General features: G+C 74.5%; 58 protein-coding genes (2 of these 58 cut by a window edge). 25 read left to right on the top strand and 33 right to left on the bottom strand.

What is annotated here, in order from left to right; genetic code table 11:
• Positions 1-1,566 carry the end of a multifunctional oxoglutarate decarboxylase/oxoglutarate dehydrogenase thiamine pyrophosphate-binding subunit/dihydrolipoyllysine-residue succinyltransferase subunit gene (locus AC4OR8_RS17895; protein WP_492166961.1) on the top strand. The gene continues 2,253 nt to the left of window position 1, outside the view, so the window shows 1,566 of its 3,819 coding nt (coding positions 2,254-3,819); its start codon lies off the left edge, out of view; it ends in the stop codon at positions 1,564-1,566.
• A gap of 210 nt (positions 1,567-1,776) precedes the next feature.
• Complete coding sequence (locus AC4OR8_RS17890) at positions 1,777-1,953, top strand: DUF6104 family protein (protein WP_492166960.1); 177 nt, start codon at positions 1,777-1,779, stop codon at positions 1,951-1,953.
• An 84-nt stretch (positions 1,954-2,037) separates the two neighbouring features.
• Here AC4OR8_RS17890 and AC4OR8_RS17885 read toward each other — a convergent pair whose 3' ends face one another.
• The 3 genes from AC4OR8_RS17885 to AC4OR8_RS17875 are packed head-to-tail and all read right to left on the bottom strand — an operon-like array spanning position 2,038 to position 4,650.
• Complete coding sequence (locus AC4OR8_RS17885) at positions 2,038-2,280, bottom strand: hypothetical protein (RefSeq protein WP_492166959.1); 243 nt, start codon at positions 2,278-2,280, stop codon at positions 2,038-2,040.
• Positions 2,281-2,305: 25 nt separating this feature from the next.
• Positions 2,306-3,544, bottom strand: coding sequence for a fatty acid desaturase family protein (locus AC4OR8_RS17880; RefSeq protein ID WP_492166958.1), 1,239 nt, complete (start codon positions 3,542-3,544; stop codon positions 2,306-2,308).
• A gap of 14 nt (positions 3,545-3,558) precedes the next feature.
• A complete protein-coding gene (locus tag AC4OR8_RS17875; RefSeq protein WP_492166957.1) occupies positions 3,559-4,650 on the bottom strand; it encodes a ferredoxin reductase in 1,092 nt (363 codons plus the stop codon).
• 195 nt (positions 4,651-4,845) lie between these two features.
• On the opposite strand from AC4OR8_RS17875, the gene AC4OR8_RS17870 reads away from it, so the two are divergent.
• On the top strand, positions 4,846-5,478 hold the full coding sequence (locus tag AC4OR8_RS17870; RefSeq protein WP_492166956.1) for a TetR family transcriptional regulator: 633 nt from the start codon (positions 4,846-4,848) through the stop codon (positions 5,476-5,478).
• 46 nt (positions 5,479-5,524) lie between these two features.
• On the opposite strand, the gene AC4OR8_RS17865 is transcribed toward AC4OR8_RS17870, so the two are convergent.
• The 4 genes from AC4OR8_RS17865 to AC4OR8_RS17850 form a co-directional block, all read right to left on the bottom strand.
• Entirely contained in the window at positions 5,525-6,229 is a 705-nt protein-coding gene (locus AC4OR8_RS17865; RefSeq protein WP_492166955.1) for an SDR family oxidoreductase, read from the bottom strand.
• A 4-nt stretch (positions 6,230-6,233) separates the two neighbouring features.
• A complete protein-coding gene (locus tag AC4OR8_RS17860; RefSeq protein ID WP_492166954.1) occupies positions 6,234-7,202 on the bottom strand; it encodes a zinc-binding dehydrogenase in 969 nt (322 codons plus the stop codon).
• Between the two features lie 65 nt (positions 7,203-7,267).
• Positions 7,268-8,470 carry an NAD(P)-dependent malic enzyme gene (locus tag AC4OR8_RS17855; protein WP_492166953.1) on the bottom strand — a complete coding sequence of 401 codons (1,203 nt, stop codon included), beginning with the start codon at positions 8,468-8,470 and terminating at the stop codon, positions 7,268-7,270.
• 203 nt (positions 8,471-8,673) lie between these two features.
• Positions 8,674-8,967, bottom strand: a complete 294-nt coding sequence (locus AC4OR8_RS17850; RefSeq protein WP_492166952.1) for a S24 family peptidase — start codon at positions 8,965-8,967, stop codon at positions 8,674-8,676.
• Between the two features lie 156 nt (positions 8,968-9,123).
• Between AC4OR8_RS17850 and sodN the strand changes: the two genes are divergently transcribed.
• Positions 9,124-9,525, top strand: a complete 402-nt coding sequence (gene sodN / locus AC4OR8_RS17845; RefSeq protein ID WP_492166951.1) for a superoxide dismutase, Ni — start codon at positions 9,124-9,126, stop codon at positions 9,523-9,525.
• A gap of 169 nt (positions 9,526-9,694) precedes the next feature.
• Here sodN and AC4OR8_RS17840 read toward each other — a convergent pair whose 3' ends face one another.
• Positions 9,695-10,117: a helix-turn-helix transcriptional regulator gene (locus AC4OR8_RS17840; RefSeq protein WP_492166950.1), complete on the bottom strand. Its 423-nt coding sequence runs from the start codon at positions 10,115-10,117 to the stop codon at positions 9,695-9,697.
• Positions 10,118-10,340: 223 nt separating this feature from the next.
• The gene (locus tag AC4OR8_RS17835; protein ID WP_492166949.1) at positions 10,341-11,015 is read right to left on the bottom strand and encodes a hypothetical protein; all 675 of its coding nucleotides are present in this window, start codon (positions 11,013-11,015) and stop codon (positions 10,341-10,343) included.
• Positions 11,016-11,187: 172 nt separating this feature from the next.
• Between AC4OR8_RS17835 and AC4OR8_RS17830 the strand changes: the two genes are divergently transcribed.
• Together AC4OR8_RS17830 and AC4OR8_RS17825 are read left to right on the top strand one after the other, a co-directional pair.
• Positions 11,188-11,607: an anti-sigma factor gene (locus AC4OR8_RS17830; protein ID WP_492166948.1), complete on the top strand. Its 420-nt coding sequence runs from the start codon at positions 11,188-11,190 to the stop codon at positions 11,605-11,607.
• Position 11,608: 1 nt separating this feature from the next.
• A complete protein-coding gene (locus AC4OR8_RS17825; RefSeq protein WP_492166947.1) occupies positions 11,609-12,661 on the top strand; it encodes an RNA polymerase sigma factor SigF in 1,053 nt (350 codons plus the stop codon).
• A 55-nt stretch (positions 12,662-12,716) separates the two neighbouring features.
• Here AC4OR8_RS17825 and AC4OR8_RS17820 read toward each other — a convergent pair whose 3' ends face one another.
• A complete protein-coding gene (locus AC4OR8_RS17820) occupies positions 12,717-13,103 on the bottom strand; it encodes a hypothetical protein (RefSeq protein ID WP_492166946.1) in 387 nt (128 codons plus the stop codon).
• A 267-nt stretch (positions 13,104-13,370) separates the two neighbouring features.
• Here AC4OR8_RS17820 and AC4OR8_RS17815 point away from each other — a divergent pair, with 267 nt between their 5' ends.
• Positions 13,371-13,622 (top strand): WhiB family transcriptional regulator, encoded by a 252-nt coding sequence (locus tag AC4OR8_RS17815; protein ID WP_027863177.1) that lies wholly within the window; start codon positions 13,371-13,373, stop codon positions 13,620-13,622.
• Positions 13,623-13,664: 42 nt separating this feature from the next.
• Here the strand turns inward: AC4OR8_RS17815 and AC4OR8_RS17810 are convergent, their stop codons facing one another.
• The gene (locus tag AC4OR8_RS17810; protein WP_492166945.1) at positions 13,665-15,191 is read right to left on the bottom strand and encodes a sensor histidine kinase; all 1,527 of its coding nucleotides are present in this window, start codon (positions 15,189-15,191) and stop codon (positions 13,665-13,667) included.
• A gap of 157 nt (positions 15,192-15,348) precedes the next feature.
• On the opposite strand from AC4OR8_RS17810, the gene AC4OR8_RS17805 reads away from it, so the two are divergent.
• The 6 genes from AC4OR8_RS17805 (at position 15,349) to AC4OR8_RS17780 (ending at position 20,737) form a co-directional block, all read left to right on the top strand.
• Positions 15,349-16,197 (top strand): DUF2785 domain-containing protein, encoded by an 849-nt coding sequence (locus AC4OR8_RS17805; RefSeq protein ID WP_492166944.1) that lies wholly within the window; start codon positions 15,349-15,351, stop codon positions 16,195-16,197.
• A gap of 32 nt (positions 16,198-16,229) precedes the next feature.
• On the top strand, positions 16,230-17,927 hold the full coding sequence (locus AC4OR8_RS17800; protein WP_492166943.1) for an acetolactate synthase: 1,698 nt from the start codon (positions 16,230-16,232) through the stop codon (positions 17,925-17,927).
• A gap of 3 nt (positions 17,928-17,930) precedes the next feature.
• Entirely contained in the window at positions 17,931-18,425 is a 495-nt protein-coding gene (locus tag AC4OR8_RS17795; protein ID WP_492166942.1) for a GNAT family N-acetyltransferase, read from the top strand.
• Positions 18,422-18,805 carry a thioesterase family protein gene (locus AC4OR8_RS17790; protein ID WP_492166941.1) on the top strand — a complete coding sequence of 128 codons (384 nt, stop codon included), beginning with the start codon at positions 18,422-18,424 and terminating at the stop codon, positions 18,803-18,805. Before AC4OR8_RS17795 ends, AC4OR8_RS17790 begins: the two co-directional genes overlap by 4 nt.
• Positions 18,806-18,891: 86 nt before the next feature.
• On the top strand, positions 18,892-18,966 hold the full coding sequence (locus tag AC4OR8_RS17785; RefSeq protein WP_371863162.1) for a 50S ribosomal protein bL37: 75 nt from the start codon (positions 18,892-18,894) through the stop codon (positions 18,964-18,966).
• Between the two features lie 196 nt (positions 18,967-19,162).
• Complete coding sequence (locus tag AC4OR8_RS17780) at positions 19,163-20,737, top strand: alkaline phosphatase D family protein (protein WP_492166940.1); 1,575 nt, start codon at positions 19,163-19,165, stop codon at positions 20,735-20,737.
• Between the two features lie 69 nt (positions 20,738-20,806).
• Here the strand turns inward: AC4OR8_RS17780 and AC4OR8_RS17775 are convergent, their stop codons facing one another.
• On the bottom strand, positions 20,807-21,127 hold the full coding sequence (locus tag AC4OR8_RS17775) for a hypothetical protein (RefSeq protein WP_492166939.1): 321 nt from the start codon (positions 21,125-21,127) through the stop codon (positions 20,807-20,809).
• 166 nt (positions 21,128-21,293) lie between these two features.
• Here AC4OR8_RS17775 and AC4OR8_RS17770 point away from each other — a divergent pair, with 166 nt between their 5' ends.
• Positions 21,294-22,703: an amidase family protein gene (locus AC4OR8_RS17770; RefSeq protein WP_492166938.1), complete on the top strand. Its 1,410-nt coding sequence runs from the start codon at positions 21,294-21,296 to the stop codon at positions 22,701-22,703.
• A gap of 180 nt (positions 22,704-22,883) precedes the next feature.
• Here the strand turns inward: AC4OR8_RS17770 and rsrA are convergent, their stop codons facing one another.
• The 4 genes from rsrA to AC4OR8_RS17750 form a co-directional block, all read right to left on the bottom strand.
• Positions 22,884-23,183 carry a mycothiol system anti-sigma-R factor gene (gene rsrA, locus AC4OR8_RS17765; protein ID WP_492166937.1) on the bottom strand — a complete coding sequence of 100 codons (300 nt, stop codon included), beginning with the start codon at positions 23,181-23,183 and terminating at the stop codon, positions 22,884-22,886.
• Positions 23,180-23,821 carry a sigma-70 family RNA polymerase sigma factor gene (locus AC4OR8_RS17760; protein WP_492166936.1) on the bottom strand — a complete coding sequence of 214 codons (642 nt, stop codon included), beginning with the start codon at positions 23,819-23,821 and terminating at the stop codon, positions 23,180-23,182. Before AC4OR8_RS17760 ends, rsrA begins: the two co-directional genes overlap by 4 nt.
• A 77-nt stretch (positions 23,822-23,898) precedes the next feature.
• Positions 23,899-24,618 carry an alpha/beta hydrolase family protein gene (locus AC4OR8_RS17755; RefSeq protein WP_492166935.1) on the bottom strand — a complete coding sequence of 240 codons (720 nt, stop codon included), beginning with the start codon at positions 24,616-24,618 and terminating at the stop codon, positions 23,899-23,901.
• Between the two features lie 17 nt (positions 24,619-24,635).
• The gene (locus AC4OR8_RS17750; RefSeq protein WP_492166934.1) at positions 24,636-25,418 is read right to left on the bottom strand and encodes an SOS response-associated peptidase; all 783 of its coding nucleotides are present in this window, start codon (positions 25,416-25,418) and stop codon (positions 24,636-24,638) included.
• A gap of 67 nt (positions 25,419-25,485) precedes the next feature.
• Here AC4OR8_RS17750 and AC4OR8_RS17745 point away from each other — a divergent pair, with 67 nt between their 5' ends.
• Genes AC4OR8_RS17745 through rsgA form a run of 3 tightly spaced genes read left to right on the top strand, consistent with a single transcriptional unit; the run spans position 25,486 to position 28,403 of the window.
• The gene (locus AC4OR8_RS17745) at positions 25,486-26,016 is read left to right on the top strand and encodes a DoxX family membrane protein (RefSeq protein WP_492166933.1); all 531 of its coding nucleotides are present in this window, start codon (positions 25,486-25,488) and stop codon (positions 26,014-26,016) included.
• 46 nt (positions 26,017-26,062) lie between these two features.
• The gene (gene aroA, locus AC4OR8_RS17740; RefSeq protein ID WP_492166932.1) at positions 26,063-27,379 is read left to right on the top strand and encodes a 3-phosphoshikimate 1-carboxyvinyltransferase; all 1,317 of its coding nucleotides are present in this window, start codon (positions 26,063-26,065) and stop codon (positions 27,377-27,379) included.
• A 22-nt stretch (positions 27,380-27,401) separates the two neighbouring features.
• Positions 27,402-28,403, top strand: a complete 1,002-nt coding sequence (gene rsgA / locus AC4OR8_RS17735; RefSeq protein ID WP_492166931.1) for a ribosome small subunit-dependent GTPase A — start codon at positions 27,402-27,404, stop codon at positions 28,401-28,403.
• A 28-nt stretch (positions 28,404-28,431) separates the two neighbouring features.
• Here the strand turns inward: rsgA and AC4OR8_RS17730 are convergent, their stop codons facing one another.
• A complete protein-coding gene (locus AC4OR8_RS17730; RefSeq protein WP_492166930.1) occupies positions 28,432-28,878 on the bottom strand; it encodes a hypothetical protein in 447 nt (148 codons plus the stop codon).
• A gap of 61 nt (positions 28,879-28,939) precedes the next feature.
• On the opposite strand from AC4OR8_RS17730, the gene AC4OR8_RS17725 reads away from it, so the two are divergent.
• Both AC4OR8_RS17725 and AC4OR8_RS17720 read left to right on the top strand, forming a co-directional pair.
• Positions 28,940-29,863, top strand: a complete 924-nt coding sequence (locus tag AC4OR8_RS17725) for an inositol monophosphatase family protein (RefSeq protein WP_492166929.1) — start codon at positions 28,940-28,942, stop codon at positions 29,861-29,863.
• Positions 29,864-29,945: 82 nt separating this feature from the next.
• Positions 29,946-30,377, top strand: coding sequence for a CBS domain-containing protein (locus AC4OR8_RS17720; RefSeq protein ID WP_492166928.1), 432 nt, complete (start codon positions 29,946-29,948; stop codon positions 30,375-30,377).
• Between the two features lie 19 nt (positions 30,378-30,396).
• On the opposite strand, the gene lepB is transcribed toward AC4OR8_RS17720, so the two are convergent.
• The gene (lepB, locus tag AC4OR8_RS17715) at positions 30,397-31,263 is read right to left on the bottom strand and encodes a signal peptidase I (protein ID WP_492166927.1); all 867 of its coding nucleotides are present in this window, start codon (positions 31,261-31,263) and stop codon (positions 30,397-30,399) included.
• Between the two features lie 148 nt (positions 31,264-31,411).
• On the opposite strand from lepB, the gene AC4OR8_RS17710 reads away from it, so the two are divergent.
• Positions 31,412-31,780: an FKBP-type peptidyl-prolyl cis-trans isomerase gene (locus AC4OR8_RS17710; protein WP_492166926.1), complete on the top strand. Its 369-nt coding sequence runs from the start codon at positions 31,412-31,414 to the stop codon at positions 31,778-31,780.
• A 46-nt stretch (positions 31,781-31,826) separates the two neighbouring features.
• A complete protein-coding gene (locus tag AC4OR8_RS17705; RefSeq protein WP_492166925.1) occupies positions 31,827-32,990 on the top strand; it encodes an alpha-hydroxy-acid oxidizing protein in 1,164 nt (387 codons plus the stop codon).
• A 52-nt stretch (positions 32,991-33,042) separates the two neighbouring features.
• On the opposite strand, the gene AC4OR8_RS17700 is transcribed toward AC4OR8_RS17705, so the two are convergent.
• Positions 33,043-33,291: an RNA-binding S4 domain-containing protein gene (locus AC4OR8_RS17700; RefSeq protein ID WP_492166924.1), complete on the bottom strand. Its 249-nt coding sequence runs from the start codon at positions 33,289-33,291 to the stop codon at positions 33,043-33,045.
• Positions 33,292-33,323: 32 nt separating this feature from the next.
• The gene (locus tag AC4OR8_RS17695; protein WP_492166923.1) at positions 33,324-34,622 is read right to left on the bottom strand and encodes a DUF445 domain-containing protein; all 1,299 of its coding nucleotides are present in this window, start codon (positions 34,620-34,622) and stop codon (positions 33,324-33,326) included.
• A gap of 47 nt (positions 34,623-34,669) precedes the next feature.
• Between AC4OR8_RS17695 and AC4OR8_RS17690 the strand changes: the two genes are divergently transcribed.
• Positions 34,670-35,131, top strand: a complete 462-nt coding sequence (locus AC4OR8_RS17690; protein ID WP_492166922.1) for an FAD synthase family protein — start codon at positions 34,670-34,672, stop codon at positions 35,129-35,131.
• A gap of 103 nt (positions 35,132-35,234) precedes the next feature.
• Positions 35,235-36,839, top strand: a complete 1,605-nt coding sequence (locus AC4OR8_RS17685; RefSeq protein ID WP_492166921.1) for an MXAN_6640 family putative metalloprotease — start codon at positions 35,235-35,237, stop codon at positions 36,837-36,839.
• A gap of 21 nt (positions 36,840-36,860) precedes the next feature.
• On the opposite strand, the gene AC4OR8_RS17680 is transcribed toward AC4OR8_RS17685, so the two are convergent.
• The 4 genes from AC4OR8_RS17680 to zwf form a co-directional block, all read right to left on the bottom strand.
• Complete coding sequence (locus AC4OR8_RS17680; protein ID WP_492166920.1) at positions 36,861-37,838, bottom strand: hypothetical protein; 978 nt, start codon at positions 37,836-37,838, stop codon at positions 36,861-36,863.
• A gap of 192 nt (positions 37,839-38,030) precedes the next feature.
• The gene (locus AC4OR8_RS17675) at positions 38,031-38,609 is read right to left on the bottom strand and encodes a TMEM165/GDT1 family protein (RefSeq protein ID WP_492166919.1); all 579 of its coding nucleotides are present in this window, start codon (positions 38,607-38,609) and stop codon (positions 38,031-38,033) included.
• Positions 38,610-38,844: 235 nt separating this feature from the next.
• On the bottom strand, positions 38,845-40,770 hold the full coding sequence (locus AC4OR8_RS17670; protein ID WP_492166918.1) for a glycoside hydrolase family 15 protein: 1,926 nt from the start codon (positions 40,768-40,770) through the stop codon (positions 38,845-38,847).
• Positions 40,763-42,190 (bottom strand): glucose-6-phosphate dehydrogenase, encoded by a 1,428-nt coding sequence (gene zwf, locus AC4OR8_RS17665; protein ID WP_492166917.1) that lies wholly within the window; start codon positions 42,188-42,190, stop codon positions 40,763-40,765. Before zwf ends, AC4OR8_RS17670 begins: the two co-directional genes overlap by 8 nt.
• Positions 42,191-42,383: 193 nt before the next feature.
• Between zwf and AC4OR8_RS17660 the strand changes: the two genes are divergently transcribed.
• Positions 42,384-44,027 (top strand): ABC-F family ATP-binding cassette domain-containing protein, encoded by a 1,644-nt coding sequence (locus AC4OR8_RS17660; RefSeq protein WP_492166916.1) that lies wholly within the window; start codon positions 42,384-42,386, stop codon positions 44,025-44,027.
• 69 nt (positions 44,028-44,096) lie between these two features.
• On the opposite strand, the gene AC4OR8_RS17655 is transcribed toward AC4OR8_RS17660, so the two are convergent.
• The 3 genes from AC4OR8_RS17655 to AC4OR8_RS17645 form a co-directional block, all read right to left on the bottom strand.
• Positions 44,097-45,338 carry a hypothetical protein gene (locus AC4OR8_RS17655; protein WP_492166915.1) on the bottom strand — a complete coding sequence of 414 codons (1,242 nt, stop codon included), beginning with the start codon at positions 45,336-45,338 and terminating at the stop codon, positions 44,097-44,099.
• Complete coding sequence (locus tag AC4OR8_RS17650; RefSeq protein WP_492166914.1) at positions 45,335-45,679, bottom strand: hypothetical protein; 345 nt, start codon at positions 45,677-45,679, stop codon at positions 45,335-45,337. Before AC4OR8_RS17650 ends, AC4OR8_RS17655 begins: the two co-directional genes overlap by 4 nt.
• A gap of 387 nt (positions 45,680-46,066) precedes the next feature.
• Positions 46,067-46,861 carry an SDR family NAD(P)-dependent oxidoreductase gene (locus tag AC4OR8_RS17645; RefSeq protein ID WP_492166913.1) on the bottom strand — a complete coding sequence of 265 codons (795 nt, stop codon included), beginning with the start codon at positions 46,859-46,861 and terminating at the stop codon, positions 46,067-46,069.
• An 86-nt stretch (positions 46,862-46,947) separates the two neighbouring features.
• Here AC4OR8_RS17645 and AC4OR8_RS17640 point away from each other — a divergent pair, with 86 nt between their 5' ends.
• On the top strand, positions 46,948-48,075 hold the full coding sequence (locus AC4OR8_RS17640; protein WP_492166912.1) for an SDR family oxidoreductase: 1,128 nt from the start codon (positions 46,948-46,950) through the stop codon (positions 48,073-48,075).
• 70 nt (positions 48,076-48,145) lie between these two features.
• Here the strand turns inward: AC4OR8_RS17640 and AC4OR8_RS17635 are convergent, their stop codons facing one another.
• The 6 genes from AC4OR8_RS17635 to AC4OR8_RS17610 form a co-directional block, all read right to left on the bottom strand.
• Entirely contained in the window at positions 48,146-49,924 is a 1,779-nt protein-coding gene (locus AC4OR8_RS17635; RefSeq protein WP_492166911.1) for an L-lactate permease, read from the bottom strand.
• Between the two features lie 75 nt (positions 49,925-49,999).
• On the bottom strand, positions 50,000-51,391 hold the full coding sequence (gene glcF / locus AC4OR8_RS17630; RefSeq protein ID WP_492166910.1) for a glycolate oxidase subunit GlcF: 1,392 nt from the start codon (positions 51,389-51,391) through the stop codon (positions 50,000-50,002).
• Entirely contained in the window at positions 51,391-52,680 is a 1,290-nt protein-coding gene (locus tag AC4OR8_RS17625) for an FAD-binding oxidoreductase (RefSeq protein WP_492166909.1), read from the bottom strand. Before AC4OR8_RS17625 ends, glcF begins: the two co-directional genes overlap by 1 nt.
• A complete protein-coding gene (locus AC4OR8_RS17620; protein ID WP_492166908.1) occupies positions 52,680-54,194 on the bottom strand; it encodes an FAD-linked oxidase C-terminal domain-containing protein in 1,515 nt (504 codons plus the stop codon). Before AC4OR8_RS17620 ends, AC4OR8_RS17625 begins: the two co-directional genes overlap by 1 nt.
• Before the next feature lie 4 nt (positions 54,195-54,198).
• Positions 54,199-54,627, bottom strand: a complete 429-nt coding sequence (locus AC4OR8_RS17615) for a GlcG/HbpS family heme-binding protein (protein WP_492166907.1) — start codon at positions 54,625-54,627, stop codon at positions 54,199-54,201.
• Positions 54,624-54,672: the end of a malate synthase G gene (locus tag AC4OR8_RS17610; protein ID WP_492166906.1), read on the bottom strand. The gene runs 2,156 nt beyond the window's last position; only the last 49 of its 2,205 coding nucleotides appear in the window; its start codon lies off the right edge, out of view; it ends in the stop codon at positions 54,624-54,626. The genes AC4OR8_RS17615 and AC4OR8_RS17610 overlap by 4 nt, the downstream gene beginning before the upstream one ends.

The following is a 54,672-nucleotide window of genomic DNA, read 5'->3' as shown; positions in this document are numbered from 1 at the left end:
TACTGCACCGACGTCGCTCGGATGGTGCAGGCGCCGATCTTCCACGTCAACGGCGACGACCCCGAGGCGTGCATCCGGGTGGCGCGGCTGGCCTTCGAGTACCGCCAGGCCTTCAACAAGGACGTCGTCATCGACCTCGTCTGCTACCGCCGCCGCGGTCACAACGAGGGCGACGACCCGTCGTACACCCAGCCCCTCATGTACGACCTGATCGAGCAGAAGCGCTCGGTGCGCAAGCTCTACACCGAGTCGCTGATCGGTCGTGGCGACATCACGATCGAGGAGGCCGAGCAGGTCCTGCGCGACTACCAGCAGCAGCTCGAGCGGGTCTTCACCGAGGTGCGCGAGGCCACCGGCCAGCCCTCGGAGTGGACCACCGTGCCGGACTACCCCGACAAGCCCGCCGGGGAGACGCAGACCGCGGTCACCCTCGAGGTGCTCAAGCGGATCTCGGACGCCTACGTCACCCCGCCCGACGGCTTCACCGTGCACCCCAAGGTGATGCCGCAGCTGCAGCGCCGCGCCAAGGCGATCACCCAGGGCCCCATCGACTGGGGCACCGGCGAGATCCTCGCGTTCGGCGCGCTGCTGATGGAGGGCCGCCCGGTGCGGCTGGCCGGCCAGGACTCGCGCCGCGGCACGTTCGTGTCGCGCTTCGGCACGATCATCGACCGGGTCAACGCCCACGAGTGGACGCCGCTGTCGGCCCTCACCGAGGACCAGGCGAAGTTCTACCTCTACGACTCGCTGCTCTCGGAGTACGCCGCGCTCGGCTTCGAGTACGGCTACTCCGTGGCCCGTCCCGAGGCGCTGGTGCTGTGGGAGGCGCAGTTCGGCGACTTCGTCAACGGCGCCCAGACCGTGATCGACGAGTTCATCAGCGCCGGCAAGACGAAGTGGCGCCAGGAGTCGGGCGTCGTGCTGCTGCTCCCCCACGGCTACGAGGGCCAGGGTCCCGACCACTCCTCGGCCCGCATCGAGCGCTTCATGACGATGGCCGCCGACGAGGCGTTCGTCGTGGCCCAGCCGTCGACCCCGGCGTCGTACTTCCACCTGCTGCGCCAGCACGCCCTGGGGGCGACCCACCGACCGCTGATCGTCTTCACGCCGAAGTCGATGCTCAAGCGCAAGGAGGCCGCCTCGATGCCGGAGGAGTTCACCAGCGGGACGTTCCGCCCGTTCATCACCGACGCCGACGCCGACCCCGACAAGGTCGACACCCTGCTGCTGTGCTCGGGCCGGGTGACCTGGGACCTGATGGTCGACCGCGCGAAGCGGGAGAACCCGGAGCGGTTCGCGATCGCCCGCGTGGAGCAGCTCTACCCCCGCCCCGAGGAGGAGATCCGGGCCGAGATCGCCCGCTTCCCCCACCTCAAGCAGGTGCGGTGGGTGCAGGACGAGCCGCGCAACATGGGCCCGTGGCCGCACTACCAGCTCAACGTGTGGCCGCACGTCGACGCCCGCGTCGAGGGCGTCACCCGCGATGAGTCCTCCTCGCCGTCGGTCGGCACCGTCAAGCGCCACACCGCCGAGCAGAAGGACCTGCTCGACCGCGCGTTCGCGTGAGTGACGGCGGTCGACCCTGGGAGACCGCGCGTTCGCGTGGGTGACGGCGGTCGAGCTGGCGAGACCGCCGCCACCCACGCAACGAGCGGTCGTCGGTGGTCGAGCGAGCGGCACGGGTGAGCCTGCGAACCCGTGACCCGCGTGTCGAGACCTGAGCAACGATGGAGGACCGCCGAGCCCCGCGACGGGGACCAGGCAGGAGGAGAGTCGATGTACTTCACCGACCGCGGCATCGAGGAGCTCGAGCGGCGCCGGGGTGACGAGGAGGTCACCCTGGCGTGGCTCGCCGAGCGGCTCCAGGAGTTCACCGACACCTTCCCCGAGCACGAGGCGGCGGTGGAGCGGCTGGCGACCTGGCTGGCCCGCCTGGACGACCCCGACGACTGAGTCGACCGTCCACCCGGCACGACGCAGGGCCCGGTCCTCGTGAGGACCGGGCCCTGCGTCGTCCGCGGGTGCGGTGGGTCGGGATCAGTCGGTGTCGTCGCGAGCCGGCACGGCCCGCAGGTGCTCCTGCGAGGCGCGGCGGGCTGCGTCGCGCAGCTCGAACACCTCGGTGGCGAGCCCACCGAGGGCGCCGGCGACGTCCTTGACGGCGGTGGTGAGGATCGTGGTGACCTCACCGACCGTCGTCGCGGCCGCCTCCACGGCGCCCTGGAGCGCGTCCTTGCGGATCTCGCCCTTGCTCAGCTGGTCCTTCATCGGCCCGGTCATGCCGCCCAGTGTGGCGCGGCGGACCTCACGCGGCCAGCGTCGTCTCGGGCTGCGAGGCGCCGCCACCCAGCCGGCGCAGGCCTCGGCGCAGCGGCCCGGGCACCAGCGCGACGAGGTCGGACGGCGAGTCGGGCAGCGCGTAGCGGCAGATCTTGCCGGCGACGCTGGCCAGCTGTTTGCCGAGCGGCCCGGTGTTGTAGTCGATGCCGTAGCGCTCGCAGATCTCCTGGACGTCCTCGGCGATCTCCGGGTAGCGGCGCGCCGGGATGTCGGGGAACAGGTGGTGCTCGATCTGGTGCGACAGGTTGCCGGTCATCAGGTGGAACAGCCGGCCGCCGGTGATGTTGGCCGAGCCGAGCAGCTGGCGGTAGTACCAGTGCCCACGCGACTCGTCCTCGCACTCCTCCTCGGAGAACGTCGCCACGCCCGCCGGGAAGTGGCCGCAGAAGATGATGTTGAAGGCCCAGATGTTGCGGACCAGGTTGGCGGTGGCGTTGCCGGCGAAGGTGAGCGGGAACAGCGGGCCGGTCAGCGCGGGGAAGAGCAGGTAGTCCTTCAGCGCCTGGTTGCGCACCTTGCGCATCAGACCCGGGTACAGCTTCTTGTTCTCCTCCAGCGTGCGCTTGCCCGCCACCAGGTTCTCCACCTCGAGGTCGTGCATCGCCACGCCCCACTCGAAGAACACCATGAGCAGCAGGGCGTACACCGGGTTGCCCAGGTAGTACGGGTGCCACTTCTGGTCGCCGTCCATGCGCAGGATCCCGTAGCCGATGTCACGGTCCTTGCCCAGGATGTTGGTGTAGGTGTGGTGGATGTAGTTGTGCGAGTACTTCCACTGGTCGCTGGGGCACACGTTGTCCCACTCGTACATGCGCGAGCTCAGGCCGGGCTCGTTCATCCAGTCGTACTGGCCGTGCATGACGTTGTGGCCGATCTCCATGTTGTCGAGGATCTTGGCCACGCTCAGCGCGGCCACGGCCAGCGGCCAGGCCGGCGGCACGTAGAACAGCGCACGGCCGGCGACCTCGAAGCCCCGCTGCACCTTGACGACCTGGTGGATGTAGTCGCGGTCCTCGTCACCCAGGGAGGCGAGCACCCGCTGGCGGATGGCGTCCATCTCGTCGCCGAAGTCCTTGAGCTGGGCCGCGGTGAGGCGGTGGAAGGCGGCGTCGCCGGGCACCACGGGCTCGTCGGCGTGGGCGGCCGTCCCGGTCGGCCCGGTGGGCTCGGTGGTCTGGGTGTTCTCGTTCAGGGTGGCGGTCATGGTGCGGTCCTTCCTCAGAGGTCGACGACGCAGTCGCCGATGGGAGCGGAGACACAGATCTGGATGTCCTCGTCGGGTCGCGAGGACTCGACACCGGAGACGACGTTGCGCACGGTGCCCTCGGTCTTGCGGGTGGTGCAGGAGAAGCAGATGCCCATGCGGCAGCCGTGCTCGGGTCGCAGGCCCAGCGCCTCGGCCTGGTCGAGCAGCGAGGCACCGGTGTTGTCGGCCTGCTTTCCCGAGCGGGCGAACGACACCGCGCCCTCGGCGGTGCCGGAGGCGGTCATCGGGGGCTTGAAGTACTCCACGCGCAGCCGCGGGCTGCCGGCGTACGCCGCCTGGACCAGCTCGATCATCCCGGCCGGTCCGCAGGCCCAGGTGTCGGTGTCCTGGAACGCCGGCACCAGCTCGCGCAGCGCGGCCTCGCTGAAGCGCCCGCCGTCGGTCTCGTGGACGAGGTGGACGTCGACGTGGTTGTCGCCGCGGGCGACCTCGGCCAGCTCGTCGGCGAAGATCTGGTCCTCGGCGCTGCGGGCGTAGTGCAGGAACGTGACGCGGCGGTTGGCACGGCCGTCGTAGCCGTCGCGCAGGAGCGTGCGCACCATCGCCATGGCCGGTGTGATCCCCGAGCCGCCGGTGATGAACAGCAGGTGGTTGTTGGTGGGGGTGGCCGCGCTCTCGTGCATCACGAACTCGCCCTCGGCCTGGCCGAGGTGCAGCACCAGGCCGGGCTCGGCGTGCTCGACGAGGTGGCGCGACACCAGGCCCTCGGCGTGGGCGCGCACGGTGATGCTGACGCGCTCCCCCGGCAGCGACGCCGCCGACGACAGGGAGAAGCAGCGGGTGGTGCGCCGTCCGCCCGGCAGGTCGACACCGACCTGCACGTACTGGCCGGCGCGGTGGCCGCGCCAGCTGCTGGTCGGCTGGAGGACCAGGGTCGCGACCGGGTGCTCGCCGCCGGTCTCCCGACGCACCTCCACGACGCGGGCGCGCACCTCGTGGGCCGCCCACATGGGGTTGACCTGCTCGAGGTAGCGGTCCACGCCGTGCGGCGACGCGAGGGCTGCGACGGCGCGGGACCGGAGGATGGTGCCGGCGATGCTCATCGAGGTGCTCCCGTCATTGGGTGAACGTCTGTGCACTCAAAGTCTCGCGGGCGGGCCGCTCGGGGTCAACCGGGGCCCCGGGTGACGCCGCCCACCCCGCATCGCGACGCACGTCGGCGAGCACAGGTGTGCTCCGAGGCAGGTCGGACCCGGCGCAGTGGGCTGCGTCGGCGCGGTGGGCCTACGATCGACGCCATGACCGAGACCCGGGGTGAGCGCAAGGAGCGCACCCGCCGCGCGATCCTCGACGCCGCACTGGCCCTGCTGGAGGACAGCAGCCTGGTCGCGCTGTCGCTGCGCCAGGTCTCCAAGGAGGTCGGCATCGTGCCGACCGGCTTCTACCGCCACTTCGAGTCCATCGAGGCGCTCGGCCTGGCGCTGGTCGACGAGTCGTTCGAGTCGCTGCGCGAGATGCTGCGCGACGTGCGCCGCGGCGGCGAGGCGGGACCGCCCGGGTGGATGCCGATGGTCGACGGCTCGATCGCCATCCTCGACGACCACGTGCACCGTCAGCACTCCCACTTCGCGTTCATCGCCCGCGAGCGCACCGCCGGCCCGCCCCAGGTGCGCGACGCGATCCGGCACGAGATCGAGCTGTGCGAGCGCGAGCTGGCCACCGACCTGGCCCGCCTGTCCGGCACCGACGCCTGGTCGGCCGAGGACCTGCGGGTGCTGTCGGGCCTCATCGTCACCGCGATGGTCGCCTTCGCCGAGGACTCGCTGCACGCCGCCGGGCGGCCCGCGGCCGAGAAGCAGGTCGTCGAGACCGCCCGCACCCAGCTGCGCATGGTGCTCGTCGGCGCCCTGAACTGGTCCTCGCGCCCCTGACCGCCGCCGGCCCAGGTGAGGCCCGGGTGGGGCTCTCGGGCCGGGCTCAGGTGGAGGTGCGTCCCACCACCGGGCGCACGACGACCTCCGGGACCGTCGCGTCGCCCGGCAGGTCCACCACGTGCAGGATCGTGTCGACCACCGTGGCCGGGCTGATCCAGCGCGCCGCGTCGTAGGTGCGTCCCTCCTGCTCGTGCACCTTCTCCTGCATCGGGGTGGCGGTGCGGCTGGGGAACACCGTGGAGACCCGCACGCCGTGCTCGGCCTCCTCGGCCCGCAGCGCGTCGGCGAAGCCGCGCAGGCCCCACTTCGACGCCGCGTACGCCGACCAGGAGGCCGACGCGCTGAGCCCGGCGGAGGAGTTGACGAAGACCACGAGGCCCCGGCTGCGGCGCAGCGCAGGCAGCGTCAGCCGGGTCAGCACGGCCGGCGACACGAGGTTGACGTCGACCTGCTCGCGCAGGGCGTCGTCGCGCTGCTCGGCCACCGGGGCCAGCTCGACGACGCCGGCGACGTGGTGCACCACGTCGAGCCGCTCGGGCAGGCCCACCAGGGCGGCCACCGAGGCCGGGTCGGCCAGGTCGGCGACCAGCGTGTCGCTCCCGGGGTGTCGGCGGGCCAGCTCGGCCGCCCGCTCCTCGGTGCGGGCCAGCAGCACCAGCCGGTCACCGCGTGCGGCCAGCCGGTCGGCCAGCTCGGCGCCGATGCCCGACCCGGCCCCCGTGACCAGGTGGGTGCGCCGTCCGCTCACCTGGTCACCGGGTGAAGACGATCTTGCCGAACACGTCGCCGCCGGCCATCGCGGCGAAGCCCTCGGCCGCCTGCTCCATCGGCAGCACGCGGTCGACCAGGGGCCGGGTGCCGGTGGCGTCGAGCAGCGAGACCAGCGAGGCCAGCTCGCCGCGGGTGCCCATGGTGGAGCCGATCACGCTGAGCTGGAGGAAGAAGATGCGGGTGAGCTCGGCGTCGTCGAGGTCGGCACCCGAGGTGGTGCCCGAGACCACGATGCGCCCGCCGGGCTTCAGCGCCCGCACCGAGTGGCCCCACGTCGCCTTGCCCACGGTCTCCATCACGGCGTCGACCTTCACCGGCAGCCGGGCGCCCGACTCGAACACCTCGTGGGCACCGATCTCCAGCGCCCGGGCCCGCTTGGCCTCGTCACGGCTGGTGGCCAGCACGCGCAGGCCGGCCGCGCGCGCCAGGGTGATCACGGCGGTGGCCACCCCGCCGCCGGCGCCCTGCACCAGCACCGTGTCACCGGCCACCAGACCACCGCGGGTGAACAGCATCCGGTAGGCGGTGAGCCAGGCGGTCGGGAGGCAGGCGGCCTCCTCGAACGACAGCGAGGCGGGCTTGGCCACCACGTTGCTGCGGGGCACGACGACCTTGTCGGCGAAGGTGCCCTGGTGCTTCTCCGAGAGCAGCGACCGCTTCGGGTCGAGGGTCTCGTCACCGCGCCAGGCGGGGTCGCTGACCACGGCGTGGACGACGACCTCGTTGCCGTCCTCGTCGGAACCGGCGGCGTCGCAGCCCAGGATCATCGGCAGCGCCTCCTCGCGCAGGCCCACGCCGCGCAGGGACCAGACGTCGTGGTGGTTCAGCGACGCGGCCCGCACCGTCACCGTCGTCCACCCGTCGGGGGCCACGGGGTCGGGCCGCTCCCCCACCGTCAGGGCGGAGAGCGGGTCGTCGGAGGAGAAGCGGTCGGCGTAGACGGCGAACATGCACCCAACCTAGCCACGTGGGGGCGTCGGCGCGGGCCGGGTCCAGACCCGGGTACGGCGGCAGGTCAGCGGCGGGCCACGCCGTCGGCACGGGCCGCGGCGGCGACGGCCGACGCGACGGCGGGTCCGACGCGGGGGTCGAACGGCGACGGCACGACGTACTCCTCGGTGAGCGCGTCGCCGACCAGGTCGGCCAGCGCCCGGGCCGCCGCCAGCTTCATGCCCTCGGTGATCGCGGTCGCGTGGGCGTCGAAGGCACCGCGGAAGATGCCGGGGAAGGCCAGCACGTTGTTGATCTGGTTGGGGAAGTCGGAGCGACCGGTGGCCACGACGCGGGCGTGGCGGCGCGCGACCTCCGGGTGCACCTCCGGCGTGGGGTTGGCCAGGCCGAAGACGATCGCGTCGTCGGCCATCGTGGCGACGTGCTCCTCGGCCACCGTGCCGCCGGAGACCCCGATGTAGACGTCGGCGCCCGCGAGCGCGTCGGCCAGCGAACCGGTGCGACCGGTGGTGTCGGCGGTGATCTCGGCGAGCGCCTGCTTGACGTCGGTCAGGTCGCCGCGCGAGGAGTGCAGGACCCCCTTGCGGTCGGTGACGGCGAGGTCGGTGATGCCGGCCTCGAGCAGGATCTTGGCGACCGCGACGCCGGCGGCGCCGGCCCCCGAGATCACCACGCGGGTGGTGCCGGGCTGGCGGCCGGTGAGCCGCAGCGCGTTGGTGAGGGCGGCGAGCACCACGACGGCGGTGCCGTGCTGGTCGTCGTGGAAGACGGGGATGTCGAGCAGCGCCTTGAGCCGGTCCTCGATCTCGAAGCAGCGGGGGGCCGAGATGTCCTCGAGGTTGATCCCGCCGAAGCTGGGCGCGAGCCGCACCACGGTCTCGATGATCGCCTCGGTGTCGGTGGTGTCGAGGCAGATCGGGACGGCGTCGACGTCGCCGAACTGCTTGAACAGCACGGCCTTGCCCTCCATCACCGGCATCGCGGCGGCGGGGCCGATGTCACCGAGGCCGAGGACGGCGGTGCCGTCGCTGACGACCGCCACCGTGTTCGGCACCCACGTGTAGTGCTGGGTCAGCGAGGGGTCGGCGGCGATGGCCTCGCACACCAGGGCCACGCCGGGGGTGTAGGCCAGCGACAGCTCGTCGGGACCGGCCAGGGCGACCGACGACCGGATCGACATCTTGCCCCCGACGTGGAGGTCGAAGACGGGGTCGCCGGCGTGCGGGTGCGAGGGCTGGGCGGGCGCGGACTCGGACGGTGCGGTCATCACAGGACTCTCCGGGACGAGGAAGGGGGCCGACTACGGGCCGGGCGAGTGGCTCGACGCGAGGGGTGCCGCGGAGCCGTCGTGACCGACGGGGCTGTTGCGCCAGTCTGGCACAGCGCGCCCTCGCCACGGCCCGACGTCCGGCCATGCCGTGCGTCACAGCTGCGGCCCGGGTGCCCGCCGCGTCGCCCCCGCGGAGCAGGTCAGAGGCGGCGCGGGCGCGGCCAGGCCCGGGCCCGGGCCACCCCGAGCACCCGGTCGTCGGGCACGGGCCCGCGGTGGCGCGAGTCGATGCCCACCGACGGGTCGTCGCTGAGCAGCCACCAGCCCGGGTCGCCCGCGCGCGTCGTCCGCCGCTCGTGGACGCGCTTGACCGCGAGGGTGCCGTCGGCGAACCGCGCCACCACGACGTCGCCCGCCCGCACCGGGGCGCCCCACGCCACCCAGAGCCGGTCGCCGGGAGCCAGCGAGGGCGCCATCGAGGCGCCCGTGACCACCGCGACGCCCCACCGACGGGGGCGGCCGGCGGCCCGGCGCCGCGACGCCCACCCAGCCGGGTGGGACCCGCGGAGGACACCTCGTGCTCGGCCCGACACGCGGAGTAGTCTCGCAGCCGAGCCCAGCAGACCACTGAGCACCACGAGAGGAACCGCATGTTCGCGCGACTGTTCGCACCCACCGTCGAGGTCTCCGCCCACTGCGACCTGCCCTGCGGCGTCTACGACCCCGCGCAGGCCCGCATCGAGGCCGAGTCGATCAAGGGCATCATCGCCAAGGTCGCCGACAACGACGACCCCGACTTCCGCACCCGCGCCGTCCTCATCAAGGAGCAGCGCGCCGAGCTGGTCAAGCACCACCTGTGGGTGCTGTGGACCGACTACTTCAAGCCGCCGCACTTCGAGAAGTACCCGCAGCTGCACGTGCTGGTCAACGAGGCCACCAAGCTCGCCGGCGCCTCGGGCGCCAAGGGCACCCTCGACGCCGACGTGGCCGACCAGCTGCTGGCCAAGATCGACGAGATCGCCGAGATCTTCTGGGAGACCAAGAAGGCCTGAGCACCTCCGGCAGGCCTCCGGCCTGCACGGTCGACCGCTGGACGCCGCCCCGGTCCGCACGGGTTCCTCACGGAGCCCGGGCCGGGAGCGGCGTTCGGTGCGTTCCGGACCGTCGGCGCGCCACCCCGCGTCCCGACCAGGCCCGGGAGCGACGGTCACGGCGTCGCGCTCACGGTCGTGACCGGTCCCCCACGCCGTTGCGCTCCGCCCACAGGGCGGCCTGGGTGCGGTCGTGGACCCCGATCCGGGCGAACGTCGAGGTGAGGTGGGCCTTGACGGTGCGCTCGGAGATGTCGAGGCGCCGGGCGATCTGCTTGTTGGCCAGGCCGTCGCGGACCAGCGCCAGCACCTCGGTCTCGCGCGGCGTCAGGTCGACCGGACCGGCCGACTGCGCGCGGGCCGTCAGCAGGGAACGCGCGGCGCGGGGGTGGATCGGGGACTCTGCTTCATGGTGGTGCTCCTCCGGTGGGGGCGTGGTGGGTCGGGTCGCCCGGGTCGGCCGGTGTGCACGCCCTCGACGTCGCCGCTGGACTCCGGCTCCACCTGGAGGATGCCGCCCTGCGGGGCGTCCTCCGCCTGGATCGCGGCGCAAGCGAGGCGAGAGGGTGCGTGGCGTGGGGGGCCTTCCGGACGGTTCGGGTCGGTGGTCGGCCCGTGTCCTCAGTCAAGACCCGGGCGGGTCCAGGTCGCCAGGTGTCCGGTGGTCCTAGTACCCCTCCCACCCATGACCCGTGGACCACGCACGACGGACGCCCCGCCCCCTCGGAAGGGGGCGGGGCGTCCGGTGTCTCGGTCGTGCAGGTGCGGGTGGCGCGTCAGCGGGTGGTGCCGGGACCGAAGTCGCGGCTGCGGTGCTCGCCTGCGGTGCCGGTCGTACCCGTGGTGCCCGTGGTGCCGTGGGTGGTCGTGCCCGTGGTGCCGTGGTCGGTCACGTGGTCGGTGCCGGTGTGGGTGGTGCCGGTGCGGTGCTCGGTGTGGCTCTCGTGGCGCTCGGTCGGGCGCGCCACGTTGGTGTGCGTGTCGTGCTCGACGTCGCCCTCGGGCTCCTTGGCCAGCAGGAACGAGCCCACGGTCCACAGCAGCGAGCCGAGCGCGGCGATCCAGGGGCCGATCTCGATCGAGACGTTCTCGCCCCACTGGGTCGTGGAGATCGGGTCGAGGAGGAAGCAGATCGACCAGATGAGCGAGGCCAGGCCGACGGCCATCGAGGCCAGCGAGAGGCCGCGGTGCTGGCGGCGGTCGGCGCGCTTGGTGGCGTAGAGCAGGGCGAGGGCGAAGCCGATGGCCAGGAAGCCGAGCAGCGGGATGACGCTGTCCGACTCGTAGCCGCTCGAGGCGTTGCCCTCGGAGTCACCGGGGCCGAGGGTGATCCAGTCGAGCCAGACGGACACCAGCAGGATGATCGCTCCTGCGGTGGCGACGTAGGCGCCTAGCGGGTTGGCACGACGCACGTGGTCGTCGTGACCTGTTCGAGACTCTGTCTTGTCCATGCCGTCCGGTGTCCCGTCCGGCCCGGTTCACCTCCACCCCGAGGGGTGGACCTGGCAGGGTGGCGACAGCCGGTTTTGCCTGGTGTCGGTCGGGGTAGCACCTCCTGGTCGGCCTCCGCGTGACCGGCTGCACGAGGCGCTGCACCCCTGCGACCCCACCCGAGGACGGCCCATGCCCCAGCCCGCACCCGCGACCGACCCGAGCAGCGACCGGTCGGAGGTCGAGCTGCGGCTGCCCGCCGACGGGGTCTACGTCTCGGTGCTGCGCACGACCACGGCCGCGCTGGCCGCCCGCCTCGACTTCACCATCGACGACATCGAGGACCTGCGGATCGCGGTGGGCGAGGCGTGCGCCCTGGTGCTGCCCGAGTCGGTCCCGGGCGGCGACCTGGTGGGCCGCTACTTCCCGCGCCCCGGCGAGCTCACCGTGGCGGTGTCGGTGCAGGCGCTGGCCCCGACCGAGCCCGACCGCGACAGCTTCGCCTGGCAGGTGCTGACCACCCTGGCCGCCGAGGCCGCCGTGCAGGTGGCGCCCGACGCGCTCACGGTCGTGTTCACCGTGCGCGCGGCCGAGCTCGGAGCCGGCCTCTGAGATGGGCGATCCTCTCTCGGGCGACACCTCCTCCCCCCACGACCCGGTCGGCGCCGACGCCGCCGTGCCGGACGACGACCCCACCGATGCCGCGGACGACGGGCTCGACGACACCGCGACGCTCGACCTGGACCTCGACCCGCTCCTCGGTGACCCCGTGCTCGGCGACCCCGTCCTCGGCGACCCCGTCCTCGGCGACCCCGTCCTCGACCCGACCCTGACCGACGAGGCGGCGTCCGACCCCGCCGCGGCGGAGACCGCCGAGCCCGTGGTCGACGCCCGTCGCGCCGGGGTCGAGGCGACCCGCCGGCGCAGCGCCGAGCTGTTCCTCGACTTCCACGACCAGGACCGCCCACAGCACGAGCGCGACCAGGCGCGGGACGCCCTGGTGCACCTGCACCTGCCGCTGGTCGAGCACTGCGCCCGCCGGTTCCGCAACCGCGGCGAGCCCTTCGAGGACCTGGTGCAGGTCGGCACCATCGGGCTGATCAAGTCCGTCGACCGCTTCGACTCCGACCGCGGCGTGGAGTTCTCCACCTACGCCACCCCCACGATCATCGGCGAGATCAAGCGGTACTTCCGCGACAAGGGCTGGGCGATCCGGGTGCCGCGACGCCTGCAGGAGCTGCGGATGCAGATCGGTGCGGCCACCGCGGAGCTCACCCAGAGCCTGGGTCGCTCCCCCACCGCGCGCGAGCTGGCCACCAGCATCGGCTGCTCGGTGGAGGAGATCGTCGAGGGCATCGAGTCGAGCAACGCCTACTCGACGCTGTCGCTCGACGCCAGCGACGACTCCGACGACGGCGCCGCCTCCATGCTCGACGCCATCGGCGCGGAGGACGAGGGCCTGGAGCACGTCGAGATCAGGGAGTCGATCAAGCCCCTGCTCGACCAGCTCGACGCGCGGGAGAAGAAGATCCTGCTGCTGCGCTTCTTCCGCAACATGACCCAGTCGCAGATCGCCGAGGAGATCGGCGTCTCGCAGATGCACGTCTCACGGCTGCTCAACCGCACCCTCGAGCACCTGCGCCGCTCGCTGCAGGAGAGCGAGTAGCCGGCCCACGACCGGCCCCGGGTCACGACTGCCCGGGTCAGGGGGCCCGGACGGGTCAGTCCTCGCCCATCGGGTCGTCGGCCAGGGCCTCCACGCTGGCGGGGTGCAGCATGCCCGCCAGCACGATGCCGGCCACGACCACCAGCGCCAGCGCGATGCCAGGGGTGCCGCGGAAGCTCCAGGCGAGGCCGAGGGCGATCAGCTGCACCAGCAGGATCGGACCGCGCGTCCAGGCCTGCCCGTGGGTGACGCCCCAGGCGCAGGCCACCACGGCCGCACCGAGGAGGGCGAAGAACCCGGCCACCGTGTAGCCCATCGTGGTGCGCCCCGCCGAGAGGTCGGCCAGCTCGGCCGCGGCCAGCAGCAGCAGGACCAGCCCTTCGACGGCGGCGAGGGATGCCGCGACGACCAGCGGCGGCGGGGTCACGGATCGGTCGCTCACGACCCGAGCCTAGGCCCTGGCCCCGACCTCACCCACCCCGCGCGGCCGGTGACCGGCGCCCCGCGCGCCGGTCGTCGGCTCGTCACCCGTGCGACGTCTGTGACGCAGGAGACCAGCGATTTGGCTTGTTTAACGGTCCAATTGTTGGGAGTGTGGTGGAGCGCTCGTGAACGAGTCCGTTTCGTGGTGCCTTCGCACCGGCGCACCGCAGGCTTGCGTTGCCCCTGGCCTGCACATTTCGTACCAGAAAAGAGGGATCGCCCAGCGATGGACTGGCGTCACCGATCAGCATGCCTCGACGAGGACCCGGAGCTGTTCTTCCCGATCGGCAACACCGGTCCTGCCATCCTCCAGATCGAGGAGGCCAAGCAGGTGTGCCGTCGCTGCGACGTCCGCGAGCAGTGCCTCGCCTGGGCCCTCGAGGCCGGCCAGGACCACGGCGTCTGGGGCGGCCTGAGCGAGGACGAGCGTCGCGCGCTCAAGCGCCGCAACGCCCGGGCCCGCGTCCGCACCGCCTGAGGCCTCCCCCCTCGCTGGTCGCACGCCCGTCCGGACCCCACGTCAGGTGAGCGGCTCGAGCGGGACGTCGACCACGGCCCGCGTGCCGCGGGCGGTCGGCACCGGACCCAGAGCGAGCTGACCGCCCAGCTCCGACTCGACCAGCGTGCGCACGATGGAGAGGCCGAGGTTGGTCGAGCCGTCGAGGTCGAAGCCGGTCGGCAGGCCGCGTCCGTCGTCGTCGACGACGAGGCGCAGCCGCCCCGCCGTGCGGCGCACCTCGACGGTCACCTCGCCGAGCAGGCCCTCGGCCAGCACCTCCTCCACCGTGCGAGGTGCTGACCGGTGCTGGACCGGCGGCTCGTAGCCGTGCTCGACGGCGTTCTGCAGCAGCTCGGTCAGCACCATCGCCAGCGCCGTGGCCGACTCCGACGACAGCTCGCCGAACGAGCCCGCGCGGCGCACGCGCACCCGGCTGCCCACGGCGCTGACATCGGTGACCATCGCGCAGAGCCGGTCGGCGATCTCGTCGAAGGCCACCGTCTCCTCGACGGCCTGGCTCAGCGTCTCGTGCACGATCGCGATGGTGCCCACCCGCCGCACGGCCTCCTCGAGCGCGGCCTTCGCGTCGTCGGAGCCGATGCGACGCGCCTGGAGCCGCAGCAGCGCCGCGACGGTCTGCAGGTTGTTCTTCACCCGGTGGTGGATCTCGCGGATCGTGGCGTCCTTGGTGACCAGCTCGCGGTCGCGCCGACGCAGGTCGCTGACGTCGCGCACCAGCACGAGCGCCCCGGTGCGGGTGCCCTGCGGGCGCAGCGGGATCGACCGGGCCACCAGGGTGACCCCGTCGGTGCCGAACTCCGCGTCGCGGTGGCCGCGCCCGCCCATCACCGCGCTGAGCGTCTCCTCGTCGGGGCGGCGCCGCGGTGGCACCAGGTCGCGCACGAGGTCGGCCAGCGAGAGGCCGGCGAGGTCGCCGGAGAGCCCGAGGCGGCGGAACACCGACAACGCGTTGGGGCTGGCGTACTCGACGTGGCCCGCGGCGTCGACGCGCAGGAACCCGTCGCCGACGCGGGGGGTGTCGGTGTGGTCGCTGCGCTGCCCGGCTGCGGGGAACCAGCCGCCGGCGATCATCTGCGTGAGGTCGGCGGCGGTCTGCAGGTAGGTGAGCTCCAGGCGGCTCGGGGTGCGCACGCCGAGCAGGTTGGTGTTGCGGGCGACCACCGCGATCACCCGGCCCTCCCGGCGCACCGGGATGCACTCCACCCGCACCGGCACGTCGTCGCGCCACTCGGGGTCGCCCTCGCGCACGAGCCGCTGCTCGGCCAGCGCCGCGTCGAGCAGCGGACGCCGCCCGGTGGGCACGAACGTGCCGATCACGTCGTCGACGTACGCCGTGGGGCCGGTCGTCGGGCGCATCTGGCCGACCGCCCAGAAACCGCTGCCGGCACGGTCGGGCAGCCACAGCACGAGGTCGGCGAAGGACAGGTCGGCGATGATCTGCCAGTCGGCCTGCAGCAGCTGCAGCCAGGCCACGTCGTCGGCGTCGAGGTCGGTGTGGGACCTCACCAGCTCGGTCATCGACGGCACGACGCCGAGCCTACGGCGGGCCCGGCCCGGTCGCCGCGCGGGCACTGTGCCGGTGCTGTGCGGGCGCTGGTCGGGTCCTGTGCGGGCGCCGTGCGGGCGCCGGGCGGCGCGGGGCCGAGGGTGCGCGGGCGGCCCGGCGTCAGGCAGGATGAGTGCCATGTCGGGTGCGTACTGGAGACAGGTCCACGCCGACGGCCTCGCGGTGCCGTCGGACCGCCCCCTGGACGAGCTGACCGCCGAGCTCACCACGATGCTGGGCGACGCCGACCCGGAGACGCGCGACGGCACGGCCCGCCCCACGCTGGCCGCCTGGGTGGCCCGCGGGGTGTACGACGACCTGCTCGCCGGCCTCGGTGACGGCATGGCCGCCGGGCTCGTCGTCGGTCTCGGCGAGCGCGGCACCGACACCGTGTTCCGCCGCAGCGGGTCGGTGCTGGTGCTGGCCGAGTGCGTGACGCGCGACAACCGGCGTCCGCTCGTGGCGGGCGGCAAGGTGCTCGACTGGGCCGACCGGATCATCACCTGGCTGCTGCGCGAGCAGGACCTGCGCGGCTTCGTGCCCGGCAAGGGCTGGGCGCACGCCGTGGCCCACGGGGCCGACGCCGTGGGGGCCCTGGCCGCCTCGCCCCACCTCGGCCCCGCCGAGCTCACCGTGCTGCTCGACGTGGTGGCCGACCGCCTGCTGCTCGCCGGACCCGACCGGCTCCTGCACGGCGAGGAGGACCGGCTCGCGCAGGCGGTGACCGAGGTGCTGCGTCGCGACGCGGTGCCGCTGACGGTGCTGGAGCCGTGGGTCGCCCGGGTCGCCGAGGCGGCCGCCGCCCGCGGCGTCGACGGCGACACCGACCCGTTCCTGCGCGGCGGCGACGCGGAGGCCTTCCTGCGCGCGCTCTACCTCCAGCTGGCCCTGGGCCCGCGACCGCCCGCCGTGCGCGCCGACCTGCTGCTCGTGGTCGTCGACGCGCTCCGCACGACCAACCCCCACCTGCGCCCGCCCACCGCGTGAGCCCGGTCACGACCCGTGGGTAGCCTGCGGACATGACGGACGCACCGGCCCAGCCCACCACGCCCCCGACCGACGTCCCCGGTGGCGAGGTGTCCGGCCACGCCGGCCAGCTCGCGGTCACCGTCGCACGCGCCCACGGCGTGGAGACGATGTTCACGCTGTCGGGCGCCCACGTCTTCCCCATGTACGACGGCGCCGTGACCGCGCAGCCGCCGATGCGGCTGCTCGACGTGCGCCACGAGCAGACCGCGGCGTTCGCCGCCGAGGCCACCGGCAAGCTCACCCGGGTGCCGGGGCTGGCCGTGCTCACCGCCGGGCCCGGGGTCACCAACGGCGTCAGCGCCATCGCCCAGGCCCAGTTCGCCGGCTCGCCCATGGTGGTCGTCGGCGGCCGCGCCCCGCAGAACCGCTGGGGCAGCGGCAGCCTCCAGGAGCTCGACCAGCCGCCGATCCTGGCGTCGGTCTCCAAGCAGGCCCGCACGCTGGCCACGGCCGGCGACGTCCTCGGGGGCGTGCACGAGGCGTTCACCGCCGCCGGGTCGTCGCACCGCGGCCCGGTGTTCGTCGACGTGCCGATGGACGAGTTCTTCGCCTCCTCGTCCGGTGTGCTGCCCGAGGTCGGCACCGGTCGCGGCGCCGAGCCCGACAGCGACGCGGTCGACCGCATCGCCGCCCTGCTCGCCGCCGCGGAGCGGCCCGTGCTGGTGCTCGGCACCGACGTGTGGGCCGACCGCGCCGAGGTGGCCGCGCTGCGGCTGGTGGAGGAGGCCGGTCTGCCGGCCATCACCAACGGCATGGGCCGCGGGCTGGTGCCCGGGGGCCACCCGCTGCTGGTCACCAAGGCGCGCAGCGCGGCCCTCGGCGGAGCCGACCTCGTCGTGGTCGTCGGCACCCCGCTCGACTTCCGCCTGGGCTACGGCGTCTTCGGCGGGAAGGACGGCGCCACGCCGGCCGCGGTCGTGCACGTCGCCGACTCCCCCGGCCAGCTCGCCGCCCACGCCGAGCTCGCGGCGTCGGTCAGCGGCGACCTCACCCGCGTGCTCGACGGTCTGCTCGCCGGCATCGACCGCCGTGACCGGCCCGACCGCTCCGCGTGGGTGGGCGGCCTGCAGGACACCGTGCGCGCCGCGGTCACCCGCGACGCGGCGCTCCTCGCCGCCGAGGCCGACCCCATCCACCCCGCCCGCATCTACGGCGAGCTGGTGCCGCGCCTGGCCGACGACGCCGTGGTGATCGGCGACGGCGGTGACTTCGTCAGCTTCGCCGGCAAGTTCGTCGAGCCGAAGCGGCCCGGCGGCTGGCTCGACCCCGGCCCCTACGGCTGCCTCGGCGCCGGGCTCGGCGCGGCCATCGCCGCCCGCCTGGCGCGCCCCTCGGCGCAGGTCGTGCTGCTGCTCGGCGACGGCGCCGCAGGCTTCTCGCTGATGGACGTCGACACCCTGGTGCGCCACGGCCTGCCCGTGGTGATGGTGATGGGCAACAACTCGGCGTGGGGCCTGGAGAAGGGCCCGATGCAGATGCTCTACGGCTACGACGTCGTCGCCGACCTCGCCGAGCAGACCCGCTACGACGAGGTCGTGAAGGCGCTCGGCGGCGCCGGCGAGCGGGTCACCGACCCGCGCCAGATCGGCCCCGCCCTCGACCGCGCCTTCGCCTCCGGCGTGCCCTACCTGGTCAACGTCATCACCGACGTGGACGCCGCCTACCCGCGGGCGACGTTCGGCATCTGAGGGATGTCGTTCACCATCGCCCTGGCCGACCCCGACCCAGGCCACCTCGCCGAGGTCGGCGAGGTGACCGCGGCGGCGTACGCCGGCTTCACCCTCGGGCCCGACGACCCCTACGTCGCGAAGCTGCGCGACGCCGCCTCGCGGGCCGCCCAGGCCGAGCTGTGGGTGGCCCTCGAGGACGGCCGGCTGCTCGGCAGCGTCACCAGCTGCCCGCCGGGCTCGCCGTGGCGCGAGGTGTCACGCGACCACGAGGGCGAGTTCCGGATGCTCGCGGTGGCCCCGCAGGCCCAGGGCCGCGGGGTGGGGCGTGCCCTGGTCGACCACGTGGAGGCGCGCTGGCGCGACGCCGGCGCGACCGCGATGGCCCTGTCGAGCCTGCCCGGGATGGCCACCGCCCACCGGCTCTACACCGGCCTCGGCTACGCCCGCGACCCCTCCCGCGACTGGGCGCCGCTGCCCGGCGTCGACCTGCTCGTCTTCGTCAAGGAGCTGCGATGACCGACCTGCACGCCGTGCTGACCTTCACCGTCACCGGCGACGACACCGCCGCGGCCCTCGGCTCGGGCTCGCTGCCGGTGCTGGGCACGCCCCGGCTGCTCGCGTGGTGCGAGCAGGCCACCTGCGCGGCGCTGGAGCCCACGCTGGCCGCGGGGGCCACCAGCGTCGGCACCCGCGTCGCGCTCGAGCACCTCGCCCCGTCGGCCGTGGGCCAGCGCGTCGAGGTGAGCGCGACGTCGTCGTACGCCGACGGCCGGCTGCACCGCCTCGCGGTCGCCGCGCGCCACGTCGGCGAGGACGGCGCGGCCGGCAAGGTGGTGGCCTCGGGCGAGGTCACCCGGGTGGTCGTCGACGCCGAGCGCTTCCTGTCCCGCGGGTGACCCGATTTCCCCGGCGCCGCCTGATCTGAGAAACTCACTCCCTGACCCTTTCGACGGGTCGTCACCGATCCGCAGAGGAGAACACCATGGGCAAGACCGGACGCAAGCGCCGCGCTCGCAAGAAGAAGGCCGCGAACCACGGCAAGCGCCCCAACGCCTGAGCGCAGGCCACCAGCAGCGGACCCCCGAGCCACCCGGCCGGGGGTCCGCTGCGTCTCCCGGGGAGCCACCGCGAGGCGGCCGGCGCGCCCGCCCGGGACGACCGCCTGAACCGCGGGGGAACACTTCTCGACCACCCGCGGAAGCCTGCGTCGCGACCCTCCTGGGGACCGGGTCGGCGCCGCTAGCGTGCGGCGCGTGCCTGACATCTCCGGAGACCGTCGTACGTTCCTGCGCACCGTCGGCGTGGTCGCCGGTGCCGCGGCCCTGGGCGGCCTGCCGCTCGACCACGCCATGGCGGGGCCGGGCATGCCCAGCGGCGACCCGTTCACCCTGGGCGTGGCCAGCGGCGACCCCGACCACCACAGCGTGGTGCTGTGGACGCGGCTGGTGCCCGAGCCGCTGACCCCCGACGGCGGCATGCCGGCGCGGCCCACCGCCGTGGAGTGGCAGGTCTCCGCCGACCGGTCGTTCCGCCGCGTGGTGCGCTCCGGCAGCGTGCGGGCGCTGCCCGGGCTGGCCCACTCGGTGCACGTGGAGGCCGGAGGCCTGGCGCCCGACCGCGAGTGGTTCTACCGGTTCCGCTGGAACGGCCACGTCTCCCCCGTCGGACGCACCCGCACCGCCCCGGCGCCGGGCGCGAAGGTCGACCGCCTCGACTTCGCGTTCGCCTCGTGCCAGAACTACGCCGACGGCTACTGGCCCTCCTACCGCCACCTCGCCGCCGACGACCTCGACCTCGTGGTGTTCCTCGGCGACTACGTCTACGAGGGGAGCCTGCCCGCCCGCGGGCGCGAGCGGTCGGTGGCGATCCCCGAGGTCTACCGCGGCGACACCGACGACCTGCGCGGCTGGCGGCTGCGCTACACCCTCTACAAGCAGGACCCCGACCTGCAGCGGGCCCACGCCCGCTTCCCGTGGCTGGTCACCTGGGACGACCACGAGGTGGTCAACGACTACGCGGGCGAGCAGTCGCAGTACGGCGACGGCGAGATCGCCGCGATGCGCGCCGCGGCGTACCAGGCGTGGTACGAGCACCAGCCGGTGCGGATCTCCTCGCGACCCACCGCCGACGGCGGCGCCCGGATCTACAAGCGGCTGCGCTGGGGCCGGCTCGCCCAGGTCGACCTCGTCGACGGCCGGCAGTACCGCGACGTGCCGCCGTGCGGCTGGGGCGAGGCCGACGCGTGCGATGCGGCCTACGACCCGTCGGTGACCATGCTCGGCGCGGAGCAGGAGCGCTGGCTGCACCACGGCCTGAAGCGCTCGCGCGCGCAGTGGGACGTGCTGGCCAGCAACGTGATGCTGGCCCGGCTCGACCACGACGGCCCTGAGGGCGACCGGCTCTGGCACGACGCCTGGGACGGCTTCCCGGCCGCGCGCCAGCGGCTGATCGGCGCCTGGCGCGACGCCGGCACCCGCAACCCGGTCGTGGTGACCGGCGACTGGCACTCCACGTTCGTCAACGACATCCACGCCGACTTCGACCGGCCCGGCTCCCCCGTCGTCGCCACCGAGTTCGTCGGCACCTCGATCAGCTCCAACGGCGACCGCACGCCCTACGGGCCCTACTACGGGCCGATGATCCCGTTCAACCCCCATATCCGGTTCTTCGACGGCGACCGGCGCGGACACGTGCGGTGCACCGTCGACCGCGAGCGGTTCCGCGCCGACCTGCAGATGGTGCGCACCGTGACCACGCGCGAGGCGGAGCGCTACACCTACGCGTCGTTCGCGGTGCAGGACGGCACGCCGGGCGCCGTGCGGCTCTGAACGTCGGGGCCGGGGCCCCGGCTCCGGGTGCCGGTCCTGGGCGTCGGTCCCGGGCGCCGGTCCTGGGCGTCAGTCCTGGGCGTCGGGGCGGCGTGCGTCGCGCCGGGCCTGCAGCCGCTCCTGGGCCGCGCCCCGGAACGCCAGGCACGGCGCCTCGGCGCCGCGGTGCTTCTCGTCGAGGTGGAACACCCAGCGGTCCATGGCCGCCATGAACCCGTTGTCCTCGCCGGGGCGGTACGCCGACCAGCTGCGCCGCCCGGCCACGGTGCACTCCGCGCAGCTGATCTTGTAGACCAGCGCCTCGTCCTCGCCCACGTCGATCTTCACCCGAGCCAGCGGACCCGCCTCGCGGGCGGCCTTCCTCTCGCGCGCCGAGCGGCTGGCCGTCATCTCGTACCCCTCCGGTCGCCGGCGCGGACCGTCCGCGCCGCCGCCCCCCGCAGGGGACGCCCGAACCCTACGGTGGCGTCGTGTCCCCCGACGACCTCGTGCCCGGCCCGAGCGGGGTGCTCCACCCGCCGCCGCCCCGCCCGGGGCGTGGAGGCAGGATCGGGGGGTGACCGAGACGACCTCCCGCGCCGCCGTCGAGCGGCTGCTCGCCCGCATCACCGACGTCGACGCCGCGGTGGGGTCGGTGATGACGGTGCACCCCGAGGCGCTGGCGCAGGCCGACCGCCTCGACGCGGAGACCCGCGCGGGACGCACCCGCGGGCCGCTGCACGGGCGCGCGGTGCTGGTGAAGGACAACGTCGACACCCACGACCTGCCCACCACGGCCGGCTCGCTGGCGCTGGTCGACGCGCCCCCGCCGGCACGCGACGCGGTGCTGGTGGAACGCCTGCGCGCCGCCGGCATGGTGGTGCTGGGGAAGACCAACCTCTCGGAGTGGGCCAACCTGCGCGACGAGCGGTCCACGTCGGGCTGGAGCGCCGTCGGCGGGCTCACCCGCAACCCCTACGCCCTCAACCGGTCGGCCGGCGGCTCGAGCTCGGGCAGCGGCGCCGCGGTGGCGGCCGGGCTGGCGCCGTTCGCCGTCGGCACCGAGACCGACGGCTCGATCACCTGCCCGGCGGCGTTCAACGGCTGCGTCGGCCTCAAGCCGACCGTCGGCACCGTGCCGACCCGCGGGGTCGTGCCGATCTCGCGGTCCCAGGACGCCCCGGGGCCGATGACCACCACCGTGCGCGACGCCGCCGCGTTGCTCGACGTGATGGCCGACGGGACGCGCGACCACACCTCCCACGCGGTGCCGGGCCGGCTCGCGGGCAAGCGGATCGGGGTGCCGCGCGGCCCGTTCTGGGGCTACTCCCCTCACGCCGACGCCGCCGCCGAGCGTGCCGTGGCGCTGCTGTCGGCCGAGGGCGCCACCGTCGTCGACCACACCGACCTGCCGCACCTGCCCGACGAGGTGTGGGAGGACGAGCTGCTCGTGCTGCTCGCGGAGTTCCGCTCGGGGGTGGCCGACTACCTCGCCACCCGCGCCGGCGACGTGCCGCGCACCCTGGAGGAGCTGGTGGCCTTCAACACGTCGCACGCCGACACCGAGCTGGCCCACTTCGGGCAGTCGCTCTTCGAGCGTGCGCTGGCGGGGCCCCTCGACGGCGAGCCCGAGCACGAGCAGGCCCGGGCACGTGCGCTGCGGGCCACCGGCGCCGACGGCATCGACCGGGTGCTGCGCGAGCACCGGCTCGACGCGCTGGTGACGCCGTCGTACGCCCCGGCGGGCCCGATCGACCTGATCGGCGCCGAGGCATTCGCCGGCTCCTGCAGCGGACCCACCGCGGTGGCGGGCTACCCGCTGCTCACGGTGCCGACCGAGCTGGCCGCCGGGATGCCGGTGGCGGTGTCGTTCTGGGGCACGACCGGCAGCGAGGCGACGCTGCTCGAGGTCGGTGCCGGCTACGAGGCCGCGCGCGACCGCACCAGCGGTCCGCTGCCGGCGCCGACGTACCCGACGTTCGTCTGAGCCCGGGCGCCTCCACGGGGGCGGGGCAGGAGCACCCTCGGCGGACGGCGCCCCCGTCGGCCGTGGCCTCGCGGGTCCGGTCGTCGGGGGTCGTCGACCCGAACCCGTGGTCGTCGGCCGAGGCTTCGGTCGACGACCGAGGGTCTCACCGGACGTCCGGTGGGACCCGCGCTGTCCTGCTCAGGACTCGCTGATGCGCTGCTGCACCTCGCGCACCTGCTTCATGACCCGCAGGCGCAGGGCGTCGGGCGCCGACTCCGAGCACGAGCGGGCCACGATCTGCTTCACCGTCACCTGGAGGTCGTACTTCTCCAGGCACGGGTTGCACGTGTCGAGGTGGGCCTGCACCGCCGAGCAGTCGGAGGCGTCCAGCTCGTTGTCGATGAAGTAGACGATCTGCTCGAGGTAGTCGGCGCACTCGCTGGCGGTGACGTCGTCGGGCCCGGCCGTGTGGTCGTGGCCGCTGTGGTCCTGGGTCATGACGCGGTCCCCTCGGTGCGGGTGGCGGCCGTCAGGTCGCGTGCACGGGCGTAGTCGGTGAGCATGTCGCGCAGCTGGCGACGTCCTCGGTGGAGGCGCGACATCACGGTCCCGATGGGGGTGTCCATGATCTCGGCGATCTCCTTGTAGGCGAAGCCCTCCACGTCGGCGAGGTAGACCGCGAGGCGGAACTCCTCGGGCAGACGCTGGAGGGCGTCCTTGACCTGCGAGTCGGGCAGGTGCTCGAGCGCCTCGGTCTCGGCCGACTTCAGTCCGGTCGAGCTGTGCGACTCGGCGCGGGCGAGCTGCCAGTCCTCGACGTCCTCCGACATCGACTGCTGCGGCTGCCGCTGCTTCTTGCGGTAGGTGTTGATGAACGTGTTGGTCAGGATCCGGTAGAGCCAGGCCTTCAGGTTCGTGCCGGGACGGAACTGGTGGAAGGAGGAGTACGCCTTGGCGAACGTCTCCTGCACCAGGTCCTCGGCGTCGGCCGGGTTGCGCGTCATCCGCATCGCGGCGGAGTACAGCTGGTCGAGGAAGGGCAGCGCGTCGCGCTCGAAGCGGGCGGAGCGCTCCGCCTCGGTCTCGGTGGCGAGGTCGACCGGCGCGTCGGCCGGGGTCTCGAAGGTGTCGGTCATCGCGTCCCAGACTAGGCCCTCATCGGTAGGCCGGGGGTCGCGGGGAGACCGGGTGGCGGGAGGTTCGAGCGTGGCGATCACGAGGGGGGAACACGGTGCCCCCCGACGCCATTCCCCGGCCCCGTGGGCCCGCCCACCTCGCGCTCGAGCCACTCGAGCACGGCCTCGACGAGCAGGACCCCGGCGTCCTCCTGCGTGAGGGGCGCCCGCGCGGCCACGAGCAGCCCGTGGTCAGCGCCCGGCACGACGCACAGCTCGGCCTCGTCGGGGAACTCCTCGGGGCGGCCCATCGCGTCGCGCTCGCCCTGCACCACCAGCGTCGGCACACCGGCCTCCCACAGCGCGGCGAGCTCGGCGAGCCGCGAGCGCTCGGGACGGCGGGGCGGGTGCAGCGGGAAGGCCAGGGCCAGCACACCGGCCGCGCCGAGCCGCACGGCGCACCGCGCGGCCGAGCGCGCCCCTGCCGAGCGACCGCCCAGCACGAGACGAGGGCCGGCCGGCAGCGTGGCGGCGGCGGCCTCGAGGGCGACGTCGAGGGTCGGGGGCGCCGTGGCCAGCCGCCGACCGGCCACCTTCCAGGGCTGCTCGAGGCGGACGACGTCCACGCCGTGGCGAGGCAGCCAGGCGGCCAGCAGCTCGAGGTCCCAGGTGTCGATGCCGGCGCCGGCGCCGTGGCCGAGCAGCAGGGTGGTGGCGGTGGTGACGGGTCGGGCACCGGTGGCGGGCTCGGCGGCGTCGAGCACCATGCGCGCGACGCCGTGCGGCGTCTCGACCTCCCACTCGCTGCGTGCGCCCACGACCCGTCCTCCCCGACTCAGCCGCGGCCGGTGGTGAGGTCGTCGACCAGGTCGTCGGGCACGTCCTCGAGCGGCAGCGGTGCGAGGAGCTCAGGACCGTTGTTGCGCACGTTCGAGACCAGCGTCGACACGGCGAAGGCCTCCAGCTCGCCGGGTGCCGCCGGCACCAGCAGGTCGAGCAGGTCGCCCTGGGCGGTGGTGGGGTCGAGCCAGGCGTCGCGCTGGTCGCGGTCGACCATCATCGGCATCCGGTCGTGGATGTGGCCCAAGGAGTCCTCGGCGGCGGTGGTGATCACCGTGCACGTCCACCGGAACCGCTCGGGGTCGTCGTCACCGCGGGCGGGGTCGCGCCAGATCTCGTAGAGCCCGGCCATCGCCAGCACCGACCCGTCGCGCGGTCGGATGAAGAACGGCTGCTTGCGCGGCTTGCCGGCCGCCGTCAGCGCACTGGTGGCGTACCACTCGAAGTAGCCGTCGGCCGGCAGCAGGCAGCGGCGCGAGGCGAACGCCTTGCGGAACGCCGGCTTCTCGGCCACGGTCTCGCTGCGCGCGTTGATCATCCGGTTGCCGATCGCGGGGTCCTTGGCCCACGACGGCACCAGCCCCCAGCGCAGCACCCGCAGCTGCCGGCTCGCCGGCGCGTCCTCGCCGCGCGGCGGGCGCTCCACGACGGCGTAGACCTCCTTGGTGGGGGCCACGTTGAAGTCGGGCGCCAGCGACTCGGCGACCCGGTTCTCGGCCACCTCGAACTCCTCGACGAGCTCCTCGCTGCGGCGGCTCGACGCGTACCTCCCGCACATGGCCCCAGCCTAGGGCGTCCACCGGGGGGTGAGGACGCCGAAGGCCTGCGTCCTGTAGGAAGACACCATGACCGTGAGCCGAATGATCGCCCGTCCCCTGCTGGCCGTGGGAGTCGTGTACGGCGCCCAGAACGCGCTGCGCAACTCCGCCGCCCTCGCCCCGAAGGCCTCCCGCGTGACCGACAAGGTCGTGCCGGCGGTGCAGAAGGCCGTGCCGTCGGCCCCGATCCCGACCGACCCCGCCACGCTGGTGAAGGTCAACGCCGGCGTGCAGATCGCCGCCGGCCTCGCGCTGGCCACCGGCCGCGCCCCGCGCCTGAGCGCCACCGTCCTCGCCGCCTCGATGGTGCCGACCACCGTCGCCGGCCACGCCTTCTGGGCCGAGTCGGACGCCGCTGCCAAGAAGGCGCAGGCGCTGCAGTTCTTCCGCAACATGTCGGTGGTCGGCGGCCTGCTCGTCGCCGCCGGTGACACCGAGGGCCGCCCGGGCGTCGCCTGGCGCGCGCGCCGCGTCGCCAAGGACGTCAAGCGCGAGGCCCGCCACGCTGCCGTCTCCGCGCGCCAGGAGGCCCGTGTGGTGAAGGCCAAGGTCGCCTGACCCGCTGCACGCTCGGGCGGCGCGGCGCCTCGGTAGTCTCACGCGGGTGAACGCCGCCCCCGCCGACCCCGTCGCCGCACCAGCCGGACGACCCGACCGCCCCACCGACCTGTGGCCCGCACCCCACGCCACGGGCCCGGTGGAGGCGGTCGTGTCGTTGCCGGGCAGCAAGTCGCTGACCAACCGCGCGCTGCTGCTGGCCGCGATCGCCGACGGCCCCTCCGTGGTGCGCCGGGCCCTGCGCTCGCGCGACACCCTGCTGATGGCCGCAGCGCTCACCGGCCTCGGTGCCGACGTCGACACCTCCGGTGACGACTGGCGGGTGACCCCGGGCCCGCTGCGCGGCGGCGCGCACGTCGACTGCGGCCTGGCCGGCACCGTGATGCGGTTCGTTCCGCCGGTGGCCGCGCTGGCCGACGGGCCGGTCACCTTCGACGGCGACCCCCACATGCGCACCCGCCCCGTGGGCGGGGTGCTCAGCGCGCTGCGCGAGCTCGGCGCCGACGTCGACGACGGCGGGCGCGGGCTGCTCCCGTTCACCGTCCACGGGACCGGCTCGGTGCGCGGCGGCACGGTGACCCTCGACGCGTCGTCGTCGTCGCAGTTCGTCTCCGCGCTGCTGCTGGCGGGTGCGCGCTACGACGAGGGCGTCGACGTGCGCCACGACGGCAAGCCGGTGCCGTCGCTGCCCCACATCGACATGACGGTGGCGCTGCTGCGCGAGCACGGCGTGCACGTCGACGACTCCGAGCCCGACCGCTGGGTGGTGGCACCGGGGCCGGTGCGCCCGGTCGAGCGCACCATCGAGCCCGACCTCTCCAACGCCGCCCCGTTCCTGGCCCTGGCCGCGGCCACCGGCGGCACCGTCACGGTGCGTGACTGGCCGCCGGCCACCACCCAGGCCGGCGACGCGCTGCGCGAGATCCTGACGATGATGGGCTGCGAGGTGACCCGCACCGACGCGGGGCTGCGGGTCGTCGGGCCGGCGCGGCTGCTCGGCATCGACCACGACCTGCACGACGTGGGCGAGCTCGCGCCGGCGGTCGCCGCGCTCTGCGCGCTGGCCACCACCCCGTCCCACCTGCGCGGCATCGCGCACGTCCGCCACCACGAGACCGACCGCCTCGCGGCGCTCGCCACCGAGCTCGGCGCCCTCGGCGCCGACGTCACCGAGCACGACGACGGCCTGTCGCTGCGGCCCGCCCCCCTCCACGGCGGCGTGTTCCACACCTACGCCGACCACCGGATGGCCCACGCCGCCGTCGTGGTCGGCCTGGCCGTGCCGGGGGTCCTGGTGGAGGACGTCGCCACCACGGCGAAGACCTTCCCCGACTTCCCCGGCGCCTGGTCGGCGCTGCTGTGAGCCACGGCGGCGGGGGCCAGCGGTGAGCGGGCGCTACTCCGACCACGACCACGAGCACTACGAGCGACCCCGGAGACGCACCCGCCCGCGCACGAAGGAGCGTCCTGCCTTCGCCGACGCCGTCGACGGCCTGGTCGTCACCGTCGACCGGGGGCGGTTCACCCTCGACGTGGACGACCACCGGGTGATGGCCATGAAGGCCCGGCCGCTGGGCCGCAAGGGCGTCGTCGTCGGCGACCGGGTGCGGGTCGTGGGCGACACCAGCGGCGACGACGGCTCCCTGGCACGCATCGTGGAGGTGCGCGAGCGGCTCACCACCCTGCGCCGCACCGCCGACGACGACGACCCCGTGGAGCGGGTCATCGTGTCCAACGCCGAGCAGCTGGTGGTGGTGACCGCGCTGGCCGATCCCGAGCCGCGCACCGGCCTGGTCGACCGGGCACTGGTGGCCGCCTTCGACGCCGGGATGGCCCCGCTGCTGTGCCTCACCAAGGCCGACCTCGCCGACCCCGAGCCGTTCCTGGCGACCTACCGCCCGCTCGGCGTGCCGTGGGTCGTCACCCACCGCGGCGGCGACCTCGACGAGGTGCGCGCGCGCCTGGCCGGGCGCACCAGCGTGCTGGTGGGCCACAGCGGGGTGGGCAAGTCCACGCTGGTCAACGCGCTGGTGCCCGACGCCCACCGCGCGGTCAGCCACGTCAACGCGGTGACCGGGCGCGGGCGCCACACGTCCACCTCGGCGTTCATGCTCGCCCTGCCGGCCACCGACCCCCAGGATTCCGGCTGGATCGTGGACACCCCCGGCATCCGTTCCTTCGGGCTGGCCCACGTGCAGCCCGAGACGCTGATCGAGGCGTTCCCCGACCTCGACGAGATGACCGAGGACTGCCCCCGCGGCTGCACCCACGGCGACGACGAGCCGGAGTGCGGGCTCGACGAGGCCGTCACCGCCGGGCGCACCGACCCGGAGCGGGTCGCGTCGTTCCGTCGGCTGCTGGCCGCCCGCAGCTACCGGGAGTGGTGACCCACCGGTCGCCGGCGCAGCCCTGGCCTCAGCCCTGGGTGCCGAACCACGCCACCTGCGCGCCGGCGTCGCCCACCAGCACCGTCCACACCCCGGTGGCCACCGCCAGCGCGAGCACCAGCACCGCGAGCACCACCCGCACCGCCCCGGTGCGCCGGTGCAGCGCGGCCGCGGCCACGGTCGCCACGGTGAAGGCGGTCACCAGCAGGCGCAGCACCTCGGCGCGCTCGCGGTGGGTCTGCACCAGCTCGGCCAGCGGACCGCCGTACTCGTTGGCCTCGACCAGCTGCCCGCCGCTGAGGTACGACACCCACACCGAGACCAGCGTGGCGACCACGCTGGCCACCAGCGGCCAGCGCACCCGGTCGCGCAGCGCCGGCACGGCGTAGAGCACCCCGGCGAGGGCCGACAGCGGCCCGAACACGACGGCGGCGTGGACGACGATGGCGTGCAGGGGCAGGCCGTTGATCTCCATGGCGGGAACTCTAGGGCGCAGGCCACGCCGCACCGCGGAGCCCGGACCGTAGCCTGTCTCCGTGGCCACCTCCTCCGCTCCCGAGCAGCGCGACTACACCGACGACCTGCGGCTGGCCCACGTCCTCGCCGACGACGCCGACTCGCTGACCACCGACCGGTTCCGCGCGATCGACCTGCACGTCATGAGCAAGCCCGACCTCACCCCCGTCACCGACGCCGACCAGGCGGTGGAGGCCAGCATCCGCCGCACGCTGTCGCGGGCCCGCTCGCGCGACGCGATCACCGGCGAGGAGCAGGGCTCCACAGGCCACGGGCAGCGCCGATGGGTCATCGACCCCATCGACGGCACCAAGAACTTCGTGCGCGGCGTCCCGGTCTGGGCCACCCTCATCTCGCTGGTCGTCGACGACGAGGTGGTGCTCGGGGTGGTCTCCGCGCCGATGCTGCAGCGCCGCTGGTGGGCCAGCACCGGCAACGGCGCCTGGACCGGGCGCAGCCTGCTCAAGGCCACCCGCTGCCAGGTCTCCGACGTGCGCCGCCTCGAGGACGCCTCCTTGTCGTACTCGTCGCTGTCGGGGTGGGAGGAGCGCGGGCGCCTCGACGACCTGCTCGCGCTGATGCGGCGCTGCTGGCGCACCCGGGCCTACGGCGACTTCTGGTCCTACATGCTGCTCGCGGAGGGCGCTGTCGACCTCGCCGCCGAGCCGGAGCTCGAGGTGCACGACATGGCCGCCCTCGACATCATCGTGCGGGAGGCCGGGGGCCGGTTCACCGGCCTGGACGGCGCCCCGGGCCCGTTCGGCGGCAACGCGGTGGCCTCCAACGGCCACCTGCACGACGCCGCGCTGTCGTTCCTCGCCGCCACCCGTGACGACCCCGACGCCCCCGACGACCCCGACTGGCCACGGCAGGGCCCGGGCAGCGTGAGCGACCTGCGCGCCCGCCGGGCGCGCGTCGCCGACGACGGGCCCGTCTACGAGTGAGGCCGCGCCAGGGCGGGAGTCCTGGTCAGGCGGCCTGCGCCGGCTCTAGAGTCGAGACCACCGCCGACCCCCGGGAGCCGTTGTGCGCGTCGCCGAGATCCTCGCCGCGAAGGGCGACGTCCCGCTGGTCACCGTCTCGGCGCAGGCCGGGGTGGACGACCTGCTGGCGCTGCTGGCCGAGCACCGCATCGGGGCGGTGGTGGTCAGCCCGGACGGCGCCACGCTGGCCGGCATCGTCAGCGAGCGCGACGTCGTGCGCCACCTCCACACCGCCGGCACGGTGGCCGGCGCGACGGTCGGCGACCTGATGACGGCCGACGTGGAGACCTGCTCCCCCGACGACGTGCTGGCCGACCTGATGCGCACGATGACCGAGCGGCGGGTGCGCCACGTGCCGGTCGTGCAGGAGGGCCGCCTCGTGGGCGTGGTCAGCATCGGCGACGCCGTCAAGCACACGATCGGCGAGCTGCGCTTCGAGCGCGACCAGCTCGACGGCTACCTGCACCGCACCTGACGCGACGGCGACCCGACCGCTACGGCGCGTCGGGGACGGCGTCGAAGGCGGCGGGGCGCGAGAGCAGGTCGAACCGGTCGGCGGGCCAGACCCGGGCGAAGACCTTGCCGACGACGAGGTCGACCGGCACGAACTCGTCGCCGTCCTCGCAGCGTCCGGCCCCCGGGTTGCGGCAGATGTGGAAGCTGGAGTCGGCGGAGTCGTCACGGTGGTCGCCCATGACGAAGACGCTGCCGGCCGGCACCGGGCCGACCTCCCAGTCGGTGCGGCACTGGTCGACCATCGGCCCGTCGCAGCGCGCGGCGTTCCTGGTGAACCCGCTGGAGTCGAACGGCTCGCCGTTGACGCTGAGGCTCCCGTCGTCGTCGCAGCACACGATGGTGTCGCCGGCCACGCCGATCACCCGCTTCACCAGGTGCCCGCCGGTCGGGTAGAGCCCGATGCGGCTCATGACCGAGGTGAAGGTGCTCCCGGGGCCGACGTCCTCGGCGGGACCGAGCCAGTCGCCCGGGTCCTCGAAGACCACGACGTCGCCCCGCTCGGGCGAGCCACCGCCCCAGTAGGACACCTTCTGCACCAGGATCCGGTCGTTGAGCACCAGCCCGGGCTCCATCGAGCCCGACGGGATGTAGAAGGCCTGCACGAAGAACGTCTTGACCACCAGCGCGAGGGCCAGCGCGAGCACGAGCAGCAGCGCCGACTCCTGCCACACCGGCAGTCGACGCCGCCGGGCGTCGGCGGCCGGGGCGGCGTGCGCGGCGTGGTCCGTGTGCTCCGAGTGGTCCGGGTGCGCGGCGGGGCCGGCGGGGTCGTGGTCGGCGGGGTCCGTGGAGGCGGCGGGCGCGGGATCCGGCTGGTCCGGGTCCTGCGGATGGCGCTCGGCCACGTCCCACCCCTCTCCGCGTCCGGCCCACCCGGGTCGCGCGGCGACCCTACCCCGCAGGCCGCAGCGTCCCGGTGGCTAGGCTCGCGGCCTGGCCGGGGGCCCACGGGTGCCCGGCCGCCCACCGCACGCCACCGAGAGGACATGCCCCATGGACAAGCCCGAGATCGACTTCCCCGGCGGCGAGCCGCCCACCGAGCTCGTCATCACCGACGTCACCGTCGGCGACGGCCCCGAGGCGCAGTCCGGCCAGACCGTCTCCGTGCACTACGTCGGCGTCGCCCACTCCACGGGCGAGGAGTTCGACGCCTCCTACAACCGCGGCGAGCCGCTGCGCTTCCGCCTCGGCATCGGTCAGGTCATCGCCGGGTGGGACACCGGCGTGCAGGGCATGAAGGTCGGCGGACGCCGCCAGCTGCTCATCCCGCCGCACCTCGGGTACGGCGACCGCGGCGCGGGCGGCGTGATCAAGCCCGGCGAGACCCTGATCTTCGTGGTCGACCTCCTCGGCGTCTCCTGAGCCTGCCCCGCGCCGCAGCCCGCCCCACCCGACGAGCGAGGACCCTGTGACCCACTTCGGCGACCACCAGACGGCCATCTACGCCAACGGGATGTTCCTGGGGCAGACCCCGGAGACCACCACCGACCTGGCCGGCCTGGAGGCGCGTGCGGCGCAGGTGCTTGAGCCGTCCGCGCTGGGCTACGTCGTGCCCAGCGCGGGCGGCGGCTCGACGGCGCGGGCCAACGTCGCGGCGTTCGAGCGGTGGCGCATCGTGCCGCGGATGCTGCGCGACCACGCCGTGCGCGACCTGTCCACCGAGGTGCTCGGCACCACCATGGCCGCCCCCGTGCTGCTCGGCCCCGTCGGCGTGCAGACCCTCGCCCACCCCGACGGCGAGCTGGCCACGGCGCGCGCGGCCACCGCGCTCGGCCTGACCTACGTGCACTCCACCCAGGCCAGCCACTCGATCGAGCAGGCGGCGGAGGCCTCCGGCGACGGCAGCCGCTGGTTCCAGCTGTACTGGCCCGACGACCCCGAGCTGTGCGAGAGCTTCCTCGAGCGGGCCCGCGCCGGCGGCTACACCCACCTCGTCATCACCCTCGACACCACGCTGCTCGGCTGGCGCCCCGCCGACCTCGACCGCGGCTACCTGCCGTTCCTGGCCGGTGAGGGCATCGCGAACTACACCAGCGACCCCGTCTTCGCCCGCCGCCTCGAGAAGCCGGCCGCCGACGACCCCGGCGCCGCCGGCATCGCCTTCGCCTCGGTGTTCCCCAACCCCGGGCTGTCCTGGGACCAGCTGGCCTGGGTGCGCGAGCGCTGGGCGGGCCCGATCGTGCTCAAGGGCGTGCAGCACGTCGACGACGCCCGGCTGGCCCGTGACCACGGCGTCGAGGGCCTGGTCGTCTCCAACCACGGCGGACGCCAGGTCGACGGCGCGGTCGCGTCGCTCGACGTGCTGCCGGGCATCGCCGAGGCCGTCGGCGACGACCTGTGCGTGCTCTTCGACTCCGGGGTGCGCACGGGTCCCGACGTGCTCAAGGCGCTGGCGCTGGGCGCCCGCGCCGTGCTGCTGGGCCGGCCCTACCTCTACGGCCTCGCCCTGGGCGGCCAGGCCGGCGTGGAGTGGGTGCTGCGCTGCCTGCTCGCGGAGCTCGACCTGACGATGGCGGGCTCGGGCTGGTCTACCCCGGCCGAGCTCGGCCCGCACTGCCTCGTCCGCGGCTAGGCGGCCGGCCCCTCCGCCCCGCTCAGCCGGCCCCGCCGGCGTCCGGCCGGGGCTACCAGGGCAGGCCGTCGTCGTGGGAGGCCGCGTCGGCCACCCGCGCCGCGCGCCCGCGCAGCTCGACGACGTCGCCCTGCACGAGCTGGCGACCGCGTCGGGTGTCGGGCTCGCCGTTGACCAGCACCTCGCCGGAGGCGACGACCTCCTTGGCCTCCGCACCGCTGTCGATCAGGTCGGCCAGCTTCAGGAACTGACCGAGGCGGATGACCTCGTCGCGGATCGGGACGTCCTGGGGCTGGCTCACCGCCCCATCCTCGCACCCGCGGCCGGCGGCGCTCAGCCCACCAGCACGCTGAACCCGTGGATGACCAGGCCGACGAGCCCGCCCACCACCGTGCCGTTGATCCGGATGAACTGCAGGTCGCGCCCGACGTGCAGCTCGATGCGGTCGGCGGCCTCCTTGCCGTCCCACCGCTCGATGGTGCTGGAGATGATCGTGGTGACCTCGTCGCCGTAGCGCGAGACCGCGAACACGACGGCGTCGGCGATCGTGGCGTCGAGCGAGGCCCGCAGCGCCGGCTCGTCGAGCAGCCGCTGGGCGAAGTGCTCGAGCTCGCTGAGCAGCCGGCCGCGCACGGCTCCGTCGGGGTCCTGCAGCGAGGCGGTGAGCACCCGGCGCAGGGCGTCCCACAGGGACACGGCGGTCACCACGAACTGCGGCTGGTCGAGCAGCCGGTCCTTCAGCCGCTCGGTGCGCTCCTGGGTGGAGGGGTCCTCGAGCAGGTCGACCGCGAGCTGGGTCAGCATCGAGTCGAGGGCCTCGCGGGCGCGGTGCTCGGGGTCGTCGCGGATGTCGCTGACCCAGCGCACCAGCTCGAGGTGGATGCGCCCGGTGATCCGCTCGTTGATGCTCGGCGGCGCCCACCACGGGGCCCGCTCCTCCAGCACCTGCGCCACGGTCTCGGGGTTCTCCAGCAGCCAGCCGTGCAGCTCGTCGAGCACCAGGTCGACCACGCCGTGGTGCATGTCGTCGCGCAGCACCTCGCTGAGCAGCCCGCCCAGCAGCGGCGAGATGGGCTCCTCGTGGAAGCGCGGGATCAGCGCGTCCTGCACCACCGCGCGCACGTGCTCGTCGCGCACCTTGCCCAGCCCGGTCGCCACCACCTCGGAGACCTCGTCGACCACGCGGCGAGCGTGCTCGGGCTCGGCCAGCCAGCGCCCGATGCGCAGGGAGATCTCGGCGGCGGTGATCCGCTCGCGCACGACGTCCTCCTGCAGGAAGTTCTCCCCCACGAACTCCTCGAGCCCGCGGCCGAGCTCGTCCTTGCGCTTGGGCACCAGGGCGGTGTGCGGCACCGGGATGCCCAGCGGGTGGCGGAACAGCGCGGTCACCGCGAACCAGTCGGCGATGGCGCCGACCATCGAGGCCTCGGCGGCGGCGTTGACCCAGCCCAGCGCACCGTCCTGGCCGAGCGTCGCGACGTACACGACGGCGGCCAGCACCAGCAGCGACAGGGCCACCAGCCGCATGCGGCGCAGCCCGCGACGGCGCTGCTCGTCGGCGGCGTGGTCGACGGGGGGCAGGCCGAGGGGCGCCGGCGCCGGGGCGCCCTGGGCAACAGGTGTGGTGGTCATCGCGAGTCGATTCTCACCCACCGCCCGCGGATGGGAGACTCCCGCCCATGCCCGAGCCCCACCCGAGCGCCGTCCCACCGCCGTCCGCCCCCGCCCCGACCGACCCGCCGACCCGCCGCACGGTCATCACGTTCGGCACCTTCGACGTCTTCCACGTCGGTCACCTGCGCGTGATCGAGCGGGCCGCCGCCCTCGGCGACCGGCTGGTCGTCGGGGTGTCCGCCGACGCGCTCAACCAGCGCAAGAAGGGCCGCCAGCCGGTCTTCAGCCAGGCCGAGCGGCTCGCGATCGTGGCGGCCCTCAGGGCGGTGGACGAGGTGTTCGTCGAGGAGAGCCTCGAGCTCAAGCGCGACTACATCCTGCAGTTCGGCGCCGACGTCCTGGTGATGGGTGACGACTGGGCCGGGCGCTTCGACGAGTTCGGCGACGTGTGCGAGGTCGTCTACCTGCCCCGCACGCCCGCGATCTCGACCACGGCGATCATCGAGAAGATCTCCACGACGGGCTGAGCCGCAGTCGGCGGGGGCCCGCCCCGCGCGCCGCCCGCGATCTCGCGCCGCGGCGGGGCAGGCTGGCGGGCGCCCTTCCCCCAGCCAGACGAGGTCTTCCCCGATGCGTCTCCCCCTCGCCGCCGCCGCCCTGGCACTGAGCGCCGCAGTCACCGTGCTGCCCGCGCTCGGCGCCGCCGCCGACACCGCTTCCTCCACCGACGAGCGCACCGACCGGCGCACCGCCACCGGCGCCCGCCTCCAGCAGGCCGACGGCGACGTGCAGGCGCGCGCCCGCACCGCGCTGGCCGTCGCCAGCGACGTCGTCACCGGCGAGGCGGTCGAGCCCGTGCCGACCACCGGGTCGACCGCCCACCGGGTGGACGCCACCCTGGCGCTCACCGACCTCTACGCCGCGCTCCCCCACCTGCGCGGCGGCGACCGCGCCGCGGCCCGCGACATCCTGGCCCGCCCCACCCAGGGCGCGCGCGACGACGTCGGCAACGGCTACACCACCGACTCCCAGCGCCGCTGCTCCGAGCAGTTCTGCGTCCACTACGTCACCCGCACCGACGACGCGGTGCCCGGCGTGCGGTGGGTGCGGCAGAACCTGGCGCTGCTCGAGAAGGTGTGGCGCTTCGAGACCGGACGGCTGGGCTACCGCGAGCCGCTCAGCGACGGCATCGCCCGCGGGCAGGGCCGCGACATCGGCGGCAACGGCAAGTTCGACGTCTACCTCGCCGACGTCGGCTCCCAGGGCCTCTACGGCTACTGCGCGCCGGAGTACCGCCGCAGCGACGAGCCGCGCCGCGCCACCGGCTACTGCGTGCTCGACAACGACTTCGCGGAGTTCGCCGGGACCCGCCGGGCCAACCTGCGCGTCACCGCGTCGCACGAGTTCTTCCACGCCGTGCAGTTCGGCTACGACTGGCTCGACGACAGCTGGTTCAAGGAGTCGACGGCCACGTGGATGGAGGAGCGGTTCGCCGACGACGTCGACGACAACCGCCAGTTCCTGCCCTCCGGCCAGGTGGCGAGCCCGGGGTTCTCCCTCGACCTGTCCGGCGAGCAGGACCTGCAGCAGTACGGGAACTGGACCTGGTGGGAGTACCTCGGCGACCGCTTCGGGCGGCGCGTCGTGCGCGAGGCCTGGACCGAGGCCGCCTCGGCCGGCACCTGGTCGACCGACGCGATGGCCGAGGCGCTGCGCGGCGAGGGCGGGCTGACGCGCGTGTACGCCGACTACGCCACCGCCAACCTGCACCCCGCCCGCAGCTACGCCGAGGGCGGCTCCTGGCCTGCCGCCCACGTCGCCCGCACCTGGACGCTGACCGGCGCCGAGCGCACCGCCACCGGCGGCTCCGGCGTCAACCACCTCGCGGCCCGGCACTACGCGGCCGTGCCCGGCGACGGGCTCGACTCGCGCCGCTGGCGCGCCGAGGTCGCCGTCGACGTGCCCGGGCGCCGTACCTCGCCGGCCGCCGTGGTCACCGTGGAGAAGCTCGACGGCAGCACCGTCGAGCGCCGGGTCGACCTGACCCGCTCGGGCCGGGGCCGCGTCGCGGTGCCGTTCTCGAGCACCACGGTCGAGCGGGTCGTGGTGTCGCTGGTCAACGCCTCCACCCGGTTCCGCGACTGCGGCGAGCAGCGCACCGGCTACGCCTGCTCCGGCACCCCGCTCGACGACGACCGCCGGTTCTCCACCACGGTCACCGCCGCCAAGCGCTGAGCGCCGGCCGCTCCCCGTCGGTCAGTGGCGGGGGGTGGCCTCCAGGACGCCCCCGACCACGCCGCCGACCACGCCGCCCACCACGCCGTCGGCGGCGTCAGTGACGTCGTCGACCACCTCGACCACCCCGTCGGTGGGCTCGCCGTCGTCGTGCTTGCCCTCGTCGTCGTGCGTGCCCTCGTCGACGTGCTCGTCGACGACGTCGCCGTCGTCGCCCTTGCCCTCGTCCTCGTCCTCGTCGACGACGTCGCCCTTGCCCTGGCCCTGGCCCTGGCCCTGGCCCTGGCCCTGGCCGTGACCCTTGCCCTCGTCGTCCTTGCCCTCGTGATCGCCCTTGCCCTCATGGTCGTCGGGACCGGCGTCGGGGTTCGCGTTCGGGGACTCCTGGGGGCCGCGCGGGCCGTCGATGTCGATGTCGATGATCTCGACCACGGTCTCGCCAACGGCGTCGACGACCTCGGTGACAGGGCCGGTCACGCCCGAGCCGCTGCCGGGACCCCTGCCCCCGTTGCCGTTGCCGTCGCCGTTGCCGTCGCCGGACGGCGCGGGGGCCGGGCCCTCGCCGGGGCCGCCAGCACCCGGGCCGCCGGGCTCGGACGACGGGGCGGGGGCGTCCGGGGCGGCCTCGCCCGAGGTGCTGACGGGCACCGCCACCGGGACGCCGGGATCCGCGGTGACCTGGGGAGCCGAGGTGTCGGTGACCGGGCGGGGAGCGCGGTCGACGACGTCCGGGCGCGCCGCCCGGTCGGTGGCGCGGGCCGACCCGGAGGCGGCCTCGCCACCAGGTCGCGCGACGGTGGTGCGAACCCGGTCAGGGGTCGGCTCGAGCAGGGGAGTCGGCGGCGCGATCCGCTGCACGCGGTCGGCCAGCAGCTCGTCGGGGAGCCGTGGGGCCACCTGGGTGACCAGCAGCGAGGTGACCAGGACGCACACGAAGGCGATGGCGCCGAGCGCCAGCCCGCCGTAGCCCAGGTGCAGGTCGAGCTTGCGCCGTGCCACGACGGCACGAAGGTGTGGCGACACCGGTCCTCCTCAGGCTTCCCGCGGCGTGTGACCACTCCCACGGGGTGCGTCGACGCTAGCGGACCCCGCGCGACCCGGGCGAGGCCCGTGGGACAGGTCTGACCGATCGGTCATCCCCCCACCACCCGGGCGGGCCACCCGGGGGTCCGCAGGGGGGTCAGCGGCGGGTCACAGCCACCCGGCGCCCTGGGCCACCAGCAGCAGCCCGAAGACCGCGAACGCCGCCGCGGCGCCGTACGTGATGAGCTTCTCGGGCAGCCGGCGACCCAGCACCGCCCCGACCACGATCGCCAGCGCGTCGGCCGCCACCATGCCGAGGGTGCTGCCCACCCAGGTGCCGAACCAGCCCTCGCGGGTGGCGAGGGTGATCGTGGCCAGCATGGTCTTGTCGCCCAGCTCGGCGAGGAAGAACGCGACGCCGACGGCCAGGATCGCCGCCCCCTGGCTGCGGCGGGCCTTGTCGGCCTCCTCCTCGGTGAGCTCGTCGCCGCGCAGCGTCCACAGCGCGAAGCCGAGGAACGCGATGCCGGCGACCACCGCGATGGCGTCCTGGTAGTCGGCGAAGGCGTCACCGACCGCGTAGCCGATGCCGACCGAGGCGAGGTGCACCACCGCGGTGGCCACCGTGATGCCGATCAGGACGTCGCGGGCGCGGTAGCGGGCGGCGAAGGTCATCGCCATGAGCTGGGACTTGTCGCCGAGCTCGGCCACGAAGATGACGGCGGTGCTGATCAGGAAGGCGTCCATGGACGACGGGGTTCCTCTCTGGGCGCCTGGTCCGAGAGCACGCCGGGACGGACGCGCCTTCGACCAGGCGCGTCCGGGTGGGTCGCTGCACTGGTCGAAAGTCTCGTCCGCCACCGGCCGAGGCCGGGGCCCGCTGCACCGGTCCCGCCGAGGCGGGACAGCATGTCGACGCAGCTGTTGGGGACTACTCCCTTTCGGGGGTCGATGCTAGCGGACCCCCGCTGCGCCCCTGGCCTCAGCCCAGGTGCTGGTCGAGGTTGATCGCCGCGCTGATCAGCGACAGGTGGGTGAACGCCTGCGGGAAGTTGCCCTGCTGGTTGCCGGCCAGCCCGATCTGCTCGGCGTACAGGCCGAGGTGGTTGGCGTAGGTGAACATCTTCTCCAGCGCCAGGCGGGCGTCGTCGATGCGACCGATGCGGGTGAGCGCCTCGACGTACCAGAACGAGCAGAGCGAGAACGTCCCCTCCTCGCCGTCGAGGCCGTCGGTGGTGGCGTCGAGGTCGTAGCGGAAGACCAGGCTGTCGGAGACCAGCCGGCGCTCCACCTCGGCCAGCGTCGAGGCGAAGCGCGGGTCGTCGGGGGCCACGAACTTCACCATCGGCATCAGCAGGACGCCGGCGTCGAGGGTGTCGGAGCCCTCCGACTGCATGAACGCCCCGACGTCGCCGTCCCAGGCGTGCTCCATGATGCGGGTGTAGATCTCGTCGCGCACCGCGCCCCACCGGGCCAGCTCGCCGGGCAGGCCGCGCTGGCGGGCGATGCGCATCATCCGCTCGATCGCCACCCAGCACATCAACCGCGACGTCGTGTGCGGTCGCGGGTCGTCGCGGATCTCCCACATGCCGGCGTCGTCGCGCTGCCAGTTGTCCATCAGCCAGCCCAGCGCGCGGGTGAGGTCGGTCCACGCGTCGTGGCTGATGCCGTTGCCGTACTTGTTGAACAGGTAGACCGAGTCGATCAGCTCGCCGTAGATGTCGAGCTGCAGCTGGTCGACGGCGGCGTTGCCGACCCGCACCGGGCGGGAGTCGAGGTGGCCGCGCAGGTGGTCGAGCTCGTGCTCGGTGACCGGCACGTTGCCGTCGATGTCGTAGAGCACCCGCAGGGGGCCCAGCTCGTCGACCTGCTCGCTGCTGTCGTGCAGCCGCTCGGAGAGCCAGCCCATGAACGCCTGCGCCTCGTCGGTGAAGCCCAGCCGCAGCAGCGCGTAGAGCGAGAACGCCGCGTCGCGCATCCAGACGTAGCGGTAGTCCCAGTTGCGCCCGCCGCCGACGCGCTCGGGCAGGCTCGTGGTGGGTGCGGCGACGATGGCCCCGGTGGGCTCGTGGGTGAGCAGCTTCAGCGTCAGCGCCGAGCGGTCGACCATCTCGCGCCAGCGCCCGCGGTAGGTGGAGCGGCCGAGCCACTCGCGCCAGAAGCGGGCGGTCTGCTCGAAGAGCGCGTCGGTGGCGCCGGGCTCGTCGACCGGCAGGTCCTGGCCGTCCTCGAGCACGTGCAGCACGAACAGCGCCGTCTCCCCGCCGCTCAGCGTCACGTCGGCGCCCACGCAGGCGTCGTACGTCGTCAGCTCGGTCGTGGAGGTGACCCCGAGGCGGACGCCGTCGCCGGTGATCAGCACTCCTCCGTCGACCGCCGTCACCTCGGGCACCACCCGGCCGTAGTCGGGGCGAGCAGCGAGCTCCATGCGCAGGTGGGCGGTGCCGCGCACGGCGGTGATCCGGCGCACGATGCGCTGGCGGTGGTCGGCGTCGTGGGCGCGCACGATCGGCATGAAGTCCTGCACCTCGGCCACGCCCTCCTCGGTGAGGAAGCGGGTGACCAGGATGTTGGAGTCGGGGAAGTAGAACTGGTGGGTCGTGGTCGCCCCGCCCACCGGCTCCAGGCGCCAGGCGCCGCCCTCGCCCGGGTCGAGCAGCGCGCCGAACACGCTGGGGGCGTCGAAGCGGCGGGCGCAGAACCAGTCGATGGTGGCGTCGGTGCCGACCAGTGCGCACGAGCGCAGGTCGCCGATCAGGCCGTGGTCTGCGATGGCCACGAACGGCCGGTCGGCGTCGGGACGCTCCGTGCCGTCCTGCTGGCCCTCGGGCTGCTCCTGCGTGCGGCCGTGGTGGCCGTCGTCGGTGGCGGGGTCCCCGTCCCCCGCCACCACGTCGGGCTCAGCCACCGAGGCGCCACCCACCGGTCGGCAGGTCGAGGGCCGCCTGCGGTCCCCACGAGCCCGGCGTGTAGGGCTGCACCGACGGCGGCGCCTCGAGCACCGGCTGCACGACCTGCCAGATGCGGTCGACCTCGTCGGAGCGGGTGAACAGGGTCTGGTCACCGCGCAGCACGTCGAGCAGGAGGCGCTCGTAGGCCTCGAGCGGGTCGCCGTCGGGCACGTCGTCGCCGAGGTCGAGGCGCAGGGTGGCCCCCACCAGCTCCATGTCGGGGCCGGGCATCTTGGCCTGCAGGTCGACCAGCACCTGCGGGTCGTCGGTGAGCTCGAGCACCAGCTCGTTGGTCGCGGCCTGGTTCGAGAAGATCTTCGTCTGCGGGGTGCGCAGCCGCAGCGTGATCGTGCGGCGGCCCTCGGCCAGCGACTTGCCGGTGCGCAGGTAGAACGGCACGTCGCGCCACCGGTCGTTGTCGATGAACGCCTCGATGGCCACGAACGTCTCGACGTCGGAGTCGTCGGCCACGTCGTCGTCGTCGCGGTAGCCCTCGAACTGCCCGTAGACGACGCGCTCGGGGTCGAGCGGACGCATCGCGGCGAACACCGCCGACTTGGCGTCGCGCAGGGTGGTGGCGTCGAAGTCGTGCGGGTCCTCCAGCGCGACGAACCCCAGCAGCTGGCTGAGGTGGGTCGAGACCATGTCGCGCAGGCAGCCGGTCGACTCGTAGAAGCTGCCGCGACCCTCGAGACCGAGGGCCTCGGGCACGTCGATCTGCACCGACTCGACGCTCTCGCGGTTCCAGGCCGGCTCGAACAGGCCGTTGGCGAAACGCAGCGCCAGGATGTTCTGCACCGCCTCCTTGCCCAGGAAGTGGTCGATGCGGAAGACCTGGTCCTCGTCGACGACCTCCTTGAGGCTGGCGTCGAGCTCGCGGGCGCTGGCGAGGTCGAGCCCGAAGGGCTTCTCGATCACCAGGCGGGCGCGCTCGGTGATGCCCTCGCGGCCCAGCATCGCGATCATGCCCTGCATGGCGCTCGGCGGCACCGAGAGGTAGACCAGCCGGCGCACGTCGGCGACGTCGGCGTCGAGCTCCTTCTCGGCGGCCTCGATCGCGGCAGCGAGGTCGGCGCCGTCGTCGGACGTCGACACCTGGAAGCTGACCCGCGACACCAGGTCGTCGAGCACCTCGCGGTCGGGGTCCTCGATGCCGTCCTCCAGGCCCTTGCGCACCTGCTCGCGGAACTCGTCGTCGGAGCCGGGAGAGTGCCGTCCGCTGCCGATGAGGCGGAAGTCGGCGGGCAGCCGGCCGTCCTCGGCGAGGCGGTAGAAGCCCGGGAACAGCTTGCGGGCGGCGAGGTCCCCGGTGGCGCCGAAGAGCACCATCACGTGCGGGGGGAGCTTTTCACCGGCGGAGTCGGGTCGTGGCGTCACGGCGGACCTTTCGAAGGAGCGGGAGGGGCGGGCGGGGTGCGCCCCCTCCCAGGACTACCAGGGCACCTGAAGAGGTGACCAGCCGCCGTCCGAAGTGTGGTGGTGCTGCGACGGCCGGGGGGTGGCCGGGTGGCGGACGGGCGGTGGCGGGGCGAGGGCCGCCCGGGGTCGGCGCCCGCCTAGGATCGGAGCCGTGAGCGCAACCCTGGTGGCCAAGGACCTGGCCGGGGGCCACGCCCACCGCACCCTCTTCGAGGGCCTCGACCTCACCGTCGCCCCGGGCGACGTGGTGGGGGTCGTCGGTGCCAACGGGGCCGGCAAGTCGACCCTGCTGCGGCTGCTGGCCGGGCAGGCGGAGCCGCTCGGCGGCACGGTGGCGACGGCACCGGCCGACGCGTTCGTCGGGTGGCTGCCGCAGGAGCACGAGCGGCTGCCCGGGGAGACCGTGGCCGGCTACCTCGCCCGACGTACCGGCGCCGCCGCGGCCACCGCCCGCATGGAGCAGACCGCCGCGGCGCTGGGCTCCGGCGAGCCCGGCGCCGACGACGCCTACGCCGCGGCGTTCGACCACTGGATGGCCAGCGGCGCCGCCGACCTCGACGACCGCACCGGCGCCGTGCTGGCCGACCTCGGGCTCGACGTGGGCGCCGGGGCCCTGATGACGTCGCTGAGCGGCGGGCAGGCCGCGCGGGCGGCGCTGGCCGCGCTGCTGCTGAGCCGCTTCGACGTCGTCCTCCTCGACGAGCCCACCAACGACCTCGACCTGCCCGGCCTCGAGCGCCTGGAGGCGTTCGTGCGCGGGCTGCGCGCCGGGGTGGTGCTGGTCTCCCACGACCGCGAGTTCCTCGCCCGCTGCGTCACCCGGGTCGTCGAGCTCGACCTCGCCCAGCAGCAGGTGGCCGTGCACGACGGCGGCTACGACTCCTACCTCGAGGAGCGCGCGGTCGCCCGCCGGCACGCCCGCGAGGCCTACGACGAGTACGCCGCGACCCGCGCCGACCTGGTGTCGCGGGCGCGCACGCAGCGCGAGTGGAGCAGCCAGGGCGTGCGCAACGCGATGCGCAAGAGCCCCGACAACGACAAGGTGCGCCGGCGCGCGCAGACGGAGTCGTCGGAGAAGCAGGGCCAGAAGGTGCGGCAGATGGAGTCGCGCATCGCCCGCCTCGAGGAGGTGGACGAGCCGCGCAAGGAGTGGGTGCTCCAGCTGGAGATCGCCGCGGCGCCGCGTTCCAGCGCGGTGGTGGCCACCCTCAACGAGGCCACCCGCCACCTCGGCGACTTCACCCTGGGGCCGGTGTCGCTGCAGGTGGAGGCGGGCGACCGCATCGGCATCACCGGGCCCAACGGCGCCGGCAAGACCACGCTGCTGCGTCTGTTGCTCGGCCACGACACCCCCGACAGCGGCACCGCCGCGCTCGGGGCCAGCGTGGCCGTCGGCGAGGTCGACCAGGCCCGCGCCACCCTGGCCGACGACCTGCCGTTGGGTGAGGCGTTCGAGGCGCAGGTGCCGCAGTGGACCGCTGCGGAGGTGCGCACCCTGCTGGCGAAGTTCGCGCTGAGGGCCGACCAGGTGACCAACCGCGTCGACCGGCTCTCCCCCGGCGAGCGCACCCGCGCCGCGCTGGCGCTGCTGCAGGCCCGGGGGGTCAACCTGCTGGTGCTCGACGAGCCCACCAACCACCTCGACCTGCCGGCCATCGAGCAGCTCGAGCAGGCCCTCGACGCCTACCGCGGCGCCCTGCTGCTGGTCACCCACGACCGGCGCCTGCTCGAGGCCGTGCGCCTCGACCGGCGCTGGGAGGTCGCGGACGGCACCGTCACCTCGACCCTGGGCTGAGCGGCGGTCCGGGCGGCGGTCCGGGCGGCGGTGCGGGCGCGGGTCCGGGCGCCGGATGTGGGCTGACGGTCAGTCGTCGTCCTCGGTGAACGGGTCGACCGGCTCCCGGCGCCGACTGCGCGACCCGCCGGCGCCCGTGGGACGGTCGTCGGCGCGCTCGCCCCGGCGCCCGGCGCGGCCGGGGTCGGTGGCACCCGCGGCGCCGGTGGTGCCGGGGCGGCCGCTGCGGTCGCTGGACCCGCTGCGGTCGGTCGCCCCGCGGTCGGCGTCCCAGTCGGAGCGCGCACCGGCGCGCAGCCCCGGGGGCAGCCGGTCGACCCGGTCGACCCGGCTCGGCCCCGACCGGGCGCCGGAGGTGCCCGTCGTCCCGCCGCGCACCGGGGCCCCCGCGGTGCCGACGGCCGAGGTGGTGCGGGCGGAGGCGGTGGAGCCGATCGGCGCGACGCCCTCGGCGCCGCCGGCACGACGCCCCGCGACGGCGCGGGCCACGGCGCGCGCGGCGGGGACCGCGAGCAGGCCACCGGCCAGCGCGCCGGGGACCGCCCACGGCGGGACACCGCTGCTCCCCGCCGCCCCCACGACCGGCCCGCCCGCGGCAGCGGGTGCGACCCGCGAGCCGACGGGGTCCGCCGTCTGGGCGGCGTCGGTGGGCGCCGCCGGCTCGACGACGGCGAGCACCTCGACGACGGCCGGCTCCGCCGCCACGCCGACGTCGAGACCGGTGTCGACGGGAGCGGGAGGCGCCACCCCGAGCCGGCCGAGCAGGTCGTCGAGGAAGCCGTCGCCGGTGGAGCGCGCGATGCCGTCGGCGAGGCGGTGGTGGGCGTCGAGCTCGGCGGTGCGTGCGGCGTCCACGCTCTCCACGACGCGGGTCCATACCTGGCGCTCCGCGGCGTCCATGCGCTCGGGCGGGGTGGCGCCGGTGATGGCGGTGTCGGTGACGACCAGCGACCCCGCGGCCGCGGTGGTGCGCGCCGTGGCCATGGCGTCGGAGGCGCCCTGGATGCCGGCGTCGAAGTCGGCGAGCGCGGCGGCCAGGGCCGCGAGCCGGTCGGCGAGACCGGCGAGGTCGGTGGCCGCCGTGGTGACCTGGTTCTCGATCGCCGCCGCGGTGCGCCCCCGCATGCCCGAGGACTGCTGGCGCGCCGCCCGCACCTGGGTCTCGGCGGTGTCGAGCGCGGCCAGCACGTCACGCACCACCGCCGCAGCTGCCGCGACACCCGCCCGGTCGGTCGGCACCTGGGTGTCCACCACCGGCGGCCGGCCCAGCGGCAGCAGCGTCGCGAACGCCGCCTCGACGCGCCCGCTCATCGCGTCGTCCCCGGCGCGACCGGCACGACCACGACTGCCACCTGGTCCCCCACCTGCCCGGTCAGGGAGGTCAGGGCGTCACCGACCGCCTCGTCGGTGCCGGTGAGGCCCGTGCCGACGTCGCGGGACCCCCCGGCCAGACCGGTCAGCCGCTGGGCCAGGCCCCCGGAGGCCAGGGACAGCCGGGCGAGGGCGTCGGTGAGGTGGGCCGTCGAGGCGCCGACGTCGGGCGCATTGCGCAGGCCCGCGGCGCGGGCCGACAGGTCGACCCCCACCTCGTCGAGAATCCGACCCACCAGGTCGAGGGCGTCGAGGGGGACCTCGAGATCCGCGTCTGCCATGGGCCCCGCTTACCCCGCCGGCGACGGTTCTACCCCTCCCCGCCCGGGCGGTTCGGCCCCGGCGCTCCGGGCGGTGGGTGGCGCGGGTTCCACCGGATATCCGGTGAAACCCTCGGTTGTCGGCCGAAGCCTCGGTCGACAACCGAGGGTTTGCCCCGACCGGTGTGAACGGTGGGGCCGACGTGGCCTGTCGGGTTGGCCGGGCCTTGTTCGCGGGACAGCTCGCGCCGGCCCGCCGGTCGGTGCCGTCCCCAGGTCGCGCCAGGCGTACGCCGCCGCGGCGGGTCGGTTTGCGCCACTTGTGCGGCCGGCCCGGTGCTCGCGGTGCTCGACCAGCGCGATTGCGCCACTCGGGCACGCCAGCCCAGGGGCCCCGCGACGCCGCGGTCAGGGCAGGATCGAGTCGACGTACCCGCCGTCGACGCGGACCGCCGCACCGGTCGTGGCCGAGGCCAGCGGCGAAGCGAGGTAGGTGACCAGGTTGGCGATCTCCTCGGGCTCGATGAGCCGCTGCAGCAGCGACTGGGGCCGGTGGGTGCGCATGAACTCGGCCTGCGCCTCCTCCCACGGCAGCTGGTCGCCGACGAGCTCGCGCACGAAGTCCTCGACGCCCTCGGTGTGGGTGGGACCGGCGATCACGGAGTTGACGGTGACCCCGGTGCCGGCGGCCTCCTTGGCGAAGCCGCGCGACACCGCCAGCAGCGCCGTCTTCGACATGCCGTAGTGGATCATCTCGACCGGCACCGCCACGGCGGAGTCGCTGGCGATGTTCATGACCCGGCCCCAGCCCCGGGCGGCCATGCCCGGGAGGTAGGCGCGCACCAGCCGGGTCGCGGAGAGCACGTTGACCTCGAAGTAGCGGCGCCACTCGTCGTCGGTGATCTCCAGCGCGGGCTGCGCCCCGAACACGCCGAGGTTGTTGACCAGGACGTCGACCGCGGGCTCGGCGGCCACGAGCTGCTCCGCGCCCTCGGCCGTGGCGACGTCGGCGGCCAGCCCGACGACGTCGAGGCCGTCGGCGGCGAGCCCCGCCAGCGCGGCGTCCACCCGCTCGGGGGTGCGGCCGTTGACCACGGTGCGGGCTCCGGCCTCGGCGAGGCGGCGGGCGATGGCCAGGCCGATGCCCTGGGTCGAGCCGGTGACCAGGGCGGTGCGTCCGGTGAGGTCGAGGGAGAGCGTCATGCGGGGCGAACCACGCGCCGGCCCGGAGTGTTCCGTGCCCCTCCCCGCCCGGGTCCCGGCACGGGCCCGCTCCTACCGTGGACAGGGTGACCACCTCCCCCGCCGCCCTCCCCGACGTCCCCGACACCACCGACGCGACCGCGCTCGTCGTCGGTGCCACCGGCATCGCCGGCCGTGCCCTCTGCGACCTGCTCGTCGCCCGCGGCTGGCGGGTGCTGGGGCTCTCGCGCCGCACGCCCTGCGACGTCGAGGGCGTCGAGCCCGTGCTGGCCGACCTGACCCGGCTCGACGACCTGCGCACCGCACTGGCCCCGCACGCCCCCACCCACGTGTTCATCACCGCCTGGGCCCGCCAGGACACCGAGGACGAGAACATCCGCGTCAACGGCGCGATGGTCCGCGACGTGCTCGACGCCGTGCGGCCGGCCGAGACGGTGCGCCACGTCGCGCTGGTGACGGGGCTCAAGCACTACCTGGGCCCGTTCGAGGCCTACGGCCAGGGCGAGGTGCCGGACACCCCGTTCCACGAGGACGAGCAGCGGCTGGCGTACCCGAACTTCTACTACGTCCAGGAGGACGAGCTCTTCGCCGCCGCCGCGCGCGACGGGTTCACCTGGAGCGTGCACCGCGCCCACACGATCATCGGCTCCGCGTTGGGCAACGCGATGAACATGGGGCAGACCCTCGCGGTGCAGGCCGCGGTGTGCCGCGAGCTGGACCGCCCCTTCGTCTTCCCCGGCTCGCAGACCCAGTGGGACGGGCTGACCGACATGACCGACGCCGGCCTGCTGGCCGAGCAGCTGCACTGGGCGGCGACCACCCCGGCCGCGGCCGACACCGCGTTCAACGTCGCGAACGGCGACGTCTTCCGCTGGCGCTGGCTCTGGCCCCGCCTGGCCGACCGGCTCGGCGTGCGGCCCGAGGGGTACGCCGACGCGCCCCGGCCGCTGGCCGAGCAGATGGCCGGGCCGGTGGCCGACGCGGCACCGGTGTGGGCGGCGATCGCCGAGCGCGAGGGCCTGCGTGAGGGCGACCTCGACCGCGTGGCGTCGTGGTGGCACACCGACGGCGACCTCGGGCGCGACATGGAGTGCCTCACCGACCTCGCCCGCAGCCGTGCGGCCGGCTTCACCGGCTACCGCAGCACCCTGCAGTGCTTCCTCGACCTGTTCGACCGCCTCGAGGCCGACCGGGTGGTGCCGCGGGTCGGCTGACCCGGCCCGCGGCACGCCGTACGTCGTACCGCCCCGGACCGGGAGGTGTCCCCCTCCCGGTCCGCCGGCGTCACTGCGTGGGCACCATCCAGCCGAGCACCGGGGTGGACTGCAGCCCGACCAGGATGCAGACGAGCAGCAGCAGCCCCAGGCTCCAGCCGATGACCTTGCGGAAGATGTCTCCCTCGCGACCGGCCATGCCGACCGCGGCGGCGGCGATGGCGAGGTTCTGCGGGCTCACCATCTTGCCGAGCACGCCCCCGGAGGTGTTGGCGGCGGCCATCAGCAGCGGGTCGAGGCCGGCCTCGCGGGCGGTCTGCACCTGCAGCGCGCCGAACAGCGCGTTGGCGGAGGTGTCGGAGCCGGTGACCGCCACCCCGATCCAGCCGAGGATCGGCGAGAGCAGGACGAACGCCCCGCCGGCCCCGGCGAGCCACGCGCCCAGCGAGGTGGTCTGGCCCGAGAGGTTCATGACGTAGGCCAGGCCGAGCACCGCCATCACGGTGATGATGGCCGAGCGCAGCTCGACGTAGGTGCGCACGTAGGTGCGCAGGGCCTCGCCCGGCGACACCTTGAGGATCAGGGCGGTGATGATGCCGGCGAAGATCATCAGCGTGCCGGCCGCGGAGAGCCAGTTCAGCTTGAACAGCGTCGCGACGGGGTCGCCGGCGGGGTTGCTGATGTCGAGGCCGGGGAACGCCGGTGCGTAGGTGAACGGCTCCTTCGCGAGCAGGTCGACCACGGCCGGGATGCTGACGATCGAGAAGATCGCGATGATCACCAGGTAGGGCGCGTAGGCCTTGGCGACGTCGGCCCCGCTGTCGTGGACCCCCGCGTCGGTGGCCGCGGCCGACCCGGCCGAGCCCGCCGGGGCCCCGGCCGTCGTCGCGCCGCGCCCGGTCGAGGAGGTGACCGCGGTGGACACCCCGGACGGCGAGCGCCGCGACGACGTGCGCGCCGTCGACTCCTCCTTCTCGTCCTCCTCGGCGCCCGCCTGGGCGGAGGTCAGCACGTCGGCCGGCTTCCAGACCCGCAGCAGCAGGACGACGGCGGCCGCACCGGCGAGCGCGGCGACGATGTCGGCCAGCGGCACCGAGATGTAGTTGGCCGCCACGAACTGCGCCAGCGCGAAGGCGAACCCGCACACCAGCGCCGGCAGCCAGGTGGCCTTCACCCCGCGACGTCCGTCGACGACGAACACCAGGATGAGCGGCACGATCACGGCGAGCACCGGCGTCTGCCGGCCCACCATGGCGCCGAGGCCGTCGACGGTGAGCCGCGGGTCGTCGCTGACCGCGGAGGTCACCGAGGCCAGCGTGACGATGGGGGTGGCCAGGGCGCCGAAGGCGACGGGGGCGGTGTTGGCGATCAGGGCGACCGCGGCGGCCTTGATCGGGCGGAACCCCAGCGCCATCAGCATCACCACGGTGATCGCCACCGGCGTGCCGAAGCCGGCCAGCGCCTCGAGCAGGGCGCCGAAGCAGAAGGCGATGATGATCGCCTGGATCCGCTGGTCGGGGCTGACCTTCTCGAAGGAGCGGCGCAGCACGTCGAAGTGGCCCGAGGCGACGGTGAGGTTGTAGACCCAGATCGCGTTGATCACGATCCACAGGATCGGGAAGAAGCCGAACGCCGCGCCGTCGGCCGCGGCGAGCACCGCCTGGCCCACCGGCATGCCGTAGAGCACGACGGCGACGACGAGCGCGACGCCGAGGGAGATGAGCCCGGCCACCCAGGCCTTGAGGCGCAGCCCGCCGAGCAGGATGAACAGGGTGAGCAGCGGCAGTGCGGCGCACAACGCGCTCAGGGCGAGCGAGTCGCCGACGGGTTGCAGGTCCTGCTGGAACATGGGGCGGCTCCCGGGAACGACGGTGACGGGTGGGTCGGGCTGGTGGGTGGGACGGGTGGCGCGGGACCGGGTCGGTCAGGTCCGCAGCAGGGCGCTGGGGCCCACGCCGCGGATGGAGGCGTCGAGCACCTCGATGGTGTGGGCCATCCCCATCGGGTGGCCCGAGCGCTCGATCGCGGAGGCCACCTGCATCAGGCAGCCGGGGTTGGCGGTGACCAGCACCTCGGCGCCGGTGGCCACGATGTTGGCGGCCTTGCGGTCGCCGAGCTCGCGGGCCGGCTCGGGGTTGAGGATGTTGTAGATACCGGCCGAGCCGCAGCACAGCTCGGCCTCCGCGATCTCGGCCACCCGCAGGCCGGGCACGGCCTCCAGGAGCCGACGCGGCTGGGCCCGCACGCCCTGGGCGTGGGCGAGGTGGCAGGCGTCGTGGTAGGCCACGGTCACCTCGAGGGGGTGGCGCGGCGCGACGGTGCCGAGCTCGTCGAGGATCTCCGAGACGTCGCGCACCTTCGCGCTGAACGCCTCGGCGCGGGCGGCGTACGCCGGGTCGTCGCGCAGCAGCGCGGCGTACTCCTTCATCGTGGAGCCGCAGCCGGCGGCGTTGACCACGACGTGCTCCACGCCGCTGTCGGCGAACGCGTCGACGAGGCGGCGGGCGTAGTCCTGCGCCTCCTCCTCGCGTCCGTTGTGGGCCGACAGCGCACCGCAGCAGCCCTGCGCGGGCGGCACCACCACGTCGAAGCCCTCGGCGCGCAGCACCCGGGCGGTGGCGGAGTTGACGCCGGGGAAGAACGCGCCCTGCACGCAGCCGGTGAGCATGCCCACGACGCCGCGACGCTCACCGAGCGCGTCGATGTACGGCGGCAGCGGCTCGGGGCGGCCCAGCCGAGGGGCCAGTCCCTCCATGGCGGCCAGCTGCGGCGAGACCCGCTCCAGCAGCCCGGTGCGCCGCAGCGCGCGGTCGAGGCCGGCGGCCTGCGCAGCGCGCAGCGGCCCGCGCAGCAGCCGCAGCCGCCGGGGGTGCGGGAACAGCGCGAAGATCAGCCCGCGCAGGGCCCGGTCGCCGGGGCTGCGCTGGTGGTGGCGCTCCACCTGGGCGCGGGTCTGCTCGATCAGCACGTCGTACTGCACCCCCGAGGGGCAGGCGGTCACGCACGCCATGCAGCCCAGGCAGCGGTCCCAGTGCTCGACCATCGAGTCGGTCATCGGCTCGCCCTCGAGGCCCTGCTTCATCAGGTGGATGCGCCCGCGCGGGCTGTCCATCTCCTCGCCCCACAGGGCGTACGTCGGGCACGTGGGCAGGCAGAAGCCGCAGTGCACGCAGTCGCCGACCAGCGCCGGGTCGGGCGGGTGGTGCTCGTCGAAGGCGCCGCCGGCGGCGGGCATGCCGAGGTCGACGACGCCACCCATCTCCCCCAGCGTGGTCCCCTCCCGGGGCCGGGTGTCGTCGTCGGACGTGTGCGTCATCAGATGCCTCCCACGAAGCGGCCCGGCGCGAGCCGGTGGTCAGGGTCGAGCTGGTCCTTCACGCGGCGCATCAGGTCGACCGCCGCCACCGGCCCCCACACGTCGAGGCCGGCCTTCACCTCGCGCGGGGCGTCCACGACGACCGTGCTCCCGCCGTGGGCGCCGGTCGCGGCGCGCAGCCGCGCCAGCGCCGTGCGCGCGTGGTCCACGTCGGTGCCCGGCGCCAGGGCGGCGTAGGCGACCCCGGTGCCGGCGGATCCGCGCACGTGGGCCCCGACCTCGCCGGCGGCGGTGAGCACGTCGGCGAGCCCGGTCAGGGCGAAGGTCAGCTTCAGCGCGCAGGCGCGGTCGTCGCCGCGCGCGGCGACGTCCCAGGGGTACGTCGCTCCCCCGCCCGGCTCGTCCTGGCCCACGTGCTGGGCCTCGGCGCCCAGCAGCGCCCGCACCGTGGCGGCGCGACCGGCGACGCCGTCGTCGCGGCCCTCGAGGAGCACGCTGACCACGCCGCCCGGGGCGGTGGCCTGGCCCGCGGGCCACTCCACCTCGACGGCCGACGGGACGGCCTGGGCGTGCAGCACCGCCTGCACGAGGCGCTGCGCCTGCGCGGGGGTCGCCGCGGGCGCGCTCACCCAGGCCCGCGACGCCGGCAGCGGGTGGAGCCGGAAGGTCGCGTCGACCACCACGGCCAGGGTGCCGAGGGAGCCGATGACCAGCTTGCCGACGTCGTAGCCGGCGACGTTCTTCACGACCCGGCCGCCGGCCTTGGCCACCACGCCGTCGGCGCGCACCACGGTGACCCCGATGAGCAGGTCGCGGGCGGTGCCGACCGCGAGGCGGCGCGCCCCGCTGGTGGCGGCGGCGAGCAGGCCGCCGACGCTGGTGCCGGGGACGGTCTCGTCGATGGCGAGGCGCTGCCCGGCGCCGCCGACGACGTCCTGCACGTCGCGCAGGCGGGTCCCGGCCTGCGCGGCCACGATGAGGTCGCCGGCCTGGTGGTCGAGCACGGCGTCGAGGCCGGCGAGGTCGAGCAGCACGTCGGCGCGTGTCGGCGGCACGCCCCACGACAGCTTGGTGCCGCGCCCGCGGGGCACGACGGTGAGCCCGTGGGCGGTGGCCGCGCGCAGCACCTCGCTGACCTGGGCGACGTCGGCGGGCCGCGCCACCAGGCCCGGCACGACGCCGTCGACGGCGTCGACGCCGTCACGGTGGTCGTCGGCGGGCTCACGGACCTCGGCGCAGGCCGAGGCGAGGGCCTCGCGAGCGGTCGCGGCCAGGGTCGGGGCGCTCATCAGAACACCTCCGCGACGCCGGCGTCCTGCAGCGGGTGGGCGCCCTTGTGCCGCCCGGGCACCTCGCCGCACAGGCGGGGTGTCGGGAACACCTTGCCGGGGTTGGAGAGGTGGTGGGGGTCGAAGGCGCAGCGCACCATCTGCATGGTGTCGAGGTCGTCGTCGGTGTACATCCGCGGCATGTACTTGGCCTTGTCCATCCCCACGCCGTGCTCGCCGGTGATCGACCCGCCGTGCTCGATGCACAGGTCGAGGATCGCGCCGCTGACCTCCTCGGCGGCCTGCCCCGCGCCCTCGACGGCGTCGTCGAAGAGCACCAGGGGGTGCAGGTTGCCGTCGCCGGCGTGGAACACGTTGGCCACCCGTACCCCGGAGGTGCTGGACAGCTCGGCGATCGCGGTGAGCACCTGCGGCAGCGCGGTGCGCGGGATGACGCCGTCCTGCACGATGTAGTCGGGGCTGATCCGCCCGACGGCGGCGAACGCCGACTTGCGGCCCTTCCAGATCAGGGCGCGCTCCACCGGGTCGGTGGCCAGGCGCTGCTCGAAGGCGCCGTTGTCGGCGCACAGCCGCTCCACCTCGGCGTGCTCGGCCGCCACCTCGATGGCCGCGCCGTCGAGCTCGATCACCAGCACCGCGCCCGCGCCCGCCGGGTAGCCGCACTGCACCGCGGCCTCCGCGGCCTCGATGGCCAGGGCGTCCATCATCTCGATCGCGGCCGGCACGATGCCGGCGGCGATGATCGCCGACGTCGCGGCGCCGGCCTGGTCGGTGCTGGCGAAGCCCACCAGCATGGTGCGCACCTCCTCGGGCAGGCGCACCAGCCGCACCGTGGCGGAGGTGACCACGCCGAGGGTGCCCTCGGAGCCGACGACCGCGCCGAGCAGGTCGTAGCCGGGGCTGTCGGGGGCGTCTCCGCCCAGCGCGACGGTGTCGCCCGCGGGGGTCACCAGGTCGACGCCGAGCACGTGGTTGGTGGTGAAGCCGTACTTCAGGCAGTGGGCCCCGCCGGAGTTCTCCGCGACGTTGCCGCCGATCGAGCAGATCTGCTGGCTCGAGGGGTCGGGGGCGTAGTAGTAGCCGTGGGGCGTGGCGGCGCGGGTGAGGTCGAGGTTGATCACCCCGGGCTCGACCACGGCGCGCTGGTCGTCGGGGCGCAGGGCGGTGATCGCCCGCATCCGCGAGGTCACCACGAGCACGCCGTCGGCGTGCGGCAGCGCTCCCCCGGACAGCCCGGTGCCGGAGCCGCGGGCGACGTACGGCACGCGGTGCTCGGCGCACGCACGCACGACGGCCGCCAGCTGCGCGGCGTCCTCGGGCATCACCACCAGCGCCGGCGTGACCCGGTAGTGCGCGAGCCCGTCGCACTCGTAGGTGCGCAGCCGGGCGTGGTCGGTGATCACGCCCTCCTGCGGCAGCGCGCGCCGCGCCGCCGCGGTGACCGCGGCGATGCCGGCGTCCCGGGCCGTGCTGTCGGCCGGGTCGGGCGGGGCGGCGGGCTCGGTGGTGGCCACGGCGTCAGTCCACCTGCGCGGTGAGGCCGGCGGCCTCGATGCCGGCCACTGCGGCGGCCTCGTCGGCGTCCGAGGTGTCGCCGGTGACGCCGACGGCCCCGAGCAGGGCGCCGCCGGCGTCGCGCACGAGCACCCCGCCCGGCACCGGCACCAGCGAGCCGCCGACGGCGGAGGTCACGGCGGCGACGAAGTACGGCTGCTGCTCGGCGCGCGCCATGATCGAGCGCGATCCCATGCCCAGCGACAGCGCACCGTGGGCCTTGCCGAACCCGATGGCGAACCGGCCCGTCGACGAGCCGTCCTCCCGCTCCACGGCCACCACGTGGCCGCCGGTGTCCAGCACCACCACGGTCATCGGCTTCAGCCCTGCCGTCGCGGCGTGGGCGCGGGCGCCGGCCACGATCGTGCGGGCGACCTCCAGGTCGAGGCTCATGCGTTCCCCTCCGTCTGCTGGGTGTGCTCGGTCGTTCCGGCCTGC

The sequence above is a fragment of the Nocardioides sp. FY1077 genome (assembly GCF_058681775.1).
The sequence above is the reverse complement of the archived record's forward strand: the minus strand, read 5'-3'. Positions and strand labels throughout refer to the sequence as shown.

What these genes read in the sequence shown, in the direction of transcription:
- AC4OR8_RS17890 (WP_492166960.1), top strand. Translation starts at nt 1,777, where the DNA reads ATGTACTTCACCGACCGCGGCATCGAGGAGCTCGAGCGGCGCCGGGGT.
- AC4OR8_RS17885 (WP_492166959.1), bottom strand. Translation starts at nt 2,280, where the DNA reads ATGACCGGGCCGATGAAGGACCAGCTGAGCAAGGGCGAGATCCGCAAG.
- AC4OR8_RS17880 (WP_492166958.1), bottom strand. Translation starts at nt 3,544, where the DNA reads ATGACCGCCACCCTGAACGAGAACACCCAGACCACCGAGCCCACCGGG.
- AC4OR8_RS17875 (WP_492166957.1), bottom strand. Translation starts at nt 4,650, where the DNA reads ATGAGCATCGCCGGCACCATCCTCCGGTCCCGCGCCGTCGCAGCCCTC.
- AC4OR8_RS17870 (WP_492166956.1), top strand. Translation starts at nt 4,846, where the DNA reads ATGACCGAGACCCGGGGTGAGCGCAAGGAGCGCACCCGCCGCGCGATC.
- AC4OR8_RS17860 (WP_492166954.1), bottom strand. Translation starts at nt 7,202, where the DNA reads ATGTTCGCCGTCTACGCCGACCGCTTCTCCTCCGACGACCCGCTCTCC.
- AC4OR8_RS17855 (WP_492166953.1), bottom strand. Translation starts at nt 8,470, where the DNA reads ATGACCGCACCGTCCGAGTCCGCGCCCGCCCAGCCCTCGCACCCGCAC.
- sodN (WP_492166951.1), top strand. Translation starts at nt 9,124, where the DNA reads ATGTTCGCGCGACTGTTCGCACCCACCGTCGAGGTCTCCGCCCACTGC.
- AC4OR8_RS17835 (WP_492166949.1), bottom strand. Translation starts at nt 11,015, where the DNA reads ATGGACAAGACAGAGTCTCGAACAGGTCACGACGACCACGTGCGTCGT.
- AC4OR8_RS17830 (WP_492166948.1), top strand. Translation starts at nt 11,188, where the DNA reads ATGCCCCAGCCCGCACCCGCGACCGACCCGAGCAGCGACCGGTCGGAG.
- AC4OR8_RS17825 (WP_492166947.1), top strand. Translation starts at nt 11,609, where the DNA reads ATGGGCGATCCTCTCTCGGGCGACACCTCCTCCCCCCACGACCCGGTC.
- AC4OR8_RS17815 (WP_027863177.1), top strand. Translation starts at nt 13,371, where the DNA reads ATGGACTGGCGTCACCGATCAGCATGCCTCGACGAGGACCCGGAGCTG.
- AC4OR8_RS17805 (WP_492166944.1), top strand. Translation starts at nt 15,349, where the DNA reads ATGTCGGGTGCGTACTGGAGACAGGTCCACGCCGACGGCCTCGCGGTG.
- AC4OR8_RS17800 (WP_492166943.1), top strand. Translation starts at nt 16,230, where the DNA reads ATGACGGACGCACCGGCCCAGCCCACCACGCCCCCGACCGACGTCCCC.
- AC4OR8_RS17795 (WP_492166942.1), top strand. Translation starts at nt 17,931, where the DNA reads ATGTCGTTCACCATCGCCCTGGCCGACCCCGACCCAGGCCACCTCGCC.
- AC4OR8_RS17790 (WP_492166941.1), top strand. Translation starts at nt 18,422, where the DNA reads ATGACCGACCTGCACGCCGTGCTGACCTTCACCGTCACCGGCGACGAC.
- AC4OR8_RS17775 (WP_492166939.1), bottom strand. Translation starts at nt 21,127, where the DNA reads ATGACGGCCAGCCGCTCGGCGCGCGAGAGGAAGGCCGCCCGCGAGGCG.
- rsrA (WP_492166937.1), bottom strand. Translation starts at nt 23,183, where the DNA reads ATGACCCAGGACCACAGCGGCCACGACCACACGGCCGGGCCCGACGAC.
- AC4OR8_RS17760 (WP_492166936.1), bottom strand. Translation starts at nt 23,821, where the DNA reads ATGACCGACACCTTCGAGACCCCGGCCGACGCGCCGGTCGACCTCGCC.
- AC4OR8_RS17750 (WP_492166934.1), bottom strand. Translation starts at nt 25,418, where the DNA reads ATGTGCGGGAGGTACGCGTCGAGCCGCCGCAGCGAGGAGCTCGTCGAG.
- AC4OR8_RS17745 (WP_492166933.1), top strand. Translation starts at nt 25,486, where the DNA reads ATGACCGTGAGCCGAATGATCGCCCGTCCCCTGCTGGCCGTGGGAGTC.
- AC4OR8_RS17730 (WP_492166930.1), bottom strand. Translation starts at nt 28,878, where the DNA reads ATGGAGATCAACGGCCTGCCCCTGCACGCCATCGTCGTCCACGCCGCC.
- AC4OR8_RS17710 (WP_492166926.1), top strand. Translation starts at nt 31,412, where the DNA reads ATGGACAAGCCCGAGATCGACTTCCCCGGCGGCGAGCCGCCCACCGAG.
- AC4OR8_RS17695 (WP_492166923.1), bottom strand. Translation starts at nt 34,622, where the DNA reads ATGACCACCACACCTGTTGCCCAGGGCGCCCCGGCGCCGGCGCCCCTC.
- AC4OR8_RS17690 (WP_492166922.1), top strand. Translation starts at nt 34,670, where the DNA reads ATGCCCGAGCCCCACCCGAGCGCCGTCCCACCGCCGTCCGCCCCCGCC.
- AC4OR8_RS17685 (WP_492166921.1), top strand. Translation starts at nt 35,235, where the DNA reads ATGCGTCTCCCCCTCGCCGCCGCCGCCCTGGCACTGAGCGCCGCAGTC.
- AC4OR8_RS17675 (WP_492166919.1), bottom strand. Translation starts at nt 38,609, where the DNA reads ATGGACGCCTTCCTGATCAGCACCGCCGTCATCTTCGTGGCCGAGCTC.
- AC4OR8_RS17655 (WP_492166915.1), bottom strand. Translation starts at nt 45,338, where the DNA reads ATGAGCGGGCGCGTCGAGGCGGCGTTCGCGACGCTGCTGCCGCTGGGC.
- AC4OR8_RS17650 (WP_492166914.1), bottom strand. Translation starts at nt 45,679, where the DNA reads ATGGCAGACGCGGATCTCGAGGTCCCCCTCGACGCCCTCGACCTGGTG.
- AC4OR8_RS17645 (WP_492166913.1), bottom strand. Translation starts at nt 46,861, where the DNA reads ATGACGCTCTCCCTCGACCTCACCGGACGCACCGCCCTGGTCACCGGC.
- AC4OR8_RS17635 (WP_492166911.1), bottom strand. Translation starts at nt 49,924, where the DNA reads ATGTTCCAGCAGGACCTGCAACCCGTCGGCGACTCGCTCGCCCTGAGC.
- glcF (WP_492166910.1), bottom strand. Translation starts at nt 51,391, where the DNA reads ATGACGCACACGTCCGACGACGACACCCGGCCCCGGGAGGGGACCACG.
- AC4OR8_RS17625 (WP_492166909.1), bottom strand. Translation starts at nt 52,680, where the DNA reads ATGAGCGCCCCGACCCTGGCCGCGACCGCTCGCGAGGCCCTCGCCTCG.
- AC4OR8_RS17615 (WP_492166907.1), bottom strand. Translation starts at nt 54,627, where the DNA reads ATGAGCCTCGACCTGGAGGTCGCCCGCACGATCGTGGCCGGCGCCCGC.